This is a genomic window from Marinobacter sp., from assembly GCF_048259445.1.
In the GTDB taxonomy this organism is placed as follows: Bacteria; Pseudomonadota; Gammaproteobacteria; order Pseudomonadales; family Oleiphilaceae; genus Marinobacter.
This window is the reverse complement of the sequence record NZ_JBLXHQ010000005.1, coordinates 114,773-171,698: the sequence shown is the minus strand read 5'-3', so window position 1 is coordinate 171,698 and position 56,926 is coordinate 114,773. Positions and strand designations below refer to the sequence as shown.

Below are 56,926 nucleotides of genomic sequence, written 5' to 3'. Positions count from 1 at the left end.
CGGCTTTGGTCTTTTCCAGTAATGCGTTGTATTTGTCCTCACCAAGACCTTTCTTCAGCCATTCGCCCTGAACAAAACCCGGGCACACAGCATTGACCCGCACTTCTGGGCCCATCACGCGGGCGAGGGAGCGGGTCATGGTGATCAACGCGCCTTTGGATGCCGCATAGGCAATGGAGCTGCCAATACCCGCCAGACCAGCAATAGACGCCATGTTTACGATGTGACCGGAGCCATTGGCTCGCAGCGCCTTCTCTGCGGCCCGTGTCATCTGGTAGGGGCCGATTGTGTTGACCTCATACAGATCAAGGAAGTCCTGCTTGTCGAGGCCGTCGAGATTGTTGTGGTTACAGAACCTGGTAGTGCCTGCGTTATTAACCAGAATGTCGATGCGGCCAAACTGTTCCAGTGTGGCATTTACCATAGCGCGGCATTCGGCATCCTCGGCCACATTAGCCCGGTAAACCAGCGTCTTCACACCATGCTTTTCGCACTCAGAGGCCACTGCGCGGGCACCGTTTTCATTGTTGCTGAAGTTGATCACCACATGGCAACCGTGTTCTGCAAACAGACGTGCGATGGCGGCACCTATGCCAGAGGATGAGCCGGTCACAATGGCAACAGAATCTTTGAGTTTCATGGCGTGTCCGTTTTGTGTTTGTTGGTTTGAAAAGAAGTTTAGCTAAGGCGCATTCTATCGGAAACAGACGGGCGCTCAACTCTGTGCATTTTTCAGATTAAATCCAGCTGCTGAGTGGAGCTTGCCTCATCTGCATGTTCAGGCCCTGGGTCCGGCAGGCCCGTTTTTATTGCGTGAATCCGGCGTTTGGCGATTTTCGACGTCTTTTTGTGATCGACCACCGGTGCCGGATACGCACCAAACCCTTTTTCTTCCGCAATTCGAGATTTGTACCCCGAGGTGCGCGAAAGATCGTGGATGCTGGTACCTTTCAGTTCCGCAAGTTCTGGCACCCAGCGCCTGATAAAATGTCCTTCAGGGTCGTGATCTATTGCCTGCTTCATCGGGTCGTAAACCATCAGTGCATCAAAGTCGGAGGTTCCGGAAACGATCTGGTGAATGACATGGTGTATTCCTGGCTCGTAATCGAGAAACTCATTGGCGAGAAACTGTGCGACTTTGTGGGTGGGCAGCCACAGGTTCATCGTGGCAAATGAAACGACCGTTGCCCGGAGCCTCATGTTGATCCAGCCGCAGGCACTCAGACACCTTATCGCTGCGTCGATGTATGGAATCCCGGTGTGGCCAGATGCCCATGCATTGAACAGGGCGTCGTTAAACTCTGCCTCACGGATGCCGTTGAATTGTGGAAGCATGCATTCGGTTTCCAGCTCCGGGTGTGTTTCAAATAGCTGAATATACTGCCGACGCCAGCGCAGTCGTTCGAGGAAGAACCGGGCCCGGTCCTGCAGGCGCTTTGATTCGGTGTCAGTCTGGTTCTGGTGACCACTGGAGACCGCACGATCGACTGCCTGGAACACCTCGCGATCTGAGACAACGCCATACGCCAGATAGGTAGAAATCCGCGAACAACCCTCCCAGGCGGTATTGGGGCTCGATATCTGTGAAGGATAGCGGCTGAGATTACGCACGTTGAAAAATGCATTCAGGATTTTTTGCGCTGCCTTCCGCCCGCCTGTTTGCCGATAGGGTTTGTCGGACCCTTGTGCCAGTGGAATCTCGTCTGCGAGGCAGGTTGGGAAGGGAAGTGGTGCGAATCGCTCTGACAGATCAGCTCCGGCCGGATCTCTCAACGTGAGGTTGATGCATTCTGAAAAATACGCCGGGAACGATGCTGGAACCCGAGAGCCGCGCGCAACACCATTTTGCCCGATTTCCAGCAGTTCAATGCCGTTTGTTTCGCACCAGGCCCGAATGTCGTTGTCTCTTTTATGCTGGCTGTTTTGTGTCGTTTCCCGGTGCGTCCATACCCGCGTGATTCGGGAACATCGATGAACTTTTTCTAAAACCGAAATTGTCTCTCCCACTGCTTGCAGCAGCTCGCCACCCAGCGCTTGAAGCTCATCTGAAAGTTCGGTGAGGGTTTCGTGGATGAAGGCCTGATGTTGGCGAGATACGTCTGGTTGGGCGATAAGACTGGGCTCATGAACGTAAAGCGGGAGAACTTTTCCGTGAGCGCGAAAGGCTTTCATGCTGTAAAAAAACGGCTCGGAGTCCTGCAGCCGAAGGTTGCGTTTAAGCCAGAAGATTTGCATTTAGACGCTCTCCATCAGCGTGCGCGTTTGAATATGCAATACCGGGATTGACTCGTTTGTTGTCTATGCCCAGAATACTGTATGTATAAACAGTTAGCGACGTATATCTTGCCTCTTGCCAGCGGCTGATTGGCTTGGTTGCGGAAATGCGAGGGGGAAGTGATGACGGGACAAGCTTCGGTGTCTTTTATAACAGTGAGACGCCGATTCGATTTCCGCAGCATCGAAGTCGGAAACTGGGTAACACCGGAAGAACGCGACAGGGCAGCTGGCCGCTTCTATCGGGCGCTAAGCGATCTGTTGCTCATTCTTCGGGGCCCGGAAGCACTTGTTTCCCTGCGAGGCTCTTTGGGCCTTCAGTACGGAATTGGTGGGCGGCCTGGCGTCGCCGCACACTATATTCCCGCAACCCGGCAACTGGCTCTGGCCAAGAATGCGGGGGCAGGTAGCCTTGCGCACGAATGGTTTCACGCCTTCGATCACTACATGGGAAGCAAAGCGTTTCGCAACTCCGCCAAGCATGGCTTTGCATCCGCCGCCTGGCTGGATAGCGCAGACCAGAGAGAACACCCGCTCAATGAGTTACTGAGTAAGTGTTTCAGAACGATTCTCCTGAATGAAGATGGCACCCAGCCCAGTGAGCTGTTTCTATGTTCAAAACAGGCCGATCAGCAGCGCAATGTGTTGTATTACGCGCAACCTGAAGAACTCTGTGCCCGGGCTTTCGAAGCGTTTGTAGAAGACAGTGAACCCGGTAACAGCTTTCTGGTGCGTGGCACACTCTACTCAGAAGAGGCCAGGGCCGGGCTCTACCCGGTGGGCAGGCACCGGCAGGCGATTAATGCTGCGTTTGCGAGGTATTTCGAGAGCCTCGGCCGGGCACTCTTTCGGGAGCAGGCGAAAGCGGGGTGAGGTGCCTCGCGTTCTGATGTTGAAATCAAACTCTGCGGTGCTGCTCAAGGTATCGCACGGCATCACTGCTCAGTGGCAGTTTCAGCGCATCGAAAAGGTTTCTGCGCTCGTAGCCCAGGTCTGAGAGAACATCGTCTTTCTCCGCCAGCAGCGACATAGCCATGCGCCGAAATTGCTGACGCCGGGAGTAATTCTTCATCCAGGACAAAGCACGTAGCCCGTTTACCTGATCGTTGCTTCTGATGCTGAGCATGGTCGCCACCTGTCTTTAAATCTTCCTGATTCGAAAGCAATCGAGTGCGCAAAAACTGCCCACCGGTTCACCGAATTGAACAGGATGGGCCTCCACTTGTGTTCAATCAAACGAAAAGAATTTAACTCTGCGTTCAGATATGCTTAAGTCAGAATTCTGGCTATTTATGAGTGAGGAGTGGTCTCGTGGCAATTCCGTTGCTGGACAATGATGTGCTCAGAACCTTCGTTGCTATTTCCGAGTGCGGCACCTTTACCGGTGCGGCCAAGGTTGTGCATCGAACGCCCTCGGCACTCAGCATGCAAATCAAGCAACTGGAACAGAATCTTGGCAAATGCCTGTTTATCCGTGAACCTCGGCAGGTTCGCCTGACAGCTGAAGGCGAAGCGCTTCTGGACTATAGCCGTCGATTGCTGCGCCTGAATGAGGAGGCGGTTCGGTATTTTCTCTCGCCAACGTTGGAAGGCAAGGTTGGTATCGGAACATCAGACGATGTTGGAACGCGAATTCTGCCTGAGGTGCTGGCCCAGTTTGCGCGCTCCTATCCTGCTGTGTTGGTGAACGTTGTTGTTGGCTCGAGTAAGCAAAACCTGGCCCGGCTGGATGCTGGCGAGCTGGATTTGGCGTTGGTTACCGTTGCGGATGAAGTCCGGGATATTCGCGGTGAAGTGGTGTACGAAGAGCCGCTGGTCTGGGCTGGGCGGGAGGATGGTTCCGCATTCTTGCGAATGCCCCTGCCGGTAGCGGTGGCTCACGACGGCTGCTCCTGGCGGCGCATGACATTGCGGGCTCTTGATAGTGCTGCAAAGCCTTACCGTATTGCCTACACATGTGAACATTGCTCTGGTCAGGAGGCCGCGATGGTTGCGGATCTCGCCGTTGCGCCCTTCCCGAAGAGTCTTGTGCGCTCGCCGCTAAAGGAAATAGCCAACCAGGGTTTACCCGAAATAGGCTCCTACCAGCTGGCACTCGTCCGAAAGGGCTCTAACGAGCTGAATGACGCACTGGCGCTCCATGTGAAAGGTGCATTTCGGAGCCTGCAGGGCAGTTAGAGTGCGTTGGCTGGACTTATGCCCAACGCCAGCTTATGGTTTTTAATCGTGAAGCGCAGGCTTGCCATGTGCGCGCTTTGCAGGTTTTGATATCCATGATCGCCAGTCGGCGATTGTAATACTGTACTTTGTATCGGGACACGCCAGGCCACTGATGTTACTCACGCTGCTCGTCTGTACTTTTGCCATAGCTATAGCGACCTTTCTGCCGCTTTGGCAGAACCCCCACTGGAGCGTTCGGAGCTTCGACTTTCCGCGTCTGCAGCTGGCGGTGCTGGCAGCGTTGTTGATGGTTACGCAGTTGCTGCTTCTGGATCTGGCCCGCCCTCTGAGCTGGTTACTTGTTGTTGTGGCAGGATCGTCATTGGTAGCACAGCTCTGGTGGATCTTACCCTATACCGCGATCTGGCCCTGCGAGGTCAAAACTGCCCGTATGAAAAACCCGGAACGGACGTTGGCCATACTGACATCCAACGTACTCACGCCTAATCGTAACGCCCCGGCACTATTGAAACTTGTTGAACAGCATCAGCCCGATATTCTTGTAACGCTCGAATCGGATCAGTGGTGGGAAGACCAGTTGGCGGCGCTGGAAAGTGAGATGCCTTACACCATCAAGTGCCCGCTGGATAACCTCTATGGCATGCATGTGTTCTCGCGGCTACCACTGCACGAGTCGGAAGTGTGCTTTTTAATTGAGGACAAGGTGCCCTCCATGCACGCACTGGTTGAGCTTGGGTCCGGCGATTGTGTGAGAGTGCACTTCGTGCATCCTGCGCCGCCGAGTCCCACGGAAAACGACGAATCAACAGAGCGGGATGCAGAACTGGTGATTGTCGGGCGAAGTGTTGCTGACAGTGATGAGCCTGTGATCGTAACCGGCGATCTGAACGACGTGGCGTGGTCGCCGACGACTCGCCTGTTCCGCAAGGTAAGTGGTTTGCTTGATCCAAGGGTGGGGCGAGGATTTTACAGTACGTTTCACGCAGATTATTGGCCGTTACGCTGGCCGCTTGATCACCTGTTCCACAGTCATCATTTTACGCTTGCCTCCATTACCCGTTTGCCTTCAATAGGGTCGGATCACTTTCCATTGCTCACCCGAGTGGTGCTTGCTCCGGCTAGAGGGCAAGATCAGGAGCCACTGCGACCCGATGGCGATGACCGTGGCCGGGCAAAAGAAATCGTCCGGGAGCAGAGCGCGAGTAAACAGGATGTGCCAGCGCCAGGCGAATAACGCTCGTCATGTCAAAACAGCTGGTACCAAAACAGTCGTAACCATAAGGACTCTTCCCATGAAAAAGCATTCCCTGCTGGCGATTGCCATTGCGGCTTCACCGTTGCTGGCTCAGGCGGAGATCACAACCGCAACCTTATATCCTTCCCATGCGGAGCTCACCTGGGAGGAAAGCGAGCAGGTGAGTTCCGGTGCAGGAGCTCTGGAGATTGAGGGTTTACCGGTCAGCCTTCTTGATCAGAGTTTGCAGGTTATGCTTGAAGGTGTGCCGGGATCGCAGATTATGCAGGTTCAGGTCAGTCGGGTTGAGCAGGCAGAATTCGTGGCCGGAGAAACTCGACGGATCCGCGATGAGCTGGCTGCGGTTACCTTGCGGATTCAGGAACAGGAGGATTCGATCCGGTCGTGGAATCAGCAGGTTACGCTTATGAGCAAAGCAGCTGAGTCTCCGCACGAGCTGTCGGCTTCAGAGCTTAATGACATGGCTGCCGCGTTGAAGAATACAACACAGAGTGCGTTGTCTGAAATACGGGCGATTCGTTCAGAAATGACTGATGACATTGCCTTGAAAGACCAATTGGTCCGCGAGCTTTCCCAGATTAAACAGGGTGCAAGGGCAACCAAAAAGGTAGTGGTCAGCTATCTGGTGCCCAAAAATGGCGAGCTGCAGGTGAAGCTGAGATTTCAAACGCCGGAAGCCAGTTGGCGGAGCGAATACACTGCCCGCCTGAAAACGGAGCGTGAAGGTGAGGCGGGTGGTGAAATGACACTTGAACATCTCGCCGTTGTGCAACAGGCGACCGGAACCGATTGGCAGGGTGTTGAACTGCATCTTGCGACCGCAAACGCCCGTCGGGGAATCGCGATGCCACCTCTTTATTCATGGGTTGTCAGCCCTGAACCTCCTGAGGTTTATCGCTCGAAGTCATTAGCGCCTATGGCCGATATGCAGGCGGAGATGGTCATGGGTAGCAGCGCGGCGGTTGTGGAGCGTCAGAGCACCTTTACTCAAAGCTATCGGCTGCAACAACCGGTTGATATTTCCAGTGGTAATTCTGGGCAGCGGCTAATAGTTGCAGAACACCGGATTCCGGTTAAGGTTTCGACCTGGACGGCGCCTGTCATAAATCCCACTGGGTATTTGCATGCGACGGGCACTTTTCAGTCTGATGCTCCTATACCTGCAGGCCGGTTAACATTATACCGGGATGGGCAAAGCGTGGGTGAAAGCCAGCTTCCGGAGCTGACAGACGGTGAGAAGCTCACGCTCGGATTCGGGGTAGATGAGGGTATCCGGGTTGCGGTGGTGAACGAGCTTGAACGCACCGGAGAGGAAGGCATGTGGAAAAGCGAGAATGTTCAGCGCCGGCAAAACCGGTTTGAGATCACGAACCACCATTCGAAACCTGTGCAGGTTCGGATTTTTGACCGGCTTCCGGTGTCGCAGAAGGACATTCTTACCGTTAAGCCGCTGGAGATCAGTGAGCCAGTAGAGCGGGATGTTGATGACAAAAAGGGCATTCTGGCCTGGAATCGAGAAGTGCCCGCCGGTCAGGCTGTGAATGTGAAATCCGGGTTTGAGATTCGGGTTCCCGAGGGAACCGCGCTGCCAAGCCTGTAATTACTGAAACACCTACTTTGGATAGCCGGTGATATCCCGGATTTTCTGGTAAAGCGGCTGAAGTTGCGGGTACATACGAAGGTAGACTTCGGAGTAGAGCCTTTCGTATAGCTCCCGCGCTTCAGGGTTGGGCTCGAACACATCGCCAACGCGGGTCATAGCCGCCACGGCGGTTTCGAAATCCGGATGCAGGCCCAGGCCAACGGCGGCATCAATCGCGGCACCCAGCCCCGAGGTCTCATAGGTGTGAGGGCGCTCGGCGGGCAAGCCGAATACGTCGGCGGTCAACTGCATGGCCGCATCGCTCTGGGAGCCGCCGCCTGCAACCCGAAGCTTGCGGATTTTAATGCCGCTGCGCTTTTCGATCTTTTCTTTACCCTCGCGCAGTGCGTAAGCCAGGCCTTCGAGAATGGCCCGGTAGATATGCGAGCGAGTGTGAACATCGCCGAAACCGATGATGGAGCCTTTGGCTTCCGGCCCGGGTTGGCGCACACCCGGCGACCAGTAAGGTTGCAGCATCAGGCCCATGGAGCCCGCCGGTACAGCCTGAACCAGTTCATCAAACAGCTCTTCCGGCTCAATACCCCGTTGTTCGGCAATTTCCCGCTCTCGTAAACCGAATTCCCGCTTGAACCAGCTCACCATCCAGAAACCCCGGTAAATCATCACTTCTGTGGAGTAGTGTCCGGGCAAGGCTGAAGGATAGGGTGGCATCAAACGTACCGGTTCCACATAGCGCTTGTTGGTGGCGTTGATAGTGGCGGTGGTGCCATAGCTCATACAGCCTATGTCAGGCGTCAGACCGCCGGAACCGAGTATTTCGCAGGCTTTGTCAGAGGCGGCCGCGATCACCGGCAGGCGTTCCGGAAGACCAAGGTGGCTGGCGGCCTCCGGGGTGAGATGGCCCAGAGTGGTGCCAGGACTGACCAGTTCCGGCAGCATGGATTTTTTTACCGGCATGGTTTGCCATTTGAAATCCCGCGAGGCGGCCCAGCGGTGCTTTTTATAATCAAAGGGCAGATAACCCACCTGGCTGCCGGTCGAGTCCCGGAACTCACCGGTTAAACGGTAATTCAGGTAGCCCGACAGCAGAACATAGTGTCGGGTTTTGTCCCAGATCTCTGGCTGGTTCTGGGCAATCCAGGTGGCCTGGGTGTTCTCCCGAAAGCGGTTGATGGTGTCTTCGAGCCGCGCCAGTTTGAATAGCCAGCCCCAGGGACCTTTGACCGGGCCATCAACGCGCGCGTGCCGTTGATCCAGCCATATAATTGCCGGGCGCAGCGGTTCGCCGTTCTCGTCGAGGTTGATTACTGTGCCGCGCTGAGTGGTCAGGGTAACGCCCGCAACTCTTTCTGGCTTGACGTCTGTAGATTCCCAGAGCTGATCGCAGGCCTTGCCGAGGTTGTCCCAGAAATATTCCGGTTGCTGTTCCGCCCAGCCCGGCTGCTCTGAAAAATACGGCTGTATTTCCTGCCTGCCTTTGGCAACAAGATTGCCTTGAGTATCGAAAAGCAGGGCGCGTATGCTTTGGGTGCCGTTATCAATGGCGAGAATGAGTGGGTTAGACGGCATGCGTCGGCTCCGAACGACCCGGAAGAGAATAGGCTTCGCGCCACAGAGCAAGATACCGGGTCTCTTCGGCTTGCCAGTGTTCATCATTCCAGTTGAGTATGTTCTGGCAGTGTTGCCGAACTAACGGAAGCAGTGCTGCACCACCTTCGGGGGCTATGAGCCCAAGCCGGGTGCGGCGTAGCATCAGATCATCGAGGTGTTTTACGTCTTCGTGCTTGCAGGCCCAAACAACTTCGGCCCACAGTAATTCACCCGGAACAGTGCCAGAAGCGGCATCATCGCTCACCGGTACCATGGGCCCGGCCTGCAGAACGGAGTGAAGATCCGAACCGTAAAAGCCCGTAAGCCGCTGCCAGTTCTGGTGGCTTATGTTTGCGGGGCGTCGTGAGGCGATCGCTGATTTGAAAACCGGATCCTTCTCCGGTCTCAGGCGTTCTGCACCTCCAAGCCCTCTGGCAAGTGCCTCCCTTGCTATCAGCCGGAAGGTTGTGAGTTTTCCGCCTGCGATGGTGATCAATCCTTTATCTTCTCGAAACTCATGCTCACGGCTTTCTTTCGACGGAGCCTTGGGGCCGGCGGTACTTTTTGCCCCGGTGACGACGGGACGAACGCCTGCCCAGGTGGAAAGAATGTCACCTCGGGATACCGCTGCTCCGGGAAACAGACTGTTGGAAACTCGTAACAGGTAGCCAATTTCTTCCTCCGCAATTCGCGGCTCTTTATCAAGGCTTTCTGTGTGATCCAGATCTGTGGTCCCGAGCACGGTTGTGCCAGCCCAGGGGAATGCGAAAACCGGGCGTTTATCATCCGGGTGGAAGAGGGAAACCGAGCAGGAAACCGGGAGCTTATGCCAGGGAAGAACCAGATGACTGCCGCGCAATGGCCGTATGGTCATCGGTTTTTCATCGCTGTCGGGCTGTTGAAGCTGGTCAGCCCAAACGCCGGTGGCGTTGATGATCAGCGGCGTAGTAACCGTGAATGTCGCGGTATCGCCTTCGGCTTTCAGTTCAAGCCCGCTGACCTGGCCGTCCTTTCGCAGAACCTTCTGTGCTTTAACGTAATTGAGACACCAGGCCCCGTCCTGACGGGCTTCAGTGATAACACGCTGCACCAGACGGGCGTCATCGGTTACTGCATCCGTGAATCCGCTGGCGCCGGTCAGTTTTTCGGTGTTCAGCCCGGGTATCCATTGCATGGTCTGGCCGGGCGTCAGGAACTGGCGCGAATGGGTGCGGGATATCCGGTCGTAAATTCTGAGCAATATCTGAAACAGTCGTGGGCCAGGGAACTGACGCTGAAAATGCGGCATCATAAAGCGTAAAGGTTCTATCAGCCCCGGTGCCTCGGCCATCAGGCGTTGGCGTTCGGTCACCGCGTCCCGGGTCAGTCGGTACTGGCCGCTGCCGAGGTAGCGCAGGCCGCCGTGTACCATCTTCGATGACCGGCTGGAGGTTCCCCAGGCGAAATCTCTCTGTTCAACCAGCAGGGTTTTGAGGCCGCTGCCAGCAGCTTCTCGGGCGATACCTGCACCGGTTATTCCGCCACCAACCACAACAACGTCGAATGTATGTGTGCTGCTTTGAAGCTCATTGAGCAATGTGTCCCGATGCTTCATCGCACTCACTCCACGAGGGTTTTCGGGTTGAGAATACCGTCCGGATCAAAGGTCTGGCACAGAGATCGAATGGCCAGCATTCCCAGCTCACCTTTTTCAACCGGCAGGAAGGGTGCGTGATCTTTGCCGACACCGTGCTGGTGACTGATGGTGCCGCGGTTGCGCACGATCAGTTCCGAGGTTGTGTTTTTCAGGTGTTTCCAGCGCGCAAGTGTCTCGTCATAGGTGTCTGCAACACGGAAAACATAGGTGGTGTATATGCTGCAGCCCTGAGCGTAAAAATGGGAGAGATGGGTAAATACGTGGGTGCGTTCGCTGTTGCTCGGTTCACGGGATTGAAGTCCTTTGCGCAGGCTGTCTTCTATCAAACCAAGCAGGTTATCAACGTTGTCCCAGTCAGTTGCTGTTTCCAGGGTGTCTACGGCATAGCCCATCTGCCAGAGCGCCTCCCGGAGATAGGGCATGGTGAAGCGTTTTTCAGCCCATTTCTTACCCAGCCGGGTGCCGGTATAAACACCTTTGTATTCGGAGCAAATACGCTTTGCTTCCTGTTTGGCACTGGCGCATTGTCGTGCACTACCGGTCAGCCCGAAGGTCATCATGCACTTGCCTTCATCGGCGCCGCGCACGGAAAGTACTTTTTCCAGCATGCCGATAAGGTGCGGGTGTCCCGCCAGCGCCAGCTGGGTTTCAGTCTCAATGGCGTTACTGAGCCGCAGCATCGAAAGCGGAGTGCGGTTCTGTACAAGTTTTCTGCAGGCAGTGCGAGCCCGGTCCCAGTCCGGGAAGAAGACCACGTGAAAGCTTTCCTGCTCCGGCAAGCGGCTGACCCGGACTTTTACTTCGGTAATAAAGCCAATGCGTCCTTCAGAGCCCAGAATCATTTCGCGAATGTCCGGGCCGGCGCTTGAGGCCGGTATGGTGGGCAGATCCAGAGTGCCTTTGAGCGTTTCAACCCGGCCACCGGCAAATAATTGCTCGATTCGACCGTAACGCAGAGACTGTTGCCCGCTTGAGCGGGAGGCCACCCAGCCCCCGATGGTGGAGAGTTCGAAGGATTGGGGGAAGTGCCCGAGCGTGTATCCGTGAGCCCGCAATTGGGACTCCACAAGTGGCCCCGGTGTGCCTGCTCCGAAGGTCGCTATCTGGCTTTCCCGGTCGAGGTCGATGAGGCGGTTCATACCTCCCATATCCACCGTAAGTACAGGCTTGTCGCCTGCAAGCGGGTTAATGTGACCGGCAACGCTGGTGCCACCACCGTATGGGATGAGCTCAATGTTGCTGGCTTTGGCATACTGGAGCAGCTTCTGTATATCGAGGCTGCTTTCGGGGAGGGCTACGCCGTCCGGGAAAACGCCGAACTCCCCGCTGCGCATGGCCAGCCAATCCGGAAGGCTCTGGCCACGGGCATGGCGTACCCGGGCTTCGGGGCTGGTGTCGATCAGCGCATCAACGCTGGCATCTGCCGGCAGGCGTGTCTCCGGAACTCTTGTAAGGACAGATTCGAGGGAGGCGTCACTCAGAGGCGTGCCGGAATCGATACGGTTTGCGAGAAAGCTTCGCCCCTGTATCGGAAGCTCCAGATTGAACTGCTCATCGCCCCAGCCATTCCAACGTCGCATCAAGGTTCACTCCCGTTATCAATTGAATGGACGCTAGTCTATCGGCTTATCCGGTGCTTACACTGTCCCATAACGACATTAAGTGTGTCATTTGCCGACATGGCGACGTGCGCATGGGCAATTTTCCGTTAGCCATTGGTGCGCAGACGTTCCCGGAGTTGTTCCAGGCGCTTGCGTATTTCTTCCCGGCGCTCTTCCTCGTTTGCGGGCGGCGTTGTCGACCGCACGGATCGATTGCTGATATCGGGCACCCGGGTTTGCTGTTCAGGTTGTTCCTGGATGTTGTCGGCGTCTGACGAAAAGGTCATTCCGGTGCGATTGTCAGGCTCCGGAAAATACAGATTTTCCAGCTTGCCGGCGCGGTCGAGAATCACGCGGTTCGGATGAACGGAGCGGAGCCTTGCGTTGCCTGGTAGCTCGTCGCCCACAAGGAATACTTCGGTTTTGCTTTTGTCGTCCTCGATCAGGGCGCTGCCGGGGAAGTCGCCGTCGGCTGCGAGAACGCCCCGAAGAAAAATTCGCAGGTTTGTCTCCGGAAGATCCTCTGTATCTTCTGGCTCTTCAGCTCCGGTGGCCTGAACGCTGCCGAAAAAATCCAGGGAGGCGAGCGGCACGGATGGAACGCCGGGTTTTTTTGGGACGGGTTTTGCAGCGAGGTTGCCGCTCGGGCCGTCTTGCCGGCTCTCGGTCTGCCAGAAGCTATAGCCTTGCCAGGAGGTAAGCGCAACCATGGTAACCCCGGCTATCAAAGCCAGAATGAGGGGAATCCTTCGATTGATTGAAAGCATTTATAGTCCTGAATTCAAGTTCGCCAGCCGCCCACGCGCCTTCGAAAGGCCCACAGGTTATCAGACTGACACCTTTTATTGGCAGTATAGTGTATAGAGTTATTCAGCGGGCCTATGTCCTGTGATAGCCTTCCCATGATTGCCTGACAAGAACGAGGATAACCTTGACCACAGAAACCGAACTTCAGCCGCAGGATGCTCCGCTGGGTCGCCTCCCTTTTACCTTTGCGAAGCGCAACGGCGTTATTCTGACCCGCTCGGAAGAGGGCAGCCCGGTTATTCTGGTCAGGCCGGGCGCTCCCCATTCTGCATTGGCCGAAGCCAATAGAATAAGCGGTGGGCGTGCCCGGTTTACAACGATTGATCCCGGCTACTTTGATCAGGCGCTGAATGCGGCCTATCAGAACGACTCTGCCGAAGCCATGCAAATGGTTGAAGGCATTGGCGATGATATGGATCTGGCTTCGCTCGCCGATTCCGTTCCGGAAACTGAGGATCTGCTTGAGCAGGAAGACGATGCGCCGATTATCCGGCTGATCAACGCGATTCTGACCGAAGCGGTAAAAAACAGTGCCTCGGATGTGCACATCGAAACCTATGAGAAACACCTGGTTGTGCGGTTCCGCGTTGATGGTGTGTTACGGGAAGTTGTGCAGCCCAAACGGGCGCTGGCACCACTGCTGGTCTCACGGATCAAGGTTATGGCGAAGCTGGATATTGCCGAAAAGCGGGTGCCTCAGGATGGCAGGATCGCGCTGAGGGTCGCCGGCCGCGAGGTGGATATCCGGGTCTCGACCATGCCGTCTTCCGGTGGAGAACGGGTTGTATTGCGCTTGCTGGACAAACAGGCGGGAGCCATACGCCTCGAATCGCTGGGTATGGCAGCCGACGATCTTAAAATCCTGCGTCGCCTCATACACAGGCCCTATGGCATATTGCTGGTCACCGGCCCTACCGGCTCAGGTAAGTCCACAACTCTGTATGCCGCGCTGCAAGAGATAAACGACCGTAGCCGAAACATTCTTACGGTTGAGGATCCTATCGAATACAACCTGCCGGGCATTGGCCAGACTCAGGTAAACCCCAAGGTTGAGATGACGTTTGCGCGGGGGTTGCGGGCGATTTTGCGGCAGGATCCGGATGTGGTGATGATTGGTGAAATCCGGGATCTGGAGACCGCTGAAATCGCTGTTCAGGCCAGTCTCACCGGCCACCTTGTGTTATCCACTTTGCACACCAATACTGCGGTGGGTGCGATCACGCGCCTTATGGATATGGGTATTGAACCCTTCCTGATTTCGTCAAGCCTTGTGGGTATTGTGGCCCAGCGCCTTGTTCGGGTGCTGTGCAAGGATTGTCGTGAGCCATACACGCCCACGGAAGAGCACTGTGAATTCCTGCAGCAGGATTTTGCCAACCCGCCAACTGTTTATCGGGCGAAAGGATGTGAGCATTGTAATCAGCTTGGTTACCGCGGGCGTATTGGTATCTACGAGGTGGTTGAAGTAACTGAGGAGATCAGTGCGTTGATTCACAAGCGCGCAGGTGAACTGGATCTGGAAAAAGTTGCCCGGCTGAAGGGCCCAAGCATTCATTCAGACGGTGTCCGAAAGATACTGGATGGTGTCACTACGCTGGAAGAGGTGCTCCGCGTAACGCACCGGGGCCAGTAAGCTATGGCTGCCTATGAATACAAGGCCCTGGATGCACGGGGCAAACAGAAACAGGGTGTGCTAGAGGCAGATGCGCCTCGCGCCGTGCGCCAGCAACTCCGGGAGAAAGGTCTCACGCCACTGGAGGTTGAGCCGGCATCCCAGAAGCCGAGTCGCAGTAACCCTCTCAGTGGTCGGGGCTCTATCACTGCAGCCGACCTTGCTCTGGTTACGCGTCAGCTGGCAACACTGATCCAGTCGGGTATTCCCATTGAGCAGGCGCTTTCAGCAACCGCCAGGCAATCCGCCAGGCCACGCACTCGCAGTATGTTGATTGCCATTCGGGCAAAGGTTATGGAAGGCTACACGCTGGCCGACAGCCTCGGCGAATTTCCCAAAGCCTTTCCTCGGCTCTACCGTTCAACCGTCGCGGCAGGTGAACATGCCGGGCACCTGGATCTGGTTCTGAATCGGTTAGCTGATTACACAGAGAGTCGACAGGAATCGCGTCAGAAAATCCAGCTGGCAGCGATCTATCCTATTATTCTGAGTTTTGTCGCGATCGGCATTGTGGTGTTTCTGCTGACCTATGTTGTTCCAGATATTATTGAAGTTTTCGTGAAGCAGGGGCAGGAGCTTCCCGGGCTGACCGTAGCCATGCTGACGATGTCGGAGTTCCTTTCAAGTTACGGCCTCTATCTGTTTATCCTGTTGGCAGGATGCTTCGTGGCGTTCCGTTTTTTGCTTACGAAGCCCGCTTTCCGTATGCGCTTCCACAAACGGCTGCTACATCTACCTTTGTTTGCCGGAATGGTCCGTGGCGTCAATACGGCCCGTTACGCCAGCACCCTGAGCATTCTGACGACCAGTGGTGTTCCTCTGGTCGATGCCATGAGAATTGCAGGCGAGGTGCTTTCCAATGACTATCTGCGTCAGGAGCTGAGAGACGCAGCGCGGAAGGTCAGTGAAGGTGGCTCTTTGCACCGGGCACTGGACCAGTCCGGTTACTTTCCGCCGATGATGCTGACTATGATCGCGAGTGGTGAGGCCAGTGGGGAACTGGACAGCATGCTGGAACGTACTGCAAATATGCAGGAAAACACGCTGCAATCAAAAATAGCTGCCATTGTCGGGCTTTTTGAGCCCATGATGCTGCTGGTAATGGGTGTTGTGGTGCTGGTTATCGTGATGGCCATCATGCTGCCCATACTCAACATGAGCAATCTGGTCGGCTGAAAATTTTGGCCGTTAAAAACAGACAGTATTTTGTAACAAAAGCTTTTCAAGCCAACTTTCCAAGCCAACGATGAGTGACACAATGACGATGAAAAAACTGAATACGCCTGAGTCCAACCGGGGTTTTACACTTATTGAAATCATGGTCGTGATGGTTATTCTCGGCCTGCTTGTGGCTGTTGTGGCGCCGAATATTATGGGCCGAAGCGATCAAGCGAAAATAACCGTGGCGGAAACCCAGTTGACAAACATTTCCAAAGCGCTGGATCTATACCGGTTAGATAACAGCCATTATCCCTCTACACAGCAGGGCCTGGATGCTCTGGCCTCACGCCCCAGCGGTAGCCCCGAGCCAAAGAACTGGAACCCTGACGGCTACATGAAAAGCGTGCCGCAAGACCCCTGGGGCAGCGAGTTCCAGTACGTGAGCCCGGGCAGGGAAGGCCCTTACGATCTCTACTCCAAGGGAGCTGATGGTCAGGATGGTGGTGATGGCGACGCTGCTGACATCAGCCTCTGGGATATCGGCGGCTGATTGGTGATTCGCGAAAGATCAGGAAACAACAGCAGCGGGTTCACGCTGATTGAGATACTGGTTGTCCTGGTTCTAATGGGGCTGCTCGCGGCTCTGGCGGTGTTTAGCATGGGTGGTAACTCCCAACAGCGGGAGCTGCAGAATGAGGTACGGGAACTGTATTTGCTCATGCAGACAGCATCGGATCAGGCGGTACTGAACAATCTGGAGTATGGGCTGCTGCTAGAGGAAAATGGGTATCGCTTTGTGGCATTTCAGGAAGAGACAGGCGACTGGAAAGGATCCGGTGAGCATATATTCCGGGCCAGAATCTTTCCGGAATGGTTGGTAACAACCCGTTTTATTGAAAGTGATGCTCCCCGCCTTGCTTCGGCTGAAGATAAGTTGCGGCCGGATGTCGTGTTTTTCTCAAGTGGAGAAACGACGCCTTTTGAGCTGGAGTTCACGATCGGGAGTGATACGGATTATATGCAGGTCCTTGCTTCCGATGGAATCTCTCCCATCGAGTGGCGCCAGCCCGGCGATGAGGGAGAAGGCGGGTGAGGCCGGAACAGCCCTCAAACTTGGGGAAATCGGCAAGAGGCTTTACGCTCATTGAGGTGATGATCGCCTTGCTGGTGTTCGGACTGATTGCGACCGCCGCCGCGGAGGTTGGCAGCCAGTATATCTCCAGCTATGAGCGAATCCGCGATAAAACTCTCGCGAGCTGGGTTGCTGACAATCGCATCAATGAAATCCGGTTGGAAAAAAACCTGCCCGGGGTATCCGAGAACTCGAAAGACAAAGACTATGGCTCTTACCGTTGGCAGGTGACAACAAAGGTACTGGCCACCGCCGAGCCTAAAATGCGGCGCGTGGAAGTCAAAGTGGCCCGCTACCGGGATGATCGTTCAAAACCATACCCGGTGCATACGCTCTCCGCCTTTGTGGGTGAAAAATGAGAGGCCAGCGCGAGCGGGGCTTTACGCTTCTTGAAGTGCTGGTTGCGATCACCATCACGGCGGTTATTGGTATAGGCGTTTGGCAGGTGCTGAACGGCGTAATTCTCTCCCGTGACCGCGTTGATGAGCTTGCTGAGGATTTTGAAAACCTTCAGCGTGCAATGCTCCTTCTCGAGCGTGACATCACCCAGATAGTCAACCGGCCGGCCCGGGACCTCTACGGTGATTTCAAGCCTGCGTTGACCAGTCGTGAGGATGATTTTTCCCTGATGTTGACGCGGCAGGGTTGGCGTAATCCGCTGGGTATCCGGCGCAGCAGTCTGCAACGGGTTGGCTGGGAATTCACCGGCAGCGAGCTGCGGCGCCGATATTGGCCAACGCTGGACCAGGGCCAGGAGGATAACGGCCAGGATCTGTTGCTGCTCGAAGATATCACCGCCTTTGACCTGCGGTTCCTCAATGAGCAGAACAGTTGGGAGCCGGAGTGGCCTTCCGACGAGGCCATGGCAGCGCTGAGCCCCGGCAGTCGCCCGGATATACCACTTCCTCGTGGTATAGAGATTACTCTGGAGCACGAACTCTTTGGTGAGCTTGTTCGGACTTTTGTGTTGCCAGACTTTGATCCTGCGGGCGCGCAGGGACTGGTTAACCAACAGAATGAAGCCAGCAGCAACGAAAGCGATGAGGAAGATACGGGCGAACAGGGCAATGAGCAGGGCGCTGTTGAGGGCGCTGTCCAGGGTACAACAGGGCAGGGAGGCTAGGATTATGGTTGGCGCTTCCCATCGTTCATTACCGCATAATCAGCAGGGGGTTGCGCTGATTATGGTGCTACTCGCTATGGCATTGGTGGTTATGCTGGCCTCTGGCATGACGCAGCAGCAAAGTATAAGAGTGTTCAAGGCCGGGCATTATCTGGCGCAACAGCAGGGGCAAAGCATTGCCCTTGGTGCAGAAGCCTTTGCGCGCCAGATTCTGGTACGGGATTTTGAGGAAGATAAAGAAGACAGCGTGATGGTCGACAGCCTTGATGAGTTCTGGGCAATGAATGCGGCCATTTTACCTTTGGATGACAATGGCGTTGCGGAAGTTCAGATAGACGATCTGGGCGGGCGGATAAACCTCAATGATCTGGTTGCTGTTACGGGGCAGGTCGATCCGATAACCAAAGACCGCCTTGGTCGCTTGCTGATCGTTCTGGGGGTTACAGGCATTTCGGTGGATGCACTGGTGGACTGGGTTGACCCGGACGATCAGACGGTCAGTGCTTACGGTGCCGAAGACGGCCAGTATCTGATGGCAGAACCCGGGTTTCGTGCAGCCAATCAGCCCTTTGCAAGCGTATCTGAATTACGGCTGATCGAGGGCATGACCGAGGAAATATACGTGGCGATGCGACCTCACGTAGCCACTTTGCCGGTCAGAGGCCTGGGTATCAACGTAAACACCGCGACAGCGGAAGTGCTGATGTCATTACACGAAGAGCTGACGACAGCTCAGGCTGCGTCTATTCTTGAAAAGCGAGAGGAAGAGCGTTTCGAGAGCATTCAGGACTTTCTGGCGCTCCCTGAGTTTGCAGGCCTGGGCCTGAAGCCCGAACGGTTGGGGTTGCAAACCCGCTTTTTTGAAGTTGTTTCACGGATTACCTACGATAACCGTGTTGTAAGCATGGTGAGTACGGTTTTCCGCAATCAGGAAGGTAATGTCCGGACGGTTCACAGGGATACCGGGCAGAAGAATCGCATTACCAAAGAGCCCTATACCATCTCGGAAGGATAATCATGTCTTATCGCCTTTATGTGCGGCCATTGCCTCCCATTTTGGGTAACGGAGAAGACCCCGAAACCCGTTTGTATAACTGGGTGCTATACGATGCCGGTGGTGACGCCCAGGCACAGGGCAGTAGCGATCTCCGCAGCACAATCGAACAGACGCTCAGCCAGAACGGGCTTGAAGATGTGTTACTGGCAGGACTCATTCCGGGCGACGAGGCGCTGTTCTGCGTTGCGGATATCCCGGCAAAACAAAGCCGGTTCATCAATCAGGCGCTGCCTTACGCTGTTGAAGAGCAGATTGCACAAGACATTGACAGTGTTCACCTGGCGCTTGGCCTGCACACTCAGGAAGGCTTCCGGGTGGCTGCGATTGACCGTGGCAGAATGGCGCAATGGCTTGAGCTTTTCAGGGGTTGGTCACATACGAGGCTCGATGCCATATATCCAGACGCCGCCCTGCTTCCGGTGACAGAAGGTGGCTGGTCCATTTGCCTTGATGGCGAGTCTGCAATGATGGCAAGCGAGCGGGGCGAATGGCTGAGCATGCAGTCTGCCAATCTGGGCATGTTTGCACACACATTGGCCGCCCCCTCGTCAGAGGATGTTGTCGTTGACGTCCCCGTGGTGATTTACGGCACAGAAACGGAATTTGAAGAACAGCAGGCTTTGCTCGGGGAGCTGCTGGTTCCCGGCCGGCTCTCTGTGCGCCAGGAGTCGCTGGAGCTGATGCCGCTGGAGCTGCTGGCTCATGCTCATCACCATCACCTTTGTCGGCCGATAAATCTTTGTCAACGTGACTTCTCAGTCAAAGGCGGTAAGGCAAGCCCCTTCAAACCCTGGAAACCACTGATTGCGGTAGCTGCTTTGTGGTTTGTGGTGCAGGTAACGCTGGAGGCCGGAATGGGCTTCTATTACCAGAAACAGGCTGAGGAATTGCGCCAGCAAGCGATGTCGGTATACCGCGCCTCCTTTCCGGGTGACAGCAGAACTCATGCCGGCAACGTAAGGCGTGTAGTCGAAGGCCAATTGCGCATGGCGGGCACTGACGGCCCGGATGCCAGTTTTGTCACGTTGATGAAGTACACCGGCCAGCAGTACTCCAAGGTTGCGAACACAGGCTCGGTAACGTTCAACTCCATTAATTACAGCCAGTCTCGCGGGGAGTTGGTGGTTGATGTGCGTGCTGAAAGCTATGATCGACTGAGCGCGCTACGTAACGGCCTGGCTGGCCAGGGGCTCGATGCCAAGATTGGCTCCGTAGTAAACGAACCCAGCGGTGCCCGTGGCCGCCTTACGGTATCTGGAGGTTAGGATCATGTTGACGAAACTGAAAGAGCAGCCCTCGGTCGGCAAATTAATAGCTCAGTATGATCAGCTCCCACGGCGAGATCAGCAGGCACTTACGGTGTTGGCACTTGCTGTGTTTCTCGGGATTCTCTATTTTGCGGTCTGGAAGCCGGTAACAGGGTTTCACGATCGGGCGGCTGCGAGTAAAGAAAATGCCTCAGAACTTGTAGCCTGGATACAATCCAATGAGCCGGTTATCCGGCGCCTGGGAAGCAGTGGCACAGGGCAGGCTGCAACTTCAGCGGATGTTCCCGCCGATGGCCGGGCACTGATGGGTCTGGTAACTCGCTCTGCAAGGGAGTCCGGGCTTACTTTGCAGCGTTTTGAACCAAGTGGTGAGAGTGCCATCCGTGTGTGGCTGGAAACCGTTCCGTATTCGGAGGTTGCAGCCTGGCTTGAAATGCTCAATGGTAAGCACGGTGTAGTGATTGATCAGGCCGCGCTCGATCGTGCCGGTGAACCGGGCAGGGTGTCTGTGCGTTTAACATTGGCTATCTGAATACGAATAACTGGGTTCCGGGGTAGTCTCTCCGGACAGGGGCAGGAGAGAGAGCATGAGTAGCGACAGCGATAACAATAAAAAGCCGGAGCCGGTCATTGTCCGGTTGGACGTCAACGCCTTGAATGAAGCCAGATCGATTCTGTATGACGCATACCGGAACGAGCCAACCTTTCAGTTTCTGTTCAATCACCGAAAACCCGGTTATAAGCAGCGCGTACGGGCAACCATACGTGAGCTGGTTGATCTCTATTTTGAGTTGGAGCAGGAAGCAGTCGGCGTGATGGTCAATGATACATTGGTTGCCGTTGCGTTCATCGGCGACCCGGATTTGCGGCTGGACCTGGCAAGCCAGTTCAGTTGGAGAATCCGCATGGTGCTTACAGCCGGCTTTGCGTCTACCAGGCGTTACCTCGATTACCACGAAAAAATACGTGCAATGTTACCGCAGCCATTGGCCCATCAGTTGCCAATGATGGGCGTGAACCCGAAATATCAGAATCGCGGTTACGGTCGCGTTCTGCTCAAGGCGGTTCAGCGGCTCTGCGCCGAAAATCCGCGAGGAAGCGGGCTGGTACTGGATACCGGCAACAGCCGCTATCTGCCTTTTTATGAATCAGAAGGTTTTCGCAGCCTTGGGAAAATCCGCCTTGGTGGTTTTGAGGATCACATACTGTTCCGTGAAATCCATACCGAGGCCAAGGCTACGGCCAACCAAAACTAACGTTGTTCCAAACAACAGGAGACACTGTGTCTGACAGCCACGATTATGATCTGATTGTTATTGGTGCCGGTTCAGGCGGCGTGCGCCTGGCGCGTATGTCGGCCGGGCGCGGTGCCCGGGTAGCGGTAGTAGAATCCCGCTATCTTGGTGGTACTTGCGTGAACGTTGGCTGTGTGCCCAAAAAACTGTTTGTCTATGGGGCCCATGTCCATGATGAGCTGGAAGACGCAGCAGGTTACGGCTGGAACGTTCCAATGGACGGTGTCAGCTTTGACTGGCCCACACTGGTCGCCAATAAAAATACCGAAATTGAGAGGTTGAACGGCATTTACGCACGCCTGCTTGAGAACGCCGGTGTTACGGTGATTGATGGTACTGCATCCATAAAAGACCCGAACACGGTCGTTGTGGGGGAAAAGGAATACACTGCATCCCACATCACGGTGGCGACAGGGGGTTGGCCGGTGATTCCGGATATTCCGGGTAAGGAATGTATCCTCACATCGAATGAAATGTTCTATCTGCCACAACTGCCGAGGCAGGCGGTCGTCTGGGGTGGTGGTTACATTGCGGTGGAATTCGCCGGCATTCTGGCAGGCCTCGGGGTTGAAACTACGCTGCTTTACAGGGGCGATCTGTTCCTTCGCGGCTTTGATAACGATATTCGCCGCTTCACCGAGCAGGAAATGCGTAAAAAAGGTATTCGGCTTGAGTTCGGCGTGACCATTGAGTCCGTAGAAGCCGAGAACTCCCATTACCGGGTCAAACTCAGTAACGGAAACGTTATGGAGACAGGGCTTGTTATGGCAGCCACGGGCAGACGGGCGTTGGTAGATGGCCTGGGCCTGACCGAACTGGGTATTGAACTCAATGCCTCCGGCCATGTAGTGGTAGACGAACATTTCCAGACCTCAGTACCCTCGGTAACGGCACTCGGTGATGTCATCGGTACACCGCAGCTGACACCGGTAGCACTGGCGCAGGCAATGGTACTTTCCCGCAGGTTGTTCGGGGATGGTGAGGGTGAGATGGACTATACCGCGATTCCGACGGCTGTTTTCTGCCAGCCGAATATTGGCACCGTCGGGCTGACCGAAGAAGAAGCGAGGGAAGCCGGGCACACCCTGAGAATCTACCGCTCAGAGTTCCGGCCCATGAAGTATGTTCTCAGCGGTCGTGATGAACGCTGCCTGATGAAACTTGTGGTCGATGACGAAACTGACAAGGTTCTTGGGGCGCATATGGTCGGTCCAGATGCTGGTGAAATTACCCAGGGGCTTGCCGTGGCCATCAAGGCAGGTGCAACCAAGGCTCAGTTCGATTCCACTATGGGCATACACCCGACATCGGCAGAAGAATTCGTCACCATGCGGGAACCTGCTTCCTGATCAGAACAGGAGCCCATGGATGGGCTCAGCTTTCAATCAACTCTCCATCAATGCTTTATCAGCCTTCTAGCAGCTGGACCCAGCGTACCAAAACCTCCCTCAGATTTTCTTTTCTTACGGGTTTCGATAAGTAGTCGTCCATGCCACTTTTAAGGCAGTTTTGTTGTGTCTCGGGCAGCACGTCGGCGGTGAGCGCGATAATAGGTGTTCTGCCCAGGCCGCTTGAAATTTCCCACTCACGAATATAGCGGGTTGTTTCGTAGCCATCCATCACCGGCATCTGGCAATCCATCAGAATTACGTCATAACCTTGATGGCTGTTACGGACTTTATTCAGGGCCTCTTCGCCGTTCGTAACGGTTTCCGTATTAAAGCCAAGACGGTTCAGCAATGCGGCTGCAACACGCTGGTTTACAGGGTTGTCTTCCACAACCAGAGCCTGCATTGAGAGAGGTAATTCGGCTTGCGCGGTGGTTTCATACACTATCGCGGTTTCAGCCAGAACCACAAGTTCCAGAGGCAACTCGAAGCGGAATGAAGAGCCTTTACCAGGGTCTGTTTCGACTTGTATATGCCCTCCCAAAAGCTCAACCAGACGCTGCACCAAAGACAATCCCATGCCGGCGCCACCAAAGGCTCTGGCGCTACCCGTATCCATTTGTTCAAACGAACTGAACATATCCGGCAGGCTGTCATGAGGTATACCGCTCCCTGAGTCGTTTACAGAGCAATTGAGAATAATGCAGCCATCCTCAACTCCAAAACAGCCAACCTGCACGTTAACAAAGCCCTCGCTTGTGAACCTGATAGCGTTATCGAGCAGGCACGCCAGAATCTGTCGAAGCCTTGGGGCATCCCCTTTTACTTGTGACGTTTCAGGCCAGTCGCCATAAAAATTGAGTGTCAGCGCCAAACCCTGTCCTTCAGCCACATGACGATAGGAAGCAACGCAATTTGTTATGAGGGCGCGCAGATCAAAAACCTTCTGTTCCAGGATAATCGCGCCCTTGTCCAGGCGAGAGTATTCAAGAATGTCGCTAATAACGGTAAGAAGGTCCTCAGTGGACTGACGGGCGGTTTGCAGATAATCCCGCTGCCTGGAAGTGAGCGTATCCTCCTGAGCGAGGTCGATCATACCCAGTACGCCGTTCAGCGGTGTACGCAATTCATGGCTCATGGTTGCCAGAAATTCCGACTTGGATTCGCTGGCGCTCTCTGCCTTTTCACGGGCCTGCTCGGAGGCGGCCAGTGTCTGCTCGCGTGATTCCTTCTGCGCGCTGAGATGCTCGGCCAGTTCATTGAGCTGTTGCTGTATGCCAATAACGTCTCTGGAGTTGCGCCTTGTTGTCACTTTGACTGTTCGATAGTCCCGTTCAATTAAACGGCTGATACGCCCGGAAACCTCGTGGATAGGCGATAGAATCGAATTCAGCGAACGTTTGATGATCAGGATAGTAAACAGCAACAACGAAAATCCGAGCGTTACGGATGTCCAGAGGATATCGCGGCGCCGTGCTTCCAGTGCAGCATCACTGACGCCAACCTGAACGGAACCGACTCGCAGTGCGCCCGATCCGTATCCGTACTCTGGCTCGAACCATTGAGTTTCCCTGTCCGTTCCAAACTCCAGGGGTTTCTGGAGAATCTCGGCCCGGTAAACCCTGAACTCACCCGGCAGTTCAAGCGCTTCAATATCGCTATGTGCTACCAGCCCAATCTGCTCTTCTGTTACGTCCATTACGCGAATCCAGTCTGCCTTGCTATGCCGGATCGACTGGGAGAGTATTTCTTGCAGCGCCAGTGTGTTACCTGAAACAACGGCGTACTCGAGAGAAGGTGCCAGGCTGTCTGCCATTAACTGATTGCTATCGGCCAGATCGCGACGTGCATCTTCCAGCCGCACCGAGGTAAAAAAACCGATCAGGGTTATAAACATCACAATGGCGGGCATTGCGCCCAGCAATAACAGCTTTCGGGACAGTGGGGTGCCGGCGGTTTTGTGCTTACTCATCGCCTTGGCCTCCCTTGTTTTCTATCTGCAATTCAACGGAATTAACGATTTGCTCCTTCGGTGCGAGAGGAATATTGAGCGATCTGGCAACCTGCTGGTTGATCTCGACCTTGAAAGCGGCAGGGTAACGCGGTTTCGGGAACTTCCCGGTTTCAAAGAATTCATGCAAATACTCTGCTGCCATCTCGGTCATTGCCGGGAAGGGCGCGTACCCGGATGCCAGGACGCCGGCTTTGACATAGGCCTGGCTTGGACCGATGACGACCTTGTTTCTGCGGTAAGCGGTCAACAGAACATGTTTTATGGTTCTGGGGTTATATATGGCGTTGTCTGGCGCAGCCAGCAAGAAATCGCCGTAGCTCAGGGCCCGTACAAGTGTCGGGATGAGCTGTTTGTCTTCTTCTACAATAAAGAGCTGGGCTTCAAGCCCGTATTCTGGAAGCTGATCGATGAGAGAGTCGTACAGTTCAGCGGAACTTGTGGTAGCAATCAATGCTATCCGGGTAGCTTGAGGAAGAATAGCTTTCCCGATCAATGCTTGTCGGAGCAGAGGGACGTCGTAATAGACTCCGGAAATCTGCCCCGGTGATCGGTTAGCGAACCCCTGGAGAAAATCCTTTGCTGCCAGCATCGCAAGCACCGGCGCTTTGCGATTAACCTGACGAACACGGGAAAACGCGCCGGGGCCGACCGTTATAATAGGAGCGTCTTCTATAATCGCCGCCTGCTCGTCTGTAACTGAAATCAGATTGCGCTGGTTCCGAAGGCTTTGCTGCAAGAGGCTTCTTATATGCTGATCCAGGGCAACGTTGCCCGAACCTGCAAGGTAAACAGGTGAACGACTCACATCATCGGTTTGCGCAGAAACAGAACTGACAAGCACTGCCGCTATTATCAGAGAGCGGAGTACTGTGGCGGTAGCCAGTTGCCAAAACAAAACGACGTTTTCTGTCATACCATCCCGGGCCCGAAGCATTCCCTGATTAAAGATCAGAAACGGATACCTGCTTCCAGGAAAAGTTGGTTCTGATCCTCGATATTATTATCAATACTCATATCCGGATCTGTGTTCATGTAATGCTGCACTGTAACAGCAAACTCCGCCGTGTACCGGGGCTGAAAGATCGATTTTGCCAACCGAAGATCGAGGCGCTCAAACCGGGACTCTTTGAGTTGATCTGCCCAGTAAAAGGCAGTGGAGCCTTTCAGGCCGAACGGCAAGTTCTGAATTAATGCGATACTGCCGGAATGCCTTGCCGAGAGGCGGCCCAGAAGGTCTACGCTGTACTGCTTTTCTTCCTCGTTGATACCGTCCGGACCGTTGTACCAGTCATCCTGATCAAGATAGCCGTAGCTCACCCTGAATGTTGTTCCGGGGTACTCCACGGCAGCTTCAACTTCAAAGCCTTTCTGATCGATATCTACGTTGTTATCGATCGTCCACTCTTCAAATCCGATGATGCCGCTTATCATGTCCCGCATTTTGTCCTTGAATACCCTGACTTCCAGAGAGATCTGACCTCGGTCCATAGGAAATTGCCCGAAATAACTGATCTCTCGGGAAATAATGTTCTCTTCCTCCAACGTTCCGGCACGGGTAGCAAGGGGGTTTTCTACCCGATAGCCCTCTAGAAAAGCATATTGCGCCGGCTCTACATCTCTCAATGTAAACCCGTAATCCGGATTCTGCTCAAAACTGTCAGGTGTGCGCACAGCTTTCGAATATACAAACCTTAGCGCGTGGTTGTTTCCAAGTGTGAAGTTTGCCGCAAGCCGGGGTGAGAAATAGCCCTCGTCCGTGGTTGTCGTACACTCCCAGTTACCGCCACCATTCAATGTGAGCCAGTCGATAGGGGTGTATTCCAGGTTGCCAAATACACGCGACTGATAGCTGTTTCCCCGCCCGTTGAAAAACGTCTCAGAACGATAAGTGTCTTTGCGGTAGCCCAAACCGGTAACGAGCTTCAGGTCCTCACTGAATAACAATGTATCCTGCAGCTCGAACTCCAGCCTGGAGTCTTCGGAGTCTGAGTTCACGTTGGCAGTTAATGGGGTGCCGCCTGGTTGAAAGCAGTTACTAGCATCGTCAAGTACATCGGCACCGTTGGCGAGGCAATTTACGACCGATTCGGGTACTTCTATTGGCCAGCGCTGCCTGCGATTGAAGTTTTCGAAATTCACCTGAACGTGGAAAAAATGGGTTTTCGATGTCGTGAAATTAAGCTGTGTCTGAAGGTAGAAGTCCCGGACGTCTATGTCCGGGTTGTCAGTAGCACCGAGTTCGCCACTTTTATCAATATCTTCTTCATTTATTCCATCAACGATACCGGCGCGAAAATCTGCATTAAAATTCGGGTTCACCTTCAGTCGGGAGTCATAGTTAAAAATGTTGATGTTATGGCCATCGTGAAAAGGTGTAGGCTCGTAGCCCTCATCAAGCTGGTAATCAAAGCCTCCGAATTTGCGCTTTTCGAAAGCTAACCGCCAGTCGTAGCTGTCGCTGACATCGCCAACGGAAGCAAAAGTGCGGATATAGTCTCTGGAACCTCCAACAACGCGAACCTCTGCGCCGGCTGTATCAGCAGGGTTGCGGGTAATAATGTTAATGGTGCCCAGAAAGGCGTTGATGCCATAGGCCGCGGAATTCGGGCCACGGCTTACTTCAATTCTTTCGATAAGCTCAAGCGGAACCGGCATGGTTTGCCAGTCCATATCTGACAGGGTAGCGCGGTGCGCCGTGCGCCCGTCGACAAGAACCTGCATTCGCCGTTGTTCATAATGTACAGTGCCATGATAGGTGGTGACCGGTGTGCTACTTCCAACGTCGCCCACAACCATTCCCGGAACAAGTCGGAATATCTCCACGAGGCTCATAATGCCGAGATCACGAATCATCGCGCCATCGATAACTGTGGTTGTTCCGGGCACCCTCGTTTTTGGTTGCCGCAGCCGGGTAGTCGTCAGTACTTCCGGTATCTCGTCGTTGAAACCGTAAAAACCAATCTGGTCAGCTTCATCGGACAACGGTTGAGCATCCGCCGTAATCGGGAACAACAACCCCATAAGCCCTGTCGCTGCGAACGTGAGGGCGCAGGGAGTGGAATGCCGTCGACTGTGATCTTTGAAATTCGTAACGGACATGGGTGTCGTTCTATAATTGCGGAATTGGAAGCGACAAAACAAATTTCTTATATTTTTCACTATCGTATTTGACTACACGCTGTTTGTCTCTCAAAAATGTCATGAATTATAAGGGTGGGAGTAAGCCTGATATGAATTGCTGGGAAATTCTTGGAATTGAGCCTACCCGCGACCGCCAGAGGGTTCAGGATGCATACGAAAACCAGCTTCGGTTTGCATCGGATGACGAAGCTGTGCAGCTCAAAGAAGCGTTTCGGCAAGCAGTTGACGAACCGGTTGACGAACCGGTTGAAGAGAAACCGGCCGCCCCGGCAGTAAGTTCGGAAAGCCGGGAGCTGGATGCATCGGAAAGCCAGGTTGTCCGTGAGGTTATGATTCAGGTCAAGGCGCTTTTGAATGACTCCGGCAGGACTTCGGATGCGGGTATATGGAAAGCAATTCTCTGCGAGCCGCCCGCTGATCAGTTGCCTCTGCGACGGGAGATAGGCCGGCAACTGGAGCCACAGCTTCGCCCTATGGCCGAAAACGGCAGCTTTCCTGCCCCGGTCGTGCGTTTCCTGGCGGAATGGTTTGACTGGCACAGCCTTCAGGATGCGGTTGCTCAGGAAGATGAGCGCAGCTATCCGGAGCCGGGGATGGCAGAGGAGGTTGCAGATTCAGAGCCTCCGCAGATGGTTAATTTCTGGCCGGCTGTTATCGGTTGGGTTATCGGCCTTGTCATACTCGCCATTCTCTTTGGCGGCATGAGTGGCGGCTAACGCCACCACCCAATCATTCTGCTTCTGATCCAGTTTGTGTTGATCTGGACTCTGCGATTTTGTCCCGGTATTTCTGGGCCAGAATAGCGCCGAGAATCACCTGAACCTGGTTGTAGCACATAATTGGCAGAACGATCATGCCAAACCCGGGGTGCCCGGAGAACAGCACTTTGGCCATGGGCAGCCCGGAAGCCAGGCTCTTTTTAGAGCCGCAGAATACAACCGCCGCTTCGTCTTCCAGGCTGAATCCGAACCTCCGCACCAGAAACCTCGCAAAGAACATAAACAATGCCAGCAGTCCGATGCACAGCAAGACTGTGAGAACAATCGCTTTTGCCGGCAGATTCTCCCATAGCCCGCTTTCTACCGAATGCGAAAAGGCCGAATACACGATCAGCCATATAACGCATTTATCGTAGCGCGCCATCAGGCTCTCATTGCGCGCCAGGAAGCCTCCCAGAACCGGCCTCATGGCATGGCCCACCGCAAACGGTAATAACAGCTGCAAAGTGATATCTTTCAGGGCTTCGCCCACCGCAAAGTCGCCGCTACCGGCGGAACTGACGAGCAAGAGAAGCAAGAAGGGTGTGAGCATCATGCCAAACACATTGGATGCCGCAGCGCTGCAGATAGCCGCAGGGACATTACCCCGCGCCATGGCGGTATAGGCAATGGATGAGGATACGGCGGAGGGGAGTACGCCCAGGTAAAGAAAACCAAGGCCCAGGTCTGCCGGCATCCACGACGGTGCAAAACTGCTCATGCCGTTAATGGGAAGTACAACCAGGGGGAAGAACACGAACGTGAGCAGGGTGATGAGAATGTGCAGTCGCCAGTGTGAAGCGCCGGCAACGATCTGCTCCCTCGAAAGTGCGGCACCATGAAAGAAGAAGAGCAGGGCGACAGCTACGGTTCCTGCACTGGCCAGAAAGTCCCCGGCAGAGCCTGTAGCGGGCAGAAATGAAGCCAGAACAATGGCGCCCAGCAGTAGAATGGTAAAGATGTCTGGTCTGAACTTCATGATCAGGAGTCTCTCTTCCGAAGCGCTTTAAGGCTGGGGGCAAGAAGATCCCGGGCAAGCTTTTCAGCTTTTACCGAATCCTGTCGGCGCACTGCGGCCAGAAGCAGTTCATGATCTTCCTGCGAAGGCTCGGGTAAGTCGGCATCGCTTTCCGTTCGCTCGATTGTCTGCGTGATGGCGTGGGAGAAGTAATCGTAAAGTTCTGCCAGTGCCGAGTTATGGGATGCAGCCACCAATGCATGGTGAAAGGCCTCGTCGTGGCGAATACGGGCTGCGAGGTCGGCATCGGCTTTGCCTCTGGCATCCAGTGCCATGGTCATGGTGCGGAGATCCTGATCTGTACGTCGCTGCGCAGCGAGCTTTGATGCTTCGGTTTCCAGCATAATCCGGACCTCCAGTTGGTCCGTCAGCTGGGTGCGGGCGATGCGTTTGAGTGTTTCCCCAGCATCCCGGGTTGCTCGTACATAGGTGCCATCTCCCTGTCGGGTTTCCAGCATCCCCACGTGGGCCAGTACTCGTACAGCCTCGCGAACGGTGTTTCTGCTTACTCCCAGGGCTTCCGAAAGCTCCGACTCAACAGGCAGCTTGCCGCCAACAGGCCACTGTTCTGTTTCGATGGCGTGCCGCAGGCTTTCTATAGCCGTTTCCACCAACGAGCCTTTCTGGATTCTTTTCAACATGGACCTATCATCCGTTTATATGATCATCCAATCATCCTATGTATTTGCACGCTATGCAACTTCTGAAGCTCAAGCCGGGTATTACCCGGCCGGGTCAAGCAGTTGATAGTCTGCAGTGTCGACGTGGCGCGTGGAAAAACGGTAGGAAAAGGTGAAGCCAGGCCAGTTCAGGGTATTTTTACCATTGGCGTCCAGGTACCAGGAGTTGCAACCAGAGCTCCACACACTGCCTTCAAGTCCCTCTTGAACGACATTGGAATAGCGTTTCAAGCGGTCTTTCCGGACGTCCATCGCGGCACCGGGGTACTTTTGTAAAACGTTCAGGCAACCAAGTACGTATCTGAACTGGGATTCCAGCATGTACAGGATCGAGTTATGTGCCAGGTTGGTATTGGGCCCGTAAAGCATAAACAGGTTCGGGAAGCCGGAAACGGTAATCCCTTTGAAGGCAACAGCGCCATCTCGCCAGGCTTCGTTCAGCGTTACGCCCCCGCGCCCGGTTACACGAATCGGAGACAGGAATTCTGAAGCACGAAAGCCGGTGCCAAATATGATGGCGTCAACGGGGTAATGTTTGCCGGATTGTGTCTGAACGCCAGTGCGGTCAATTTTTTCGATCGGATCAGTGACAAGGTCCAGGTTGGGCCGGTTAATCGCCGGATACCAGTCATTGGAAATCAGAATTCGTTTACAGCCAATCTGATAATCCGGAATGATGTGCTTGAGCTTTTCCGTATTCGTGACGTGCTTTCGGGCTTCTCTTCTGGCTTGCCGCGCAAAGATATTGAGCAGGCGGCTGAAACCGGTGAATGCCAGGCCCCGGCTCTCGTTCTTCCAGTAGATCAGATAGCGGTATAGCCTGTCCCAGGCGGGAATGGTTTTGAACAGGGTTTGTTCCCAACGTTTGAAGGCGCGGTCTGGTTTTGGCAGAACCCATGCGGCCGAACGCTGGAACAGGGCAAGGGATTTAACCTTGCCCGCAATTTCGGGCACGAACTGAATTGCGCTCGCTCCAGTGCCGATAACCGCAACGCGTTTGTTCCTGAGATCGTAATCATGGTTCCAGCGAGCTGAGTGAAAACAGGCGCCTTCGAAATCGTCCATGCCCTCGATATCGGGCCATGCAGGCTGGTTAAGTTGGCCCGTAGCGGTGATGACCACTTGCGCTTCAAGCGTTTCTCCGCTGGCAAGTCTCAGTGTCCACAGATTACGGGCGTCGTCGAATATCGCTTCAGCCACTTCGCAGTCAAAGCGGATCTGCTCCCCGAGGCCGTACTTTTCAACGCAGTGTTCCATATAGCTCAGGAGCTCATGCTGAAGCCCGAATTTGCGAGACCAATCGTGTTTTGGTTCGAAAGAGTAGGAGTAAAAATGCGATTGCACATCGCAGGCTGCACCGGGGTAGGTGTTGTCGCGCCAGGTACCACCAACGCGGTTGTCTTTTTCCAGCAATGTGACCTGTTCAAAGCCGGCTTCTTTCAGTTGAATCGCCATGCCCAGGCCACCAAATCCTGTTCCGATAATAATGATTGAGGGCTGCGTACTGCTGTTTTGCTGAGTCATACCTGATGGTCCAACCTTTTATTATAATAATGACGACTTGTTCATTGTACGTATCCCGCGCAATCCGGGTCATGGCTATTAAGGACAAAGTGGGTAGTCAGAATGATCAGCTCATGGCCGCATCATGAAATCCTCCACCGGCTGTGAGAGCAACTCCCGCAGGGCCGGGCTTTCAAACTGGCGCCGAATGCTGATTGCATAGAATTCCTCATAGACCCCCGGTAGAGCTCCGTAATCAAAAAGATCTCCATTTCTGAGCTCATCCCTTACCACCACCGGGGGTAAAACTGCGAAGTGTCCGGAATCTCGGGCCAGCAGTCGCATCATGGCCATATCATCAACTTCTGCGACCAGCCTTGGGCGCACTTTGTGGTATTCACAGAGCTGATCAAAGGCTTGCCGGATATTGTTGTCAGCGCCTGGAACGATCAGGCTGCGACCTTCCAGAAAGTCCGGGAAGGTGACATTTTCGCCGGCTTCCGGCGGCCCGATAATGCTTACAGGCTGCTTGGATATCAGCTTTGAACGCCAGGGATTGGATTCATCACCGCGCACCGGCTGATTGGAAAGGATGAGATCAAGCCTGTGGGCGGACAAACGCCTGAGCAGCTCGTCAATATCACTGCTTTGCAGGCTGAACTCAAGGTTTTCGCGCCCCAGTAGCGGGTGGAGGAAAGCCTCCTGAAAGTTTCTGGACAAGGTTGCCACGGCTCCGATACGCAACGTCTCCCGATTTACCTGCGTTCCCGACGCAAATACTGCAGAAAGCTCTTCGCCCTGTCGGAAAATTTCTTCGGCATAGGAAAACGCCATCCTCCCCGCCTCAGACAACTTTAAGCGGCGACCCTCACGGATAAACAGATCGTGCCCAAGGCTTTCTTCCAGCTTGCGGATCTGCCCGGACAGTGCGGATTGTGAGATGTGCAGGGCGTTTGCGGTGCGTGTCAGGTGACCGGTACGGGCAACCATCCAGAAGTAATAAAGATGGTGATAGTTGAGTTTCATGTTCGGGGCTCTTTTTACCGTTCTTTAAAAGTGAACATTAAGTTCAGTATAAACCATTTTTTATATCAGTCTAATAGCGGCAAAGTACGTGGGAAGAAAGCACTCCCGGAAGTAAGTAAAGAGACATCAGGAGAAAAATACCCATGAATGACCTCGCTTTGTTTTTATCGACACTGGTTCTTGTGGCCTGGCTGGCGGCGCCTGCCGCTTTGTTAGCGCTTGCCGGTTTCAGTGCCTGGACCCGCAACCCGCTGAAGCTGAACCACTGCTGGCGCCTGGCGGAAAAGCTGCTGGTTTTCTCAATGGGTGCCACACTTTTGATTGCCGCAATGCTTCTTGTCGACTTACAGAGCGGTTCGTCGATTAGCTCGCTGACGGTTCCTGGTCGATGGCTGGGTTTGTTCCCCACGGGCGTGGCTGCCTGGATGGCGGTGATGGTCGGGTTTGTGGGCTGGGTAATCCTGCGTTTTTCCGAACGTTATCTCCGGGGTGATCCCGGTCGTGAGCGCTTCCTGCCCTGGTTTTTATTGACCATAGCCTGTGTACTGGTACTGGTTATGACCAACAACCTACTGGTGCTTGCCGGTGCCTGGGTTGGTGTGAGTATTTCACTGCACCAGCTTCTTACCCTCTACCCGGAACGGCCGCAGGCGCGGATGGCCGCCGTTCAGAAGTTCATTGTCAGCCGGGCAGGGGACGCGCTTGTGGTAGCAGGTGTGGTCATGCTGTACCTCCATCACGGCACCTTTTTCCTGCCAGATATGATCCAGGCGCAAAGCGCTTCGCCGTCGTCGTCCTCGACTCTGACTCTTGCCTCTGTGGCCCTGGCCCTGGCCGCCATTCTCAAGTGTGCCCAGATTCCGTTTCACGGCTGGCTATTGCGGGTCATGGAAGCACCGACCCCGGTATCCGCTCTGTTGCACGCAGGGGTCATCAACCTGGGCGGATTTCTCTGGCTGCGTCTTTTTCCGGTGTTCGACGGTTTCACGGCCGGGCATCTGATTCTTCTGACCATCGGCGGGCTTACCGCAGTAATCGCAGTATTGACCATGATGACCCAGTATTCAGTAAAGCACGCCCTTGCGTGGTCTACCTGCGCGCAAATGGGGTTCATGCTCTTTGAAATCGGTATGGGAGCCTACACTCTCGCTCTCTTGCACCTGTTGGCACATTCACTATACAAAGCGCATTCGTTTCTCGCCTCCGGCAGAACCGTCAAAGCGTCTGCGGTTGGTATCTTTGCCCAACAGCGTTCTTCGGCAAGGCTGTTATGGGCACTTCTGACTGGTGGTTTGGCAGCGCTGATCCTGCTGCAGGTTCCCGGCCTGGTGGAAGGAAACCTGGTGTTTGGCGCCTTGCTGGTACTCGCGGTATCAAGTGCGGTGATGGCCGTGCCGGCGGGTGCGACCCTTGTATCAAAAACCCGAATTGCCGTGCTTGCACTGCTTCTGGTTCCTGCTTATGGCGTGCTCCATGCGCTGGTCGGCCCTGCCGTGCCTGAGCATGCAAACTTCGAGGCTCCTCTGGTCGCCTACGCCATTGCGCTTGGCCTCCTGATTGCGCTGGTCACTGTCTCGGGATTGATAATGCAGGGTGGTCGTAACCGGTTTACGAGCAACCTGTGGCGTCACTTCAGCAAGGGTCTTTACCTCGAACTGATGTTTGACCGGATTACCCGTCGCCTGGCGTCCGAAGCACTGAACGCCCCGGGCATCCTCAAGAGAATCCCCCATCATCCGTTTACCGTGGAGAAAAGATCATGATGGAGTCCAACGCAGCTGTATCTGCAACCGTTATGGATGAGACTGACTGGCAGACCGCCATAACACGAGCCTGCGGACTGATTGCACCAATCTGGCCGCTGGATCAGTGGATTGCCGTCAACCCTTTCTGGGGGCTACGCGACCAACCGGTAAAGCGTGCCGAGCAATTGCTGGAGCAAAGGGCGGGCTTTTCATTCCTCATGCCCGTGGCGTTCTACCGGGAGGCCTGGGAGGGCGGCAGGATTTCCGATTCAGATCTGCAGGCAAGCCTTGAAGAAAGCCAAGAAGAAAGCGGCACTGCATCCGGAGTTCAGCCATTGTTTGATTTGCTGAAGCGCGGAGAGACTGCCAGAGAGCCCTTGGGCTTCTCAATTCTTGATGTGTTTCCGGAAAATGCCGAAGGCGTCAAAGCGGCGGATGCGGTATGTGATGAGATCGGACGGCTATGCGGCGCTTTCTTCGACGCGCGTCAGGCCCGCTGGTCATCAGATTCCAGCCGGCACGGCCAGAAAGGGTTCTTTGAGTTCTGGCTGGAGGCCGCCCAGCAGGACCTTTCACTGGATTATAGAACAGGCATTGCCGGAGCTCGAAAACGGATCAAAGCACTCCCTGTGAGCCGGACAGAAGCGGTAGAAAGAGCTGTTGGCCTGATTAACCTGAATGCTGACGACCTGGAGATGCTTTGCCATAACCTGTTGATGCGTTTGCTTGGCTGGGCCTCGTGGAGCAGTGGCATGGACTGGCGCGCAGGGCTTGCTGGCGATGACTCCGACGCGAGGGAATCTCTGCTCTCCGTATTGCTGGTATGGGAGTCTGTTGCTATTGAGTGTGCCGCGGCGGATCAGGTTGCAGCCAGAGCAGAAGCATGGAAAAAAATTCGCCAGACAGTAAAGGTTAACGCCTTCGATGGCGGCAGTGTTGTGGATGCTGCGAACGACCCTGAAGAAAAACTGCTGTGGATCTGGCAGCGTGCATACGAGATTGGGTACCAGCGCAAGCTTGTGCAGATACTGGGTGAGAACTCTCGAAAAGATGTCGACAGAGACGCCGGTGCCGAACTGAAAGAAGCTGGAGCGGACGTTCAGGCGGTTTTCTGTATCGATGTGCGCTCTGAGGTTATGAGACGCCATCTGGAAAATGACAACCCGAAGATACAAACGCTGGGCTTTGCAGGTTTCTTTGGTTTGCCGGTTTCACATCAAAGCCATGGCCCCTTTTCAGAGGTGCAGAGATTACCCGGGCTGCTGGCACCTGCGTACCGTCTTATCGACACCGAGGGCAGTTTCGAAAGCGACAATGCGTTGAATCGCGAACTTGATCAGCGGGAAATAACCCGCGAATCCGTACGCAACGCCAAATACAGCAGTCTTTCGACCTTTACTCTGGTGGAGACAACGGGCCTTGCATGGGCCTGGAAGCTGTTCAAAGACAGTCTCCATCAGAAAAAACATCGGAAGCCTGAAAAGCCCGGTTCGCTTGCAGGGACCCTGGTGCACCATCTCGGAGGCGACCCTCTGGCAACACCCGAGAAGGTTAAGCTGGTTGCAGGCTTTTTGCAGGGAATGTCACTGACCGGCAACTTTGCTCCCATACTCATGTTTGTTGGCCATGGCACACAAACAGACAATAACCCCAACCATGCGGGTATGGCCTGTGGTGCTTGCGGTGGCCAGAGTGGCGGTGTAAATGCGCGGCTGGCTGCTGCACTCTTTAATGAAGTGGAAGTGCGCGAAGGACTGGCTGCAGAGGGCATTCATATACCGGATTCAACCTGGGCTGTGGCGGCAGAGCATTGCACGGTAACGGATGAAATCACGATATTTGATCAGGAGTCGGTACCTGCATCTCACCAAGTATTGCTTGCAGAGTTGCAGGCCTCTTTTCTCAACGCCGGACGAGAAGCAAGAAAAGAAAGAGCTACACCGTTGAAGCTCAATGGGCTTGACGACAAAGAATTGCTGGCGGCCATGCACAAAAGAGCCGTGGACTGGTCCGAGGTTCGGCCAGAGTGGGGCCTTGCAAACAATGCCGCCATCATATTCGCAAAGAGGGATTTAACCCGGGGGAAAAACCTCGCGGGCAGGGTTTTTCTCCATGACTATGACCCTGAGCTGGACACCGGAGGCCAGGTTCTGGAGGCACTGATGTCGGCGCCCATGATGGTCGCTAACTGGATCAACCTGCAGTATTTCGCGTCGGTTACGGTTCCTGAAGTCTATGGTGCAGGAAACAAGCTGTTGCACTCAGTGGTGGGCGGAAACCTTGGTGTTATCGAAGGAAATGGCACAGATCTGCGTATTGGCTTGCCACTGCAGTCTGTACACGATGGTATCTACTGGCGCCATGAACCGCTTCGTCTCACCGTGCTGATTGATGCGCCGAGAGAGCGCATTGAAGCAATTGTTGAACGCCAGCCGGACATTGCACGGTTAGTAAATAATCAATGGTTGTGGCTGCACAGAACACTGCCCGGGGGCGGGCAGGAGCGGTTTGATAAGGGCGTTTGGCACTGCTGCTCAGGTTAATCCTGAGCAGCGTTCAGAACATCCGGCTTTTTCAGAGCTTTCTGAAAGAGATCTTTGTCCTCGGCGATGGCCATGGCGCACTTTTCGGCCATATCATCGCCCAGGCCTTCAACCTTCCGCGCCAGAAAAACCTGAATTTCTTCCGCCAGTTCCAGTATTTTATCCCGGGCATCGGCGTCTGCTTTTGATGTGAAAAGCATGGTGTCAGGGTTTTTTAATGCCATATCCAGGCCGTCCCTATCGGAAAAATAGACTGCTTGTACCGCCATGGTCATTCCTCGCAGTGAATGTCTGCTTTACTGTATAAAAACACAGTGTATCTGACTGTCACTGAGAAATATACCCAATTGCAGTAAAAGCAATCAGTCCGCCCGGAGGGCTATTAAATAACGCCTGTTAATAACGTAACAGTGCTGAACCCCAGGTAAACCCGCCGCCAAACGCTTCAAGCAAAATAACTTCATTGCGCTGGATACGCCCGTCTCTTACGGCAACATCCAGAGCCAGAGGAATAGACGCAGCGGAGGTATTACCATGTTCGTTGACAGTAACGACCACCTGGTCCATCGACATATTCAGCTTTTTTGCGGTGGCGGAAATGATCCGAAGGTTGGCCTGGTGGGGCACCAGCCAGTCGATATCAGACTTTTTCATCTGATTTGCAGCAAGGGTCTCGTCCACAATCTTGCCCAGGGTATTCACGGCAACCTTGAAGACTTCATTACCTTTCATTTCCACGAAGGCCAGCCCGGCTTTTACCTGATCGTAGCCATCGGCAATGCCGCAGGGAACATGGAGGAGTTTTTCGTACTTACCGTCTGCGTGAATGTGAGTGGAAAGTATTCCGGTCTCTTCATGCGCTTCAAGAATCACAGCGCCCGCGCCATCCCCGAACAGCACGCAGGTGCCTCGATCTGACCAGTCTATGATGCGGGAGAAAACTTCGGCGCCGATAACCAGCGCTTTTTTACTGCTGCCGGTCTTTATGAACTTGTCAGCAACCGAGAGAGCGTAGACAAAACCACTGCATACCGCTTGTATGTCGAAAGCGGGGCAGCCACGGATACCAAGCCTGGCTTGCAGAATGCAGGCAGAACTCGGAAAAATCTTGTCGGGAGTGGAGGTGGCAAAAATGATCAGGTCAATATCGCTGGCATCAATGCCAGCAGCTTCTATGGCATTTAGAGCAGCCTGTTCGGCCAGATCTACAGTTGTCTGGCCCTCCACGGCAATATGCCGTTGTTCGATTCCGGTGCGCTCACGGATCCACTTGTCTGTGGTGTCGACCATTTTTTCAAGGTCTTTATTGGAAACAATATTCTCTGGCAGGTAAGAACCAGTACCGGCAATGCGTGCAAAGGTCATTCGCGAAAATCCCACGGTGTATCCGATTGGGGAGCAATGTGCATTTACAGTGGCCTTTTGATGTCTCGGGCACTTAATGCGTTTTAAACGCTCCTTGGCTTTCGATCATGCTATACCTCTGAACCATTGTCTGTTATTAGCGGTTTGTCAAAGACGCCAATAATAATGCAACTTGACGACGGCCTTAATGCAGCCGTCGCTAAACAGAATAACCGTGGTGACTCGTACTATGCTGAAGTCACTATTCAATGAAATTTGCCTGGCTGGCGATTAATGGCGAGAGCTTGATATTCCAGTGCGCCATTCCACTTTTGCTGTACACGTAATGCCCGCTTAGAGATTTGACCTGTGGTATGCGATCTGGCTTTATTCCGTTGAGAATCAGCGATGCTAACCGGGCACCGGTAACACCCTCCTGGTACGCTGAAATTGTAAAGCCACCCAGAGCTTCCTGCGCCCCGATAGAGATGTCCCAGAATGAAAAAATCGGGATCGGTGAGCTGATGTACGCCTGATTTATCAGCTCTTTTGGCTGTATGTAGTTATTTTCAGTGTCCCTGATTGTATGGTGAGTGCCTACAATTATGGCGTCGTACTCGATGTATGCTGTTTCTGCTGTGCTCAACCAGGTTTCTTTGTCATTGGTAAGCACGATATCGATTCGAGAGCCGTAAAGCTCAGCCTGGCGCTTGTCTCCAAAGTAGTCATTGACCGCATTGCGCATGGTAATCGAGTCATCCATCAGAATTAAAAATCGCTCTCTTTGCCGCAGAACCTTGCGCAAATGACGGATGCTTTGCTCAAAAAATGGACGCTCCAGAACTCCTGTGACCAATGGGTGTTCGAGGGCAGGATGTTGCACGGTGGTGCCGTTTACACCGAAAAAAACAACCGGGATATTCTGATCGACAAGATGCTGTGCCATCAGTGAGAAGGCATTGTCATCACCCAGGATGGCAACATCCGGTTTGATTTCGGCCACCGACTTTTGAATGCTAGCAACCTGTTGTGCCCACTCAGACTTCGGCAGGCGTTTGGTATCCAGAGCCAGAACGTGGATATCATGTTCTGCTCCCAGTACCGATTCGATGGCAACGAGATAGTCGGCATCCCATTTATATTCTTTGTGATAGCTTTCTATGACGACCACGGTCTTGCTGAAACACAACGGGCTTACGAGGAGTAAGGCTAGAATAAGCAGACGCATGTAATGTCCTTGTTTTTGTTTTGGGTATGGAAAGGGTTGTTGGCCCAATGCCTGACAGCAAGAAGTGCACCATACCGCTAGGTGTTTGTTATTTATTATTTTTCATCTTTTATGACAAGCCGGCGTGTCCGATTTGTCAGACACGCTTGTATGCTTTTCCGGACATCTGTGATCAGGTGACCTGATTTCCGGACGATGCATGGTTTTCAGCCAGTACCCAGCAAGGAGACTTTTATGAATTTGCGTGAGAAATTACTGGAACAACTGGGCATTGCTCACCCGATTGTTCAGGCACCGATGGCCGGTGTAGCAACGCCCGAACTGGCTGCTGCCGTGACCAACTCCGGTGGGCTGGGTTCCCTGGGAATCGGAGCCAGCACACCAGCCCAGGCTCGAGCGATGATCGAACAGACCCAGTCTCTGACCTCCGGGCCTTTCAATGTGAATGTGTTCTGTCATCAGCCTGCGCGTCGTGATGCAGCGTTGGAGATGGGCTGGGTGCAGTATCTGGCACCTTTGTTCGCTGAAGCGGGTATAGAGCCACCGGATGCACTCAGTGAAATCTACACATCGTTTGTTGAAGACGACGAAACGTTCCAAATGCTGCTTGAACTTAAACCGGCGGTTGTCAGCTTTCACTTTGGTATTCCATCGCCGGAATGCCTTTCTGCACTGAAAGGGGCAGGGGTCTTTACCATGGCGACGGCTACGAGCCCGGGTGAGGCCGCGAAGATTGAAGCCGCTGGCATCGATGCCATTGTGGCACAGGGAATTGAAGCCGGCGGACACAGAGGGATTTTCAATCCTGAAGTAACAGATGAAGGCCTGAGCACTTTGGCTCTTGTCCGGTTGTTATCCCGCCAGACAACCCTGCCAATCATCGCAGCGGGCGGAATCATGGACGGTTTCGCAATGAAAGCGGCGCTGGCATCCGGTGCGGCTGCGGTTCAGCTTGGGACAGCATTTGTTCTGTGTCCCGAGTCCGCCGCAAATGAAGCCTACCGGGCGGCACTGAAGAGCGAGAGGGCATCGGAAACACGATTAACCAAAGTGCTCTCCGGCAGGCCGGCGCGTGGGATCGTCAATCGGCTCATTTCGTTCGGTGAAGCCAAAGGCAGCCCACCGCCAGCGGATTATCCGCTAGCTTACGACGTAGCCAAGCGCCTCAATGGTGCGGCTTCCAAACTCGGAAGCCATGAGTTCGCCGCGCAATGGGCCGGGCAGGGCGCGCCCTTGGCGCGTGAGTTATCGGCAGCGGATTTGGTGGCATTGATTCTGGAGGAGAGCGTATCATAAATGATCGACAGGTCAGCAATCTCGCGGGATGCACATGACAGTCATAAAGCTTACTTGAGGCTGTTATAAGCCTGGAGAATCCGGATGAGTTTAAAGATTGGTATTCTGGCTGCCGGTATTACCCCGGACGACCTGCTTCCTGAATTCGGTTCTTATGCCGATATGTTCAAGCGCCTGTTCAGGCAGGCCGGCTTTTCGTTTGATTACCTTACCTTCGACGTTCGCGACAACGATTTTCCGGCCTCCGCCAGGGACTGCGATGCCTGGGTCGTGACAGGATCAAAAGCCAATGTGTACGAGGACTTGCCCTGGATGCGGCGACTGAAATCGCTGATTCTTGAGATTTACAACGCAGATCTACCCACGGTGGGTATCTGTTTTGGTCACCAGATCATTGCTGAGGCTTTTGGGGGCGACGTCAACAAAGACCCTAAAGGTTGGGGCGTTGGGCTGCACCGTTACGAAATGGTCCCTGGAGGAGGACCTGGGGCGGGCATGACCGGGTTCACTCTCAGCGCGATGCATCAGGACCAGGTTTTGGTAAAGCCCGATTCAGCGAAGGTGTTGGCCTATTCGCCTTTCTGTCCTTTCGCAGCGCTGCAGTACGATGACCGCATCCTGACCTTCCAGGCGCATCCAGAATTTGACGTCACCTTTGAAACGCGTCTTGTAAAGTACCTGAGCGGTAAATCAGTCCCGGAAGAAAAGGCGGATCAGGCATTGGAAGGCCTGGAGCAGCCTGCGGCTGCTACGGATTCCATTGCCATTGCACAATGGATGGCGGGCTTTCTGCAGCGTGAGAACTCTCCTCGGCACATGCCCGCCAGTGCTAAAAGCTGTTAGCGGGATGCGTAACTGGCGCCCGAGGGCGCCAGAACCCAGTCCGGATCGTCCTAAACCCCTTGATTGCCCCCGCTAAGATCGGAAAAACAGTCATCCAGAATATCCATACTCTCATCAATCAACGCATCGCTGATCGTCAAGGCCGGCAGAAAGCGAATCACGTTGCCGCGAATACCGCAGGACAGCAGAATTATTCCCGCTTTGGCAGCCTCGGAAACCACGGCTTTGGTCAGTTCCGGATCGGGTCGGTTAACATCACCGTCAACCACCAGTTCCATAGCAATCATGGCACCCAGATTGCGCACATCTCCGATGCGCTGAGGGAAGCGTGATTGCAGTTGCCTGAGGCGGCCTGTGAGCCTCTCACCAACCTGCAGCGCACGCTCACACAATTGTTCATCTTCGATTACATCCAATACGGCAAGTGCAGCTGCACAACCGATTGGCGAGCCGCCGTAGGTGCCGCCAAGACCGCCCGGGGCCGGCTGATCCATAATCTCAGCCTTGCCCACAACGGCTGCGATCGGGAAGCCGCCGGCAATGCCCTTGGCCATGGTCATCAGGTCTGGCTCAACGTTGGCGTATTCGATTGCAAACATCCGGCCGGTGCGAGCAAAGCCGGTCTGGATTTCATCGACAATCAGCAGGATGCCGTGATCATCGCAGCGCTGGCGCAAGGCCTGCAGGAATTCCGCGGGGGCATGGTAGAAACCACCTTCACCCTGAACAGGCTCGATAATAATAGCCGCGACCCGGTTCGGCTCGATATCACACACAAACAAATCATCAAGGGCTTGTAGGGACTCTTCAACCGAGACGCCGTGATAAGCATTGGGGAAGGGCGCATGGTAGATCTCGCCCGGGAACGGACCAAAGCCGACCTTGTAAGGCTTAACCTTGCCCGTAAGCCCCATTGTCAGGTTGGTACGGCCATGAAAACCGCCCTTGAAGGCAATAACGCCGGGGCGCCCGGTGTATGAACGGGCAATTTTCACGCAGTTTTCAACCGCTTCTGCGCCGGTGGTTACAAAGATACTTTTCTTGGGCGTATCGCCTGGCGCAATCGCGTTGAGTTTTTCAGCCAGTTGAACCGCGGACTCATAGGGCGTGACCATCAGGCAGGTATGGCTGAAGCGCTCTACCTGTTCCTGAACGGCTGCCTGAATGCGCGGGTGGCTGTGGCCGGTGTTATTGACGGCAATACCCGCACCCAGATCGATAAAACGGTTGCCTTCGACATCCCAGATTTCAGCATTGAGCGCTTTGGCCACGTAGACCGGGTGCAACGCCCCCTGACCCTGAGCCATGGCTGCGGCGCGGCGGTGATGCAGAGATTCATTGGACATGAGCTCGTTCTCCATATTTTGTGTGGCGGTTCAGCGGATGCCGCCCATGCACAGGTATTTGATTTCAACAAAGTCATCGATGCCGTAACGCGAGCCTTCACGGCCAATGCCTGATTCCTTGATGCCGCCAAAAGGCGCGACTTCTGTGGAAATAATGCCTTCGTTGATTCCGACCATGCCGTACTCAAGAGCTTCGGCCACACGCCAGACCCGACCGATGTCGCGGCTGTAGAAATAAGCGGCAAGGCCAAAGGGCGTATCGTTTGCCAGCGCTACGGCTTCTGATTCATCGCTGAACCGGAACACGGTCGCGACGGGGCCAAAAATCTCTTCCGTTGCGATAGACATGCTTGTGGTCACGCCAGTCAGCACGGTGGGAGGAAAGAAGTTCGGGTTGTCGGGGATGGCGGTATTCTGCTGGGTGATCGTCGCACCCTTGGCAAGCGCATCGTCGACCAACCCGTGTACTTTGCTGACGGCTTTATCGTTGATCAGAGGGCCAATGGTAACGGCTTCACCGAAACCATCGCCTACGGTGAGGTTCTGCACGGCAGCGTTGAGCTTTTCGATAAACAGATCGTGAACGCCATCCTGAACCAGAATGCGGTTGGTACACACGCAAGTCTGGCCTGCATTGCGGAACTTGGAGGCCATTAACCCTGCGACGGCTGCGTCCAGGTCGGCGTCATCAAAAACAATAAATGGCGCGTTGCCGCCCAGCTCTAACGAGACTTTCTTTACCGTATCCGCACACTGGCGCATCAGCAATTTGCCGACCGGTGTAGAGCCCGTGAAGGAGAGCTTGCGCACACGGGAATCTTCACACAGTGTGCGGCCAACTTCCGGAGCCTGAAGCGTAGTCACAACGTTCAGAACGCCCGCTGGAATACCGGCCTGGCGGCTCAGTTCTGCCAACGCCAGCGCGCACAATGGGGTATCTTCACCCGGCTTGATGACTACGGTGCAGCCCGCTGCCAATGCTGGGGCAACTTTCCGGGTGATCATGGCAATAGGGAAGTTCCAGGGCGTGATCGCCGCCACCACACCTATGGGCTGCTTGATGGTTACCAGCCGCTTGTCCGGGCCGTGGGCGGGGATAACGTCGCCGTAAATACGCTTTGCTTCTTCTGCAAACCACTCAACAAAGGACGCCCCGTAGGCTACTTCACCCTTGGCTTCGGCAAAAGGTTTTCCCTGCTCACTGGTCATAAGGGTGGCAAGATCATCCTGATGCGCAAGGATAAGGTTGAACCAGTTGCGCAGAATAATGGAGCGCTCTTTGGCTGTAAGGGCTTGCCAGGGTTTAAGTGCTTTTTCTGCTGCGTCGATCGCGGTGCGGGTTTCGTCTGCTCCCAGATCCGGAACGGAGCCAAGTGTAGCGCCGGTGCTGGGATTGAAAACGGGAAACGAACGTAATTTATTGGCCTGAACCCACTGTCCATCTATAAAAGCGCGATCACGGAACAGGTCGGGTTGGTTCAGTTCTAACGTCATACAGTGCTCCAAAACATGCAGAAAAATGGGACTCATACAGTTGCGTGATGGTAAGGCCGGGTGTTTGTGTGATAAATGTGATTGATCAGGCGCACACGTTGAGAGCTATCAAACAATGAAGAAAGATCTGAAGATCAGGCTGGGGCAGGTGGGCGATTATGAGATTCGCCTGCTCAAAGTGTTTGAGGCAGTGGTAGAGAGCGGTGGATTTTCGGCAGCGGAAGGTGAGCTGAATATTGGCCGTTCAACAATCAGTACTCACATCGCAAACCTGGAAGAACGTCTGAACCTTAAGCTCTGTTTTCGCGGCCGAAGTGGGTTCTCGCTTACAGAAGAAGGGGCTGATGTTTACGAACTGATGAAGACACTGCTTTCGGCTCTTGAAGGTTTTCGCTCAGGTGTGAATGCCCTGCATGTAAGTCTCACCGGTGAACTGCGTATTATTGCCAGCGATACCATCTGCATGGACCCGCAATCCGGGCTCTCGGAGGCCATAGCCCGATTCTCCAAAGCCGCGCCCGATGTCAATGTGTTATTGGATGTCAGGTCGCTGAGCGATATCGAACGAATGGTTCTGAACGATGAAGCAGATATTGGACTTATCCCGCAGCATCGTCAGCTTTCCGGGCTGGATTACCGCCCTCTGTATGTAGATGACTGCCACCTTTACTGCAGTCGCACACACCCGCTTTACAATGCAGATCCATCGCCCCGGCTGCTGGATCAGATCCTTTCCAGCAAGGTGGTTCACGCGGGCATCCACACCAGTCCGGAAGTCGGTGCCCAGCTGGCGGATATGAACAAGGCGGCGATTTCCTATTTCTACGAAGCGCGACTCGCGATGATTTTGTCCGGCGCATACATCGGATTCATGCCAGACGCCTACGTTCAACGCTATGTAGATGAAGGGGGCCTGCGCGCTCTGGTGCCTGAAATAAAAAAATATTCCCTGGAAATCTGCACCATTACCCGCACCTATGGCAGAGCCAAGCGAGCGCGGGAACTTTTTCTTGAGCATTGGACAGTTACGTGAGATGGATGTTATTGCCCGGGTTCTGCCAGTCAGGCCAGCCAGGCCAGTATCTGATCGTGCACCACCTTGTTGTCGAGTAAGTCCAGGTGATTAAGATTTTCGAACACGCGACAGTTTTCGGGGCGTATGGAGAGCCTCTTTAAATCATCAGAGTGATGTCCTTTGGCGCTATCCAGCCGAACCAGGAGATCGCCGACCATCATGCTGGTAAAGCCCGATACGTTCTTACCAATGGCTGCGGCTATAAAAAAATGTCGTGTGCCTGCTAGCAGTGGAACCGGCTGGCGATAGTCCGGATGGAAGTCGTCCTGATCGACGCCATCCCAGTCCTCGTCCAGTAAGTTGCCGTGTCGCAGGTCCTTGATGCCTGCGCTGGTATGTTGGCCAACAGCAAAAGGGCTGGCGTAGCGGAATTTCTTCATAACGAAGGTCAACATGTTTCCGGCTTTGGCGACGGCTGAACCATGATGAGGCGACCCCAGGTAAAGCGCATTCTTCAAAAGCTTTGCCCAGGGCAGGCCGAGTTTGCTGCTGTACCAGCAGGCGCTACGAATAACGAGCCCTCCCATGCTGTGGCCAATCAGGGTAAGCTCCTCGACCTTAACCGGCCACAATTCAACTAAATTGTGAAGAAGTTGGCTCAACTCCCTGCCATTGCTGGAAATATGCCTTCCCGTATTGTAGTTCAGGTACAGCGGCGTGAAGCCATGCTCCCGATGCAACTCCGTACCCAGATTCCCTTCATTGTGTCCTTGCCAATACTCATGGGAGAGACACAAACCGTGAACCAATACCACGATTTTTGAGCTGGCATCCGGAATCTCGGCACAGGCATTCCCTGAGCCTGGCCGCACCTTCTCTCCGTTGCGATTTCGAAAATGCATGGAAATCGCCAGAGGATTGTTGGTGGCTTCCAGATGATCGCCGCATATGCCGTTCAGAGCTGCTGCAACCTTCACACTGTTTGATGAGTTCAGGATATCTTCTTGTGCCGAGAACTTATCAAGAGACCAATGCACCCCCTGTTGCAGCAACGAGGTGGTCGACTGAATTATCTGGTAAGTCCTGCCTTGTTGCTTCTCCTCTGGAGGTACTCCTGCCACGTCACGCAGTCGATTCAGCGGGTTCACTTCCCTCGCAACAGTGCGATGGGTTCTTTCGACAATCTGAGTAACGCCACTGGTAACATCCAGGAGCAATTGAGCTGAACCATGTATCGATTTGATTGATACCATTTTACTGTGCTCCAGAAGTCATTCAGAACGTTCTCATCATAGGATAGAAAACTATCCGGTAAATCCTGACGCACGCAAATGGCCCGTTTTACGATAATTGGCGGCAGCTCGGCATAAATGCCACTTTTCCAGCGTGGATGACAAGAACCAAAGCGCAAATTCAATACTTTCAAAAAAATACAATTATTGGTATATTGTTCAAATATGAACAGAGTTCAGTGAGGTGGGCACCATGACAGCTGTAGTTGAGCGTAAAAGCGCGGCAGGTGATCGCGAAGCAGAGAAAGGGCGCGTAGCGCTAAAGGGATTCTTTCGGGTAACGGAAGAGTGGGGGTGTAATGCTGAGGAGCGCAGCAAACTTCTTGGCGGTCCATCCCGGACAACACTCTATAACTACGCAAAGCTTAATCCGACCAAACTCTCCAATGACACAATGGAGCGCATCAGCTACGTGCTGGGTATATACAAGGCTCTTCAGCTCCTGTACCCGACTCATGAACGAGCGAATCGAAGGATCCGCCTGAAAACGTCTGAAGTGCCGTTTGGCGGTAAGTCTGCAATGGATTTCATGACGCAAGGCTCGATGATGAATCTTATGTTGACCCGCCAGTATTTCGATGCCAAACGGGGGTGGTAATGTTCTCCACCCCTCCACTTCACCTCCCGGGGTGGGATACCTACCGAATCATCCCGAGCCATTATCCGCCCATAGACCTTTTCGAGCGCATCTATGAGCCGGACGAATTTGAGCTGGCCTTTGAAATTGAGGGCATGACAAATCCCCGGCTGCGTGATCAGGCAGGGGATATAGAGCTGGTACAACCTGACGACCGTATCAGCGGCCCTGGCAGTACGCCGGTGATGGCGTCGTTCACGCACCTTGGCTTTGGAAGCCGCTTCGCGGACAGGCATTTTGGCGCCTATTACGCGGCCAACACTCTCGAAGCAGCGATCCGGGAGACCGTTTTTCATAAAGAGCGAGAGATGGCAGCGGCTAATGAAGATTCTATAGCGCTCACCATGAGAGCTTACGTTGGTAAGGTTGCATTGGAGATGCACGACATACGGGGGCCAGAGTTTGCAGACCTGCATCATCCGGATCCGGATGATTATGCCTTGAGCCAGAAGTTTGCCAGCCGTTGGCGCAGCAAAGGATCAAATGGATTTTTGTATAAAAGTGTCCGGCACCCGGGCAGCGAATGTATCGCCGCATTTAAACCAAAAGCTGTCTCCATTCCGGTGCAAGGGGCACATTTAAAGTACTTCTGGGACGGGGATAAACGACGTATTACTCACTGGGCGGAAATAGGGGAGGCGCACTCCCTGAACGGGCGCTGAGCGCCCCTCAACGAAATCAGAAAGTTTCCGGATTGGCCTCTGATCATGCGTTCTGCGGCAGCTTCGTATTGACGTTGGTGTCAAAACCCATACACTTTTCAGTCTTGAAAGCAAAAACCCAGAGCTTGTTGGAACTGGTTATGAGTAATGCATAGCTTCGAGTTAACTTTCTGGGAATTAACCTTTAATGCAAGAAAAAGTTATCCTCATCCGTGACTTTCTTAACAACGCAAGAACGCGTTGCACATACAATGCAGCGGCTAAAGCACTGGGTATCAAACCGGCTGAATTCAAGAAATTGCTTGGCGATCGTACACCAGAAAACTCCTGGTTTGTAAATACGGGTGCCGGAGAGCCAGTAGGGTACGCTGACAACGAAAAACACCCTGACCTTTACCGTACCAAACGAATTATCAAATCCGCAGAGGTTCTGACCAGAAATCTCGAGTTGTGAAAACTAAGCAATCCTCACCGCTACCCGTGTGCCATTAAACGCTGCATTACCGGTCAGAACGTCAATGCGCTGTGAGTCGGTTATATCATTCATGCTGACCCCTGGCTGTGATTCTGCAACAGTCATAGCGGTGTTGGCCCGATTGTGTCCCCATCCCTGCGGGACGCTGATTACCCCCTCAAATATATCGTCGTCGATCTCCACAGGCAGTTGAATTTTACCGGTGGATGAAACGATCAGCGCGATTTGACCGTCGGAAATACCCAACTTTTTAGCATCAGCAGTATTCATCTGAACTGTGCATGGATTTTTACCTTTGACCAGCCGGTGGGAATTCTGGGTCCAGGTGTTGTGACTGCGGGGCAGACGGCGGCTGATCATGGAAAACGGGTAGTCGCAATCCTGTTCAGGGTTCAATATTCCGGATTCGTTCAGGCGTTTGAGATCATCCAGATACAGTTGCGGTGCAATGCGTATCAGGCCGTCGTCGGTCTGGATTCGTTGCTCCAGGCAAGGCTGCAGTGGCCCGAGATCCACACCGTGTGGACTGTCTTTGAGCTTGCTCAGGCTCATTCCCTTCGCACCATAGGTGCCGTGCTTCAGGCCGGCATCCAGCATCATCTCCGGCGTCACCCCGTCGTCGTCCCGCCCGGTCAGATGCAGGCCGAGATCGCGAAGAATTTCCCAGTCATGTTTCTGGTCGGGCGATTTCTCGAACATGGGCTCAGAGAACCTGGCTGTATTCCGCACGGCAAACGAATTGAAGAAAACGTCGAAATGGGGAACTTCCAGGCCGGTTGTAGCCGGCAGAATGATGTCCGCATGACGTGTGGTTTCGTTCAGGTAGATGTCAACTGAAACCATGAATTCCAGGTTATCGAAAGCCTCTTCCAGACGTACACCTCCGGGCGCGGAAAGGACGGGATTACCAGCGATGGTAATCATGGCTCGAATCTGACCTTCGCCGGGCGTCAGAATCTCATCGGCCAGGGTCGCAACCGGGAATTCATTGTTAAAGTAAGGCAGCTTTCTTACGCGGGACTCATAGCGGCCGTAGGAACCGGGTTTGCCTTTTTTATCCCGCACCAGATCCAGCGCGGGCTGAGGGAACATGGCTCCGCCCCGGCTATCGAAATTTCCGGTCAGAATATTCAGCACGTTGTTCAGCCACTGGCAAAGACCACCAAAAGACTGAGTGGAGGCACCCATCCGGCTATAGCAGACTGCGCTGTTTGCTGCAGCCATATCGCGTGCAAGCTCCCGAATGGTAGCGGCATCCATACCGCAGGTACCGGCTACGTTTTCCGGTGCATAAGGCTTTACTGCCTCTGCGAGGCTTTCCAGCCCGTGAATCCTGGATTCCAGATGGCCAAGATCAATCCGTTGTTCGTCAAACAGCGTGTGCGCGAGGGCAAGCATGAAAAGAGCGTCTGTTTCGGGCCGGATGAACAGGTGCTGATCGGCTTTTTTGGCGGTCTCGGTGCGCCGGGGATCCACTACCACCACCTTTCCGCCCCGTTGCTGAATCGCCTTCAGGCGCTTACCAACGCCCGGTGCCGTCATCAGGCTGCCGTTGGATACAATAGGGTTGGCTCCGATAATCAACATGAAATCTGTATGATCGATGTCGGGAATGGGAATGAGCATGCCGGCCCCAAGCATGTAATTGGAGGCCACATGATGGGGCAGCTGGTCGGCGGATGCGGAGCTGTACCGATTGTTGGTACCCAGAGCCTTGAAAAAGCGCGGCAGCATGATGGCGTTGCCGAAATTGTGGGCGTTGGGATTGCCAAGATACACGCCGACCGAATCCATGCCATTTGCCTGCTGGATATCGCGGAAGCGAGTGGCTATTTCCGAGAAGGCCTCATCCCAGCTGATTTCCTGCCAGCCATCTGGAGTGCGTCTGACGGGTTTTCTCAGGCGGTCTTTGTCCTTGTAAAAATCCTGGAGTGCAACTGCTTTAGGGCAAATATGACCACGACTGAACGGATCGTCGTGGTCACCCTTGATCGACAGAATCTCTCCGTCCTTATGTTTGATTTCCAAGCCGCACATGGCTTCGCAGATATTACAGGTACGATAGTGGGTCTCGGCTTCGCTCATAGAAAAAGACTCTGTCGTGAATATTGTCGTTATTTGAATCCCAAGTGTGGCATAAACGACAAAAAAATCAGACGGTCATAATTCACATATATCTGGCCGATTCCGCCAAAAATAACGTTACTGACGGTTTGCGTTCAGTACCTGCCGTTCCAGTTCGGCGGCGAGTGGGGCTTCCAGCTTCAGGGCGTTGGCGAGTTGGTCCAGCCAGGCGCGCTCCATAGGATTTTGTTCATCAATCATTGCTGCGCTCACTACATAGATCTCTCGGCTTGCCTGCGGAGAATCTGATTGATTGGCTAGAGCCTGCGCATCCAGAGGTGCATCAAACTGGGACTGAATCCAGGCGTGGAGCTCATCGTCCGGGCCCAGACTTTCGATTTTCTGGGTAAGCAGGGTGCGCTCGTTGCTGTCGATGTGGCCGTCGGCCCGGGCCGCCATGATCATAGCCTGGAGAATTTCCAGCCCCCGCTGCTCCTGCTCGCGGCCCTGGAGTTGTTCCAGCGGCTGGCCTTCCCGGGTGTTGTTGGCCATTTGAGTTCCGGCCTGTGCAGGCGATTGTGACTGGTAGTTCTGGTAGGCCTTCCACGCCAGAGCGCCAACGCCCGCTACGGCGCCATACTTGAGCGCTGTGCCGCCCATTTTGCGGCCTCTTTTGGAGCCCAGCATCAGCCCGAGCGCGCCGCCGCCCAGAAGGCTTTTAACGTCAATGCCTCCGGTTCCACCGCCGCCACTATCGGTGCGGGCTCCGCCGGACTGGCTCATCAACTGCTGGAGAATCTTCATGGCATTCATCAAATCACTCCTGGTCCGTGAGGGCTGCCTGCCCGTTAGGTTTCTGCTCGGTCATATAGAGTTCGCAGAATATGACAGCAACAGGCGACAGTAGTTCAGGGCCAGCGGGAATTAGCGCGTGCATTTTTCGTTGTCATCGTCCGATCAGTGATGCACACATCAACGAAGTTTTACCGGAACACGGCAGTTCCGCTATCGAACTTGAGATCGAAGATCAATTCGCCACGGGAGGTAAAACGATAGAGCTGAATATCCCCAAGAAGCACAATAAATTCGGCCTCCTGTGACCCTTCACAAAACATACTGGTCGTGGCAATTTTCTCGAACGAAATTGATTGGCCAACAGCTTCATAACCACCACTGATTTGATTACAGTCAGTCGTCGCTGAAAAACGTCCGTCTTCAGTAAAAGAGAGGGTGAATATGTCAGGTTGGCGGGGTTCGATCTGGCGCCCGTCGCTGTAAAGTGCAGCAATCCAGATCCATTCCTTCATGGTAAGAGACATTCGAGATGGATCGGCCTCGCCTTCAAAGTCACGTTCCACCACCCCAAATTGAAGAGTATCGGGATCAAGCTTAAGCAAAACACTTTTACCCATCGACGGCTGCGCTGACATTGGTTCGCCTGGCGCGCGATCAGCATAGTTCACGACGATAACATTCTGGTGGCGTGGATTGGGACTGAGTTCAGTCGTCTGCGGCGCGATACGATCGCCAAGCGGATAGGCGTGTGAGCCAACATATCCTTCTGCAGTATAAAGCGCAGCAACGACGTAGAAGAAAACGCCTGAGCCGCCTGATTCTTGAGTGAGTAGAAAAACAATATCATCACGGCCATCACCATCCAGATCAGTCGTGACTTCATTGCCGAAGTAGCGAGTGGTGATCTTCGATGCGGAGCCCGGAGCTGATGCCGTCTCAGCGACGCCATCATGTAGCTTTACGCGCTGCCCGTCGATGACGTATTCAGCATCCTTGGCATGCACCGAAGAGGTGGTCTGCTTCTCGCTGTCTATGCCGGTATTAAAAGCAAAGCAGCCTGCAACCGTGGCTGCTGTCATTCCGAGTACAAGGAGGAGAGATTTCATAGTCATTGACATGTACACACTAGATGTTGGGTGGGGGCAAGCATCCAACGCCCCCACCAATGCCTATGCAGGCGTGACACCCGGCGCCACAGCAGCGCTGTTATTGAACCAACTCGATCTCGCTCGGACGCCAGGTCTTGTTAATCCAGGGCTCAAGTGGGCCGTACATCCGCAGGATCGCGAACCAGCTTTTTCCTGGCAGGGTCTGCAGCCAGTTGCCTTCTTTTCCTTTTGGCGCCTTTGGCCCGAAATAGAGATCGTAGGAACCATCCGCATTCTTTTCAAAGCTACTGTCCTGACTGCCGAGCGTCGGGAACGGTTGAGACGTCTGCAGCAGTGAACGTGTCTGGGTATCGTAGATGGTGACGGCCCAGAAATTGTTCACCGGCACGTTTGGCGGCAGGTGCAGTTTGTAGCTTTTGGAGCCGTCAAACGCCTTCTTGTTGGCATCCAGATAGGCAATGCCGTAATCGGAACCAGCGCCCGCTCGTGTCATCGCCATGGCCGGAGTGACGCCGGTGGCGTTAAAATAGAACAATACCCGTGCATCGGGGTTCATGGCGCCATCAGCCGTGAACGAGGTGTTTTTGTTCGCGTAACCCATGGTCCAGGCGCTGTGAGTATCGGGATAGATTTCCACCCCATCGATACGAGGCTGGTAGGTGATGGCACGTGCGGTGGCGGCGCCTATGTCAGCGGCCTCAGCCAGTAGCTTCTGCATGCGCGCATCGGGCTCGAACGGTTGGCCCTTGACGATACCGATGGCAGCCAGAGTGCCGCGCACCTCGGGCCCGATGGCATCGATCGGCTCTTCCTGCACAACCTGGTTCAGACCTTCATAAAAACCCAGATCTCGGGTCACGACCGTGTTGTAGCTTGTGCCGGAGAAATTGACGAACTCTGTAGCAGGCGGATTGTCGACCTTGGACAGGGGATAAATCTTGAGTTGGGATTTGATATTTTTGACAGCTGGCGCCAGACCTTTGGCGATGGAGCCGCGCAAGAACATCAGGTTATGGTAAGTGGGCATCTTGACGACGAAATAACCCTCAGGCACCTCACCGTCGTAGCCCGGAGGCAAGAGCAGATACTTACCGCCTTTTCCTTTGTCCGGACCGGGCAACCCCATGTTTTCGATATAGCGAAACCAGGCGTCGTCCAGAAAGCCGAGCATGCCTGGTGGCAATTCGACCACCAGCGCACCGTCGACTTTCAGGTCGAGATAGGTCAACGCATACAAAGTGGAGGTATTACCGGTCAGGTACAGGGATTCCGGCTTGAGCAGTTGCTCGGTGATGCTGACTTTGTTTGACGTCGCGCCGATGGCTGCATTGCCTTTGCGCATTGCAAACAGCGAAGCGGCACCTTGATTGTCGAGGTACGCCTCGACTGCCCGCATGCGATCAAGGTTGTCATACACTCTGTCGATGGTGGCGTCGGTGGGGACGCCATCGAAGAATTCCAACGTGCCAATAGGCGTCTCGAGTGTGTCTGGAATGGAGATGGACTCCAGCTCAGCCTTCGACACCTCGGCTGACGCAGGAAGGCTAGCGACTGCCATAACAATTGTTGTTGCGATAATTCGGGTGATCATTTCGTTACCCCTTTGGAGTTGCTCTCTACCAACTCAATATCACCGGGACGCCAGGACTTGTTGATCCAGGGCTCCATTGGTCCGTACATGCGCAGAATGGCAAACCAGCTCTTTTCCGGAACGGTTTGCAGCCAGTTGCCTTCGCGCCCTTCAGGTACTTTCGGTGCAAAATAGACGTCGTACGATCCGTCGGGGTTCTTCTTGATGCCGCTGTCCTGGCTGCCCACTGTCGGGAACAACTGGCCGGTTTGTAACTGGGTACGCGTTTGTGTGTCGTACAAGGTGACTGCCCAGAAGTTGTTCACGGGAACGTTCGGTGGTAGATGCAACTTGTAGGTCCTGGCGCCATCGAACGGCTTGTCATCGCTGTCGAGCATGGCGAGTGCGTAATCAGAGCCTGCACCTGCGCGGGTAAGCGCCATCGCTGGCGTTACGCCCCCGGCGTTGTAATAGAACAGAACACGCGCATCGAGGTCCATCACGCCGTTTGCCTCGAAAGACGTATTCTTGTTTGCATATCCCATAACCCAGTTGCTATCGGAATCCGGATAGATATACACACCATCGATCCGCGGATCATAGGTAATGGAGCGCCCTGCCGCGTTGCCCAGCGTTGCGGCCTCGGTAAGCAGTTTCTTCATCCGCTCATCAGGATTGAACGGCTTGCCTTTGACGATTCCGATGGCGGCCATATTACCGCGCACTTCCGGCCCGATAGCGTCGACCGGCTCTGCCTGAACGATAGTGTTCAATATTTCATAGTATTCCAGCGTGCTCGGGAAGATGGTGCTGAATGAGCGCCCGGACATGTTCACGAACTGCGTCGGTTCCGGGTTGTCCTTGTTCTTCAAAGGATAAATTTTCAGTCCGGCTTTGAAGTTGTCGGCTGCAGCTTTAAGGCCATCTTTGATCGAGCCGCGCAGGAACAGGAAGTTCTTGTTGGTGGATGGCTTGAGTAGATAGTAGCCGTCCGGTATCTCGCCCGTGTAACCAGGAGGCAGTACGAGGTACTTGCCACCCTTGCCCTTGTCGGGCCCGGCAGCGCCGATGTCACCGACGTAACGCTGCCAGGCATCGTTCAGAAAGCCAAGCATGCCAGGTGGAACCTCAATAACAGTTGGTCCGTCATTTGCGAGATCAGTAGGGGCATAGGCATACATCGTCGATGTGTTCGACGTTATGACCGGTGTTCTTGAATCCATTAACTGCTCCCAGAGAGCAATCTTGTTGGGCGCATCGGCCCCCTGCTGGGCCATGCCAAGCAGTACGGCGTAGATGGATACAGCACCTACATTATCCAGGTACACACCCAGCGCACGTGCACGGTTCAGATAGTCGTAGACCAGATCATTGGTGTCGCCGATCGGTACGCCATCGAAGAACTTTAGTTCGCCAGCGACCGTCTGTACCTTGTCAGGCATCGACGCCGCTTTGGTTTTTGCCATTTCCCTGGCGCTGTCTGCCTGTGCCGTGCCGACGTTAAATATCAGTGCGGTTGCGAGAACCGATGCGATCGCTGGCTTTTTCATTGTTCTTTCCTTGTCAATATTGAGAGCTTAAAGAGTCTTCTCGACTTTGGGCATGTTGTATGTGCCGTTCGTCAGCGGGGCGTAAGGCCCATAGAATCGCGCTGTGAACCTGAATCCTTTGGCCGGAGCCGGGAGCCAGTTTTTTGCCTGAGCCGGATCCGTGGGTTTCTCGTTCTGCACGTAGATCACCAGCTTACCGTCTTTCGCCACGAGGTCGCCGGCCTCCAGCATGAAGCTGTTCACGGTGTAGCGGTTGATCTCGTTGGCAACGAAATAGCCGTTGGCGTCGTAAATCGGGATCGACCAGAACTCGGTCACCGGTGGCAGATCATTCATGTCGAAGGTCAGCGTGTATTTGTTGTCGCCGGTCAGTGGCTTGCCACTCGCGTCGGTGAACAGGAAGGCTCCGCCGTGGGAAATGTTCTTGTCTGGTGCCGCCCAGGCCGCATCGGCGATGACGGCCCTGTCCATCCATCTGGTTTCAAAACCACCATCATTGCGCACGATGCCCCAGCCGTTCATGTTGATGAGGTTTGTTTTCAACGTTTTGCGCACACTCTCAAAACCCGCTTTGAATCCAGTCTCAAGCGCTGTTTTCTGCTCTGCCGACAGTTTTGACCAATCGAATGTCATCCCCTTACCAATACCGATTGTCTTGAGCTGGGCAAGCATCTCGGTTTCGAGGAGCGAATCTTCAATCACCGGCACGGTCGGATCATTCAGGATAACGTTGAG

50 protein-coding genes (2 of these 50 cut by a window edge) are annotated in these 56,926 nt (G+C 54.2%); 24 read left to right on the top strand and 26 right to left on the bottom strand.

The window, feature by feature from the left end:
* On the bottom strand, positions 1-640 hold the 5' portion of the coding sequence (locus tag ACN0RL_RS05975; RefSeq protein ID WP_417514694.1) for an SDR family NAD(P)-dependent oxidoreductase. The gene continues 143 nt to the left of window position 1, outside the view; the window shows 640 of its 783 coding nt (coding positions 1-640); it begins with the start codon at positions 638-640; its stop codon lies beyond the left edge, outside the window.
* Between the two features lie 92 nt (positions 641-732).
* Positions 733-2,235: an FAD-binding domain-containing protein gene (locus ACN0RL_RS05970; RefSeq protein ID WP_417514692.1), complete on the bottom strand. Its 1,503-nt coding sequence runs from the start codon at positions 2,233-2,235 to the stop codon at positions 733-735.
* Between the two features lie 162 nt (positions 2,236-2,397).
* On the opposite strand from ACN0RL_RS05970, the gene ACN0RL_RS05965 reads away from it, so the two are divergent.
* Positions 2,398-3,147, top strand: a complete 750-nt coding sequence (locus tag ACN0RL_RS05965; RefSeq protein ID WP_417514690.1) for a CLCA_X family protein — start codon at positions 2,398-2,400, stop codon at positions 3,145-3,147.
* A gap of 25 nt (positions 3,148-3,172) precedes the next feature.
* Here ACN0RL_RS05965 and ACN0RL_RS05960 read toward each other — a convergent pair whose 3' ends face one another.
* Positions 3,173-3,400 carry a hypothetical protein gene (locus tag ACN0RL_RS05960; protein WP_417514688.1) on the bottom strand — a complete coding sequence of 76 codons (228 nt, stop codon included), beginning with the start codon at positions 3,398-3,400 and terminating at the stop codon, positions 3,173-3,175.
* Between the two features lie 185 nt (positions 3,401-3,585).
* On the opposite strand from ACN0RL_RS05960, the gene ACN0RL_RS05955 reads away from it, so the two are divergent.
* From ACN0RL_RS05955 to ACN0RL_RS05945, 3 genes are all read left to right on the top strand, one after another.
* Positions 3,586-4,452, top strand: a complete 867-nt coding sequence (locus ACN0RL_RS05955) for a LysR family transcriptional regulator (protein ID WP_417514686.1) — start codon at positions 3,586-3,588, stop codon at positions 4,450-4,452.
* 154 nt (positions 4,453-4,606) lie between these two features.
* The gene (locus ACN0RL_RS05950; protein WP_417514684.1) at positions 4,607-5,689 is read left to right on the top strand and encodes an endonuclease/exonuclease/phosphatase family protein; all 1,083 of its coding nucleotides are present in this window, start codon (positions 4,607-4,609) and stop codon (positions 5,687-5,689) included.
* Between the two features lie 58 nt (positions 5,690-5,747).
* Positions 5,748-7,310: a DUF4139 domain-containing protein gene (locus tag ACN0RL_RS05945; protein ID WP_417514682.1), complete on the top strand. Its 1,563-nt coding sequence runs from the start codon at positions 5,748-5,750 to the stop codon at positions 7,308-7,310.
* A gap of 12 nt (positions 7,311-7,322) precedes the next feature.
* Here ACN0RL_RS05945 and ACN0RL_RS05940 read toward each other — a convergent pair whose 3' ends face one another.
* The 4 genes from ACN0RL_RS05940 to ACN0RL_RS05925 form a co-directional block, all read right to left on the bottom strand.
* The gene (locus ACN0RL_RS05940; RefSeq protein ID WP_417514680.1) at positions 7,323-8,882 is read right to left on the bottom strand and encodes an FGGY-family carbohydrate kinase; all 1,560 of its coding nucleotides are present in this window, start codon (positions 8,880-8,882) and stop codon (positions 7,323-7,325) included.
* Entirely contained in the window at positions 8,872-10,497 is a 1,626-nt protein-coding gene (locus ACN0RL_RS05935; RefSeq protein WP_417514678.1) for a glycerol-3-phosphate dehydrogenase/oxidase, read from the bottom strand. Before ACN0RL_RS05935 ends, ACN0RL_RS05940 begins: the two co-directional genes overlap by 11 nt.
* 5 nt (positions 10,498-10,502) lie before the next feature.
* Complete coding sequence (locus ACN0RL_RS05930; protein WP_417514676.1) at positions 10,503-12,119, bottom strand: FAD-binding oxidoreductase; 1,617 nt, start codon at positions 12,117-12,119, stop codon at positions 10,503-10,505.
* 128 nt (positions 12,120-12,247) lie between these two features.
* Positions 12,248-12,907: a type II secretion system protein N gene (locus ACN0RL_RS05925; protein ID WP_417514675.1), complete on the bottom strand. Its 660-nt coding sequence runs from the start codon at positions 12,905-12,907 to the stop codon at positions 12,248-12,250.
* A 164-nt stretch (positions 12,908-13,071) separates the two neighbouring features.
* On the opposite strand from ACN0RL_RS05925, the gene gspE reads away from it, so the two are divergent.
* From gspE to gorA, 11 genes are all read left to right on the top strand, one after another.
* The gene (gspE, locus tag ACN0RL_RS05920; RefSeq protein ID WP_417514673.1) at positions 13,072-14,580 is read left to right on the top strand and encodes a type II secretion system ATPase GspE; all 1,509 of its coding nucleotides are present in this window, start codon (positions 13,072-13,074) and stop codon (positions 14,578-14,580) included.
* Positions 14,581-14,583: 3 nt separating this feature from the next.
* The gene (gspF, locus tag ACN0RL_RS05915; RefSeq protein ID WP_417514671.1) at positions 14,584-15,795 is read left to right on the top strand and encodes a type II secretion system inner membrane protein GspF; all 1,212 of its coding nucleotides are present in this window, start codon (positions 14,584-14,586) and stop codon (positions 15,793-15,795) included.
* A gap of 82 nt (positions 15,796-15,877) precedes the next feature.
* A complete protein-coding gene (gene gspG, locus ACN0RL_RS05910; protein ID WP_417514669.1) occupies positions 15,878-16,330 on the top strand; it encodes a type II secretion system major pseudopilin GspG in 453 nt (150 codons plus the stop codon).
* Between the two features lie 3 nt (positions 16,331-16,333).
* Positions 16,334-16,873 carry a type II secretion system minor pseudopilin GspH gene (gene gspH / locus ACN0RL_RS05905; protein ID WP_417514667.1) on the top strand — a complete coding sequence of 180 codons (540 nt, stop codon included), beginning with the start codon at positions 16,334-16,336 and terminating at the stop codon, positions 16,871-16,873.
* Positions 16,870-17,271, top strand: a complete 402-nt coding sequence (gspI, locus tag ACN0RL_RS05900) for a type II secretion system minor pseudopilin GspI (RefSeq protein ID WP_417514665.1) — start codon at positions 16,870-16,872, stop codon at positions 17,269-17,271. Before gspH ends, gspI begins: the two co-directional genes overlap by 4 nt.
* The gene (gspJ, locus tag ACN0RL_RS05895; protein WP_417514663.1) at positions 17,268-18,035 is read left to right on the top strand and encodes a type II secretion system minor pseudopilin GspJ; all 768 of its coding nucleotides are present in this window, start codon (positions 17,268-17,270) and stop codon (positions 18,033-18,035) included. The genes gspI and gspJ overlap by 4 nt, the downstream gene beginning before the upstream one ends.
* A gap of 4 nt (positions 18,036-18,039) precedes the next feature.
* The gene (gspK, locus tag ACN0RL_RS05890) at positions 18,040-19,050 is read left to right on the top strand and encodes a type II secretion system minor pseudopilin GspK (protein WP_417514661.1); all 1,011 of its coding nucleotides are present in this window, start codon (positions 18,040-18,042) and stop codon (positions 19,048-19,050) included.
* 2 nt (positions 19,051-19,052) lie between these two features.
* Complete coding sequence (gene gspL / locus ACN0RL_RS05885; RefSeq protein WP_417514659.1) at positions 19,053-20,357, top strand: type II secretion system protein GspL; 1,305 nt, start codon at positions 19,053-19,055, stop codon at positions 20,355-20,357.
* Between the two features lie 4 nt (positions 20,358-20,361).
* Positions 20,362-20,892 carry a type II secretion system protein GspM gene (gene gspM, locus ACN0RL_RS05880; RefSeq protein WP_417514657.1) on the top strand — a complete coding sequence of 177 codons (531 nt, stop codon included), beginning with the start codon at positions 20,362-20,364 and terminating at the stop codon, positions 20,890-20,892.
* A gap of 55 nt (positions 20,893-20,947) precedes the next feature.
* Entirely contained in the window at positions 20,948-21,616 is a 669-nt protein-coding gene (locus ACN0RL_RS05875; protein ID WP_417514655.1) for a GNAT family N-acetyltransferase, read from the top strand.
* A gap of 26 nt (positions 21,617-21,642) precedes the next feature.
* The gene (gene gorA, locus ACN0RL_RS05870; protein ID WP_417514653.1) at positions 21,643-23,004 is read left to right on the top strand and encodes a glutathione-disulfide reductase; all 1,362 of its coding nucleotides are present in this window, start codon (positions 21,643-21,645) and stop codon (positions 23,002-23,004) included.
* A 58-nt stretch (positions 23,005-23,062) separates the two neighbouring features.
* Here gorA and ACN0RL_RS05865 read toward each other — a convergent pair whose 3' ends face one another.
* From ACN0RL_RS05865 to ACN0RL_RS05855, 3 genes are read right to left on the bottom strand one after another with little or no spacing between them, the layout of a single operon-like run.
* Positions 23,063-25,015, bottom strand: a complete 1,953-nt coding sequence (locus ACN0RL_RS05865; protein WP_417514651.1) for a response regulator — start codon at positions 25,013-25,015, stop codon at positions 23,063-23,065.
* Complete coding sequence (locus ACN0RL_RS05860; RefSeq protein ID WP_417514649.1) at positions 25,008-25,970, bottom strand: ABC transporter substrate-binding protein; 963 nt, start codon at positions 25,968-25,970, stop codon at positions 25,008-25,010. The genes ACN0RL_RS05865 and ACN0RL_RS05860 overlap by 8 nt, the downstream gene beginning before the upstream one ends.
* A 35-nt stretch (positions 25,971-26,005) precedes the next feature.
* Positions 26,006-28,156: a TonB-dependent receptor plug domain-containing protein gene (locus tag ACN0RL_RS05855; RefSeq protein ID WP_417514647.1), complete on the bottom strand. Its 2,151-nt coding sequence runs from the start codon at positions 28,154-28,156 to the stop codon at positions 26,006-26,008.
* 131 nt (positions 28,157-28,287) lie between these two features.
* Here ACN0RL_RS05855 and ACN0RL_RS05850 point away from each other — a divergent pair, with 131 nt between their 5' ends.
* A complete protein-coding gene (locus ACN0RL_RS05850; protein WP_417514645.1) occupies positions 28,288-28,914 on the top strand; it encodes a J domain-containing protein in 627 nt (208 codons plus the stop codon).
* A gap of 13 nt (positions 28,915-28,927) precedes the next feature.
* On the opposite strand, the gene ACN0RL_RS05845 is transcribed toward ACN0RL_RS05850, so the two are convergent.
* From ACN0RL_RS05845 to ACN0RL_RS05830, 4 genes are all read right to left on the bottom strand, one after another.
* Positions 28,928-29,935, bottom strand: coding sequence for a bile acid:sodium symporter family protein (locus tag ACN0RL_RS05845; protein WP_417514643.1), 1,008 nt, complete (start codon positions 29,933-29,935; stop codon positions 28,928-28,930).
* Positions 29,936-29,937: 2 nt separating this feature from the next.
* Positions 29,938-30,615, bottom strand: a complete 678-nt coding sequence (locus ACN0RL_RS05840) for a FadR/GntR family transcriptional regulator (protein ID WP_417514641.1) — start codon at positions 30,613-30,615, stop codon at positions 29,938-29,940.
* Between the two features lie 81 nt (positions 30,616-30,696).
* The gene (locus ACN0RL_RS05835; RefSeq protein WP_417514639.1) at positions 30,697-32,178 is read right to left on the bottom strand and encodes a flavin-containing monooxygenase; all 1,482 of its coding nucleotides are present in this window, start codon (positions 32,176-32,178) and stop codon (positions 30,697-30,699) included.
* A gap of 111 nt (positions 32,179-32,289) precedes the next feature.
* On the bottom strand, positions 32,290-33,183 hold the full coding sequence (locus ACN0RL_RS05830; RefSeq protein ID WP_417514637.1) for a LysR family transcriptional regulator: 894 nt from the start codon (positions 33,181-33,183) through the stop codon (positions 32,290-32,292).
* Between the two features lie 143 nt (positions 33,184-33,326).
* Between ACN0RL_RS05830 and ACN0RL_RS05825 the strand changes: the two genes are divergently transcribed.
* Entirely contained in the window at positions 33,327-34,946 is a 1,620-nt protein-coding gene (locus ACN0RL_RS05825) for an NADH-quinone oxidoreductase subunit L (protein ID WP_417514635.1), read from the top strand.
* The gene (locus tag ACN0RL_RS05820; RefSeq protein WP_417514633.1) at positions 34,943-37,471 is read left to right on the top strand and encodes a YbcC family protein; all 2,529 of its coding nucleotides are present in this window, start codon (positions 34,943-34,945) and stop codon (positions 37,469-37,471) included. The genes ACN0RL_RS05825 and ACN0RL_RS05820 overlap by 4 nt, the downstream gene beginning before the upstream one ends.
* On the opposite strand, the gene ACN0RL_RS05815 is transcribed toward ACN0RL_RS05820, so the two are convergent.
* The 3 genes from ACN0RL_RS05815 to ACN0RL_RS05805 all read right to left on the bottom strand — a co-directional run bounded on the left by ACN0RL_RS05815 (position 37,468) and on the right by ACN0RL_RS05805 (position 40,043).
* Positions 37,468-37,740 carry a YebG family protein gene (locus ACN0RL_RS05815; protein WP_417514631.1) on the bottom strand — a complete coding sequence of 91 codons (273 nt, stop codon included), beginning with the start codon at positions 37,738-37,740 and terminating at the stop codon, positions 37,468-37,470. The genes ACN0RL_RS05820 and ACN0RL_RS05815 overlap by 4 nt on opposite strands.
* A 127-nt stretch (positions 37,741-37,867) precedes the next feature.
* Positions 37,868-38,836, bottom strand: a complete 969-nt coding sequence (locus tag ACN0RL_RS05810; protein WP_417514629.1) for a beta-ketoacyl-ACP synthase III — start codon at positions 38,834-38,836, stop codon at positions 37,868-37,870.
* A gap of 241 nt (positions 38,837-39,077) precedes the next feature.
* The gene (locus ACN0RL_RS05805; RefSeq protein ID WP_417514627.1) at positions 39,078-40,043 is read right to left on the bottom strand and encodes an ABC transporter substrate-binding protein; all 966 of its coding nucleotides are present in this window, start codon (positions 40,041-40,043) and stop codon (positions 39,078-39,080) included.
* A 240-nt stretch (positions 40,044-40,283) separates the two neighbouring features.
* Here ACN0RL_RS05805 and ACN0RL_RS05800 point away from each other — a divergent pair, with 240 nt between their 5' ends.
* Both ACN0RL_RS05800 and ACN0RL_RS05795 read left to right on the top strand, forming a co-directional pair.
* The gene (locus ACN0RL_RS05800; protein WP_417514742.1) at positions 40,284-41,339 is read left to right on the top strand and encodes an NAD(P)H-dependent flavin oxidoreductase; all 1,056 of its coding nucleotides are present in this window, start codon (positions 40,284-40,286) and stop codon (positions 41,337-41,339) included.
* 84 nt (positions 41,340-41,423) lie between these two features.
* Complete coding sequence (locus tag ACN0RL_RS05795; RefSeq protein ID WP_417514625.1) at positions 41,424-42,182, top strand: glutamine amidotransferase-related protein; 759 nt, start codon at positions 41,424-41,426, stop codon at positions 42,180-42,182.
* A 50-nt stretch (positions 42,183-42,232) separates the two neighbouring features.
* On the opposite strand, the gene gabT is transcribed toward ACN0RL_RS05795, so the two are convergent.
* Together gabT and ACN0RL_RS05785 are read right to left on the bottom strand one after the other, a co-directional pair.
* A complete protein-coding gene (gene gabT / locus ACN0RL_RS05790; RefSeq protein WP_417514623.1) occupies positions 42,233-43,528 on the bottom strand; it encodes a 4-aminobutyrate--2-oxoglutarate transaminase in 1,296 nt (431 codons plus the stop codon).
* A 30-nt stretch (positions 43,529-43,558) separates the two neighbouring features.
* The gene (locus ACN0RL_RS05785) at positions 43,559-45,022 is read right to left on the bottom strand and encodes an NAD-dependent succinate-semialdehyde dehydrogenase (RefSeq protein WP_417514621.1); all 1,464 of its coding nucleotides are present in this window, start codon (positions 45,020-45,022) and stop codon (positions 43,559-43,561) included.
* A gap of 115 nt (positions 45,023-45,137) precedes the next feature.
* On the opposite strand from ACN0RL_RS05785, the gene ACN0RL_RS05780 reads away from it, so the two are divergent.
* Entirely contained in the window at positions 45,138-46,055 is a 918-nt protein-coding gene (locus ACN0RL_RS05780; RefSeq protein ID WP_417514619.1) for a LysR family transcriptional regulator, read from the top strand.
* A 29-nt stretch (positions 46,056-46,084) separates the two neighbouring features.
* On the opposite strand, the gene ACN0RL_RS05775 is transcribed toward ACN0RL_RS05780, so the two are convergent.
* On the bottom strand, positions 46,085-47,290 hold the full coding sequence (locus tag ACN0RL_RS05775; protein ID WP_417514617.1) for an esterase/lipase family protein: 1,206 nt from the start codon (positions 47,288-47,290) through the stop codon (positions 46,085-46,087).
* Positions 47,291-47,522: 232 nt separating this feature from the next.
* Here ACN0RL_RS05775 and ACN0RL_RS05770 point away from each other — a divergent pair, with 232 nt between their 5' ends.
* The 3 genes from ACN0RL_RS05770 to ACN0RL_RS05760 all read left to right on the top strand — a co-directional run bounded on the left by ACN0RL_RS05770 (position 47,523) and on the right by ACN0RL_RS05760 (position 49,082).
* Complete coding sequence (locus ACN0RL_RS05770) at positions 47,523-47,927, top strand: antitoxin Xre-like helix-turn-helix domain-containing protein (protein ID WP_417514615.1); 405 nt, start codon at positions 47,523-47,525, stop codon at positions 47,925-47,927.
* Complete coding sequence (locus ACN0RL_RS05765) at positions 47,927-48,628, top strand: RES family NAD+ phosphorylase (protein WP_417514613.1); 702 nt, start codon at positions 47,927-47,929, stop codon at positions 48,626-48,628. Before ACN0RL_RS05770 ends, ACN0RL_RS05765 begins: the two co-directional genes overlap by 1 nt.
* Positions 48,629-48,815: 187 nt before the next feature.
* Entirely contained in the window at positions 48,816-49,082 is a 267-nt protein-coding gene (locus tag ACN0RL_RS05760; protein ID WP_417514611.1) for a hypothetical protein, read from the top strand.
* A gap of 3 nt (positions 49,083-49,085) precedes the next feature.
* On the opposite strand, the gene ACN0RL_RS05755 is transcribed toward ACN0RL_RS05760, so the two are convergent.
* The 6 genes from ACN0RL_RS05755 to ACN0RL_RS05730 all read right to left on the bottom strand — a co-directional run.
* Positions 49,086-51,188 (bottom strand): molybdopterin-dependent oxidoreductase, encoded by a 2,103-nt coding sequence (locus ACN0RL_RS05755; protein WP_417514609.1) that lies wholly within the window; start codon positions 51,186-51,188, stop codon positions 49,086-49,088.
* 117 nt (positions 51,189-51,305) lie between these two features.
* Positions 51,306-51,980 (bottom strand): tellurite resistance TerB family protein, encoded by a 675-nt coding sequence (locus ACN0RL_RS05750; RefSeq protein WP_417514607.1) that lies wholly within the window; start codon positions 51,978-51,980, stop codon positions 51,306-51,308.
* A 170-nt stretch (positions 51,981-52,150) separates the two neighbouring features.
* Positions 52,151-53,041, bottom strand: a complete 891-nt coding sequence (locus ACN0RL_RS05745) for an META domain-containing protein (RefSeq protein WP_417514605.1) — start codon at positions 53,039-53,041, stop codon at positions 52,151-52,153.
* A 127-nt stretch (positions 53,042-53,168) separates the two neighbouring features.
* Complete coding sequence (locus tag ACN0RL_RS05740) at positions 53,169-54,662, bottom strand: DUF1254 domain-containing protein (RefSeq protein ID WP_417514603.1); 1,494 nt, start codon at positions 54,660-54,662, stop codon at positions 53,169-53,171.
* Entirely contained in the window at positions 54,659-56,191 is a 1,533-nt protein-coding gene (locus tag ACN0RL_RS05735; RefSeq protein WP_417514601.1) for a DUF1254 domain-containing protein, read from the bottom strand. Before ACN0RL_RS05735 ends, ACN0RL_RS05740 begins: the two co-directional genes overlap by 4 nt.
* A 27-nt stretch (positions 56,192-56,218) precedes the next feature.
* Positions 56,219-56,926: the 3' end of a DUF1254 domain-containing protein gene (locus ACN0RL_RS05730; RefSeq protein ID WP_417514599.1), read on the bottom strand. The gene runs 783 nt beyond the window's last position; only the last 708 of its 1,491 coding nucleotides appear in the window; its start codon lies beyond the right edge, outside the window — the gene reads right to left on this strand; the stop codon is at positions 56,219-56,221.

What these genes read in the sequence shown, in the direction of transcription:
- ACN0RL_RS05970 (WP_417514692.1), bottom strand. Translation starts at nt 2,235, where the DNA reads ATGCAAATCTTCTGGCTTAAACGCAACCTTCGGCTGCAGGACTCCGAG.
- ACN0RL_RS05965 (WP_417514690.1), top strand. Translation starts at nt 2,398, where the DNA reads ATGACGGGACAAGCTTCGGTGTCTTTTATAACAGTGAGACGCCGATTC.
- ACN0RL_RS05960 (WP_417514688.1), bottom strand. Translation starts at nt 3,400, where the DNA reads ATGCTCAGCATCAGAAGCAACGATCAGGTAAACGGGCTACGTGCTTTG.
- ACN0RL_RS05950 (WP_417514684.1), top strand. Translation starts at nt 4,607, where the DNA reads ATGTTACTCACGCTGCTCGTCTGTACTTTTGCCATAGCTATAGCGACC.
- ACN0RL_RS05945 (WP_417514682.1), top strand. Translation starts at nt 5,748, where the DNA reads ATGAAAAAGCATTCCCTGCTGGCGATTGCCATTGCGGCTTCACCGTTG.
- ACN0RL_RS05940 (WP_417514680.1), bottom strand. Translation starts at nt 8,882, where the DNA reads ATGCCGTCTAACCCACTCATTCTCGCCATTGATAACGGCACCCAAAGC.
- ACN0RL_RS05935 (WP_417514678.1), bottom strand. Translation starts at nt 10,497, where the DNA reads ATGAAGCATCGGGACACATTGCTCAATGAGCTTCAAAGCAGCACACAT.
- ACN0RL_RS05930 (WP_417514676.1), bottom strand. Translation starts at nt 12,119, where the DNA reads ATGCGACGTTGGAATGGCTGGGGCGATGAGCAGTTCAATCTGGAGCTT.
- ACN0RL_RS05925 (WP_417514675.1), bottom strand. Translation starts at nt 12,907, where the DNA reads ATGCTTTCAATCAATCGAAGGATTCCCCTCATTCTGGCTTTGATAGCC.
- gspF (WP_417514671.1), top strand. Translation starts at nt 14,584, where the DNA reads ATGGCTGCCTATGAATACAAGGCCCTGGATGCACGGGGCAAACAGAAA.
- gspG (WP_417514669.1), top strand. Translation starts at nt 15,878, where the DNA reads ATGACGATGAAAAAACTGAATACGCCTGAGTCCAACCGGGGTTTTACA.
- gspJ (WP_417514663.1), top strand. Translation starts at nt 17,268, where the DNA reads ATGAGAGGCCAGCGCGAGCGGGGCTTTACGCTTCTTGAAGTGCTGGTT.
- gspK (WP_417514661.1), top strand. Translation starts at nt 18,040, where the DNA reads ATGGTTGGCGCTTCCCATCGTTCATTACCGCATAATCAGCAGGGGGTT.
- gspL (WP_417514659.1), top strand. Translation starts at nt 19,053, where the DNA reads ATGTCTTATCGCCTTTATGTGCGGCCATTGCCTCCCATTTTGGGTAAC.
- gspM (WP_417514657.1), top strand. Translation starts at nt 20,362, where the DNA reads ATGTTGACGAAACTGAAAGAGCAGCCCTCGGTCGGCAAATTAATAGCT.
- ACN0RL_RS05875 (WP_417514655.1), top strand. Translation starts at nt 20,948, where the DNA reads ATGAGTAGCGACAGCGATAACAATAAAAAGCCGGAGCCGGTCATTGTC.
- ACN0RL_RS05865 (WP_417514651.1), bottom strand. Translation starts at nt 25,015, where the DNA reads ATGAGTAAGCACAAAACCGCCGGCACCCCACTGTCCCGAAAGCTGTTA.
- ACN0RL_RS05860 (WP_417514649.1), bottom strand. Translation starts at nt 25,970, where the DNA reads ATGACAGAAAACGTCGTTTTGTTTTGGCAACTGGCTACCGCCACAGTA.
- ACN0RL_RS05855 (WP_417514647.1), bottom strand. Translation starts at nt 28,156, where the DNA reads ATGTCCGTTACGAATTTCAAAGATCACAGTCGACGGCATTCCACTCCC.
- ACN0RL_RS05850 (WP_417514645.1), top strand. Translation starts at nt 28,288, where the DNA reads ATGAATTGCTGGGAAATTCTTGGAATTGAGCCTACCCGCGACCGCCAG.
- ACN0RL_RS05845 (WP_417514643.1), bottom strand. Translation starts at nt 29,935, where the DNA reads ATGAAGTTCAGACCAGACATCTTTACCATTCTACTGCTGGGCGCCATT.
- ACN0RL_RS05840 (WP_417514641.1), bottom strand. Translation starts at nt 30,615, where the DNA reads ATGTTGAAAAGAATCCAGAAAGGCTCGTTGGTGGAAACGGCTATAGAA.
- ACN0RL_RS05835 (WP_417514639.1), bottom strand. Translation starts at nt 32,178, where the DNA reads ATGACTCAGCAAAACAGCAGTACGCAGCCCTCAATCATTATTATCGGA.
- ACN0RL_RS05830 (WP_417514637.1), bottom strand. Translation starts at nt 33,183, where the DNA reads ATGAAACTCAACTATCACCATCTTTATTACTTCTGGATGGTTGCCCGT.
- ACN0RL_RS05825 (WP_417514635.1), top strand. Translation starts at nt 33,327, where the DNA reads ATGAATGACCTCGCTTTGTTTTTATCGACACTGGTTCTTGTGGCCTGG.
- ACN0RL_RS05820 (WP_417514633.1), top strand. Translation starts at nt 34,943, where the DNA reads ATGATGGAGTCCAACGCAGCTGTATCTGCAACCGTTATGGATGAGACT.
- ACN0RL_RS05815 (WP_417514631.1), bottom strand. Translation starts at nt 37,740, where the DNA reads ATGGCGGTACAAGCAGTCTATTTTTCCGATAGGGACGGCCTGGATATG.
- ACN0RL_RS05810 (WP_417514629.1), bottom strand. Translation starts at nt 38,836, where the DNA reads ATGACCTTTGCACGCATTGCCGGTACTGGTTCTTACCTGCCAGAGAAT.
- ACN0RL_RS05805 (WP_417514627.1), bottom strand. Translation starts at nt 40,043, where the DNA reads ATGCGTCTGCTTATTCTAGCCTTACTCCTCGTAAGCCCGTTGTGTTTC.
- ACN0RL_RS05795 (WP_417514625.1), top strand. Translation starts at nt 41,424, where the DNA reads ATGAGTTTAAAGATTGGTATTCTGGCTGCCGGTATTACCCCGGACGAC.
- gabT (WP_417514623.1), bottom strand. Translation starts at nt 43,528, where the DNA reads ATGTCCAATGAATCTCTGCATCACCGCCGCGCCGCAGCCATGGCTCAG.
- ACN0RL_RS05785 (WP_417514621.1), bottom strand. Translation starts at nt 45,022, where the DNA reads ATGACGTTAGAACTGAACCAACCCGACCTGTTCCGTGATCGCGCTTTT.
- ACN0RL_RS05780 (WP_417514619.1), top strand. Translation starts at nt 45,138, where the DNA reads ATGAAGAAAGATCTGAAGATCAGGCTGGGGCAGGTGGGCGATTATGAG.
- ACN0RL_RS05775 (WP_417514617.1), bottom strand. Translation starts at nt 47,290, where the DNA reads ATGGTATCAATCAAATCGATACATGGTTCAGCTCAATTGCTCCTGGAT.
- ACN0RL_RS05770 (WP_417514615.1), top strand. Translation starts at nt 47,523, where the DNA reads ATGACAGCTGTAGTTGAGCGTAAAAGCGCGGCAGGTGATCGCGAAGCA.
- ACN0RL_RS05765 (WP_417514613.1), top strand. Translation starts at nt 47,927, where the DNA reads ATGTTCTCCACCCCTCCACTTCACCTCCCGGGGTGGGATACCTACCGA.
- ACN0RL_RS05760 (WP_417514611.1), top strand. Translation starts at nt 48,816, where the DNA reads ATGCAAGAAAAAGTTATCCTCATCCGTGACTTTCTTAACAACGCAAGA.
- ACN0RL_RS05755 (WP_417514609.1), bottom strand. Translation starts at nt 51,188, where the DNA reads ATGAGCGAAGCCGAGACCCACTATCGTACCTGTAATATCTGCGAAGCC.
- ACN0RL_RS05750 (WP_417514607.1), bottom strand. Translation starts at nt 51,980, where the DNA reads ATGAATGCCATGAAGATTCTCCAGCAGTTGATGAGCCAGTCCGGCGGA.
- ACN0RL_RS05745 (WP_417514605.1), bottom strand. Translation starts at nt 53,041, where the DNA reads ATGACAGCAGCCACGGTTGCAGGCTGCTTTGCTTTTAATACCGGCATA.
- ACN0RL_RS05740 (WP_417514603.1), bottom strand. Translation starts at nt 54,662, where the DNA reads ATGATCACCCGAATTATCGCAACAACAATTGTTATGGCAGTCGCTAGC.
- ACN0RL_RS05735 (WP_417514601.1), bottom strand. Translation starts at nt 56,191, where the DNA reads ATGAAAAAGCCAGCGATCGCATCGGTTCTCGCAACCGCACTGATATTT.